A 55,112-nucleotide genomic window follows, 5' to 3' on the forward strand; every position below is an offset into this window, starting at 1 on the left:
TTATTCCTGTAGTTTTAGGACTGTGGACTAAAATTACTAACGTAGATGTCTAACATTGACTACTTTTGGGTAGCTTTGTCCATGTTTTTACGAGCGGTTAGATGTACGAAAAGACGGATCGCAGCCCTAGAACAGAGTTAAAAAACTCAGGTTTAAAAATCTGGAGTGCCTAATCAATGATTTTTTTGGCAAAACTTAATATTTTCAGGGAATAATTGGATTTGTTTTTACGATAAAATATGGCAACAATTCGGTTAATAGGAGTTGGCAATCTAATATCGGGATCAAAAAAAACTAGGAAAAGGCACGTCAGTCAATGGACTTATCTAAAAAAATCTCTGTATGCTTAGTTTGAAAAGGCTTGATGAATCATTTGATTTTCAGGAAATTAATTTCTCGCTTCATTAAATAATTGACCTGCTAACAATAGACAGGAAAAATGGCTCTAGAAAAAATGGTAATTGACAAAGAAAGCATTCACATTTTAGTTATTGATGACCAGCCTAACAACCTTCGGTTTATATCAAATATCTTAACGAAAGAAGGGTATAAAGTTCAGCGGGCTATTTCTGGAGGAATGGTTGTAAATGCTAAATTTACCGTTCTACCAGACCTGATTTTGCTAGATATTGCCATGCCCCGAATGAACGGCTACGAAGTATGCGAAAAACTGAAGGCCAACGAAAAGACTCGGGAAATTCCGGTAATTTTTCTGAGCGTTTTTAATGAAACTTTTCATAAGGTAAAAGCTTTTGAAATTGGCGGTGTTGACTACATTTCTAAGCCTTTTCAAGTGGAAGAAGTTTTAGCGCGGATCGAAAGTCAATTGACTATCCAGCAGCTATCGAAACAATTAAAACAGCAGAATGTCCAACTGCAACGAGAGGTAGAATTTCGGAAGCAGACAGAACAAGCACTCCGGGAAAGCAAAGCGCGGTTGCAGAAATTGGCGGTTAATATACCGGGCGTTATTTACCAATTAGTGCAAAATCCACAGGGAAGTTATAAGTTTGAATATATCAGTTATGCTTGTCGGGAAATTTACGAATTAGAGAGCGAAAAGATTTTAAAAGATGCTGGCTTGGTATGGGATCGAAATCATCCAGATGACCGAGAATATGTGATGGAAACGATTGCAGAAAGCGCTCGAACTTTAGAACCTTTTGCCTTTGAATGGCGGATTGTTACGCCGTCGGGAAAACTCAAATGGCTGCAATCTAATTCTCGACCAGAAATGCGCGACAATGGCGATATAGTTTGGTATGGCGTGCTTTTTGATATCAGCGATCGCAAGCAAGCAGAAATAGAAACTGCCGCAGCTAAATCTGCTTTAGAACGGAAAGTTCAGCGAGAGTTGCTGATTGCCAAAATAACTCAAGAAATTCGATCGAGCTTGCATCCAGAACAAATTTTTCAAACAGCCGCAACTCAAATCGGTCAGACATTCTACGTCAATCGCTGCTTGATTCATACTTACATTACTACTCCCCAAGTCGATATTCCTCTGGCGGCGGAGTATCTCGAACCCGAGTGGGAATCTATTTGGAACGTACCCATTCCTATTTGGGGAAATCCTCACATCGTACAAATGATGATACAAGATCGGCCGATCGCCTCCAACAATGTTTACTCAGACCCTCTTTTGCAAGCTATTAGACCGATTTGCCGCGAGATTGGGTTAAAATCGATGCTGGCAATTCGCACTTCCTACCAAGGCAGGGCAAATGGCGCTATCTGCTTGCACCAGTGCGATCGCTACCGGGAATGGACGAAAGATGAAATCGACTTGTTAGAAGCGGTGGCGGCTCAATTAGGCATCGCCCTGGCTCAAGTTCAACTGATCGATCGAGAGAAAAAGCGAATTGGGCAGCTCGATCGGCAAAATAAACAGTTGCAAGCAGAAATTCGCACCCGCATCCTCGCCGAGCAAGCTCTTCAAGAGTCAGAAGCAGAATTGCGGACTATTTTTGCTGCCATGACTGACATAGTTTTAGTGAGAAATGCAGAAGGGCGCTGCATCAAAATCGCACCGACATCAGCGACGAATTTTGCCAAACCTGCCAGCGAAATGATTAACAGAACCGCCCATCAAGTCTTGCCACAATCTGTAGCAGATTTGGTATTAAATACCATCCAACAAGTGCTCAAAACGAAGCAAAGCATCAATGTTGAATATAGCTATACAGTCGGAGATCGCGAAGTTTGGCTAGATGCTAAAGTTTCTCCGCTGTCAGCAGAATCAGTAATTATGGTAGCGCGAGATATTACCGATCGCAAACAAGCAGAATCTGCACTCCGAGAAAGCCAGCACTTCATTCAGGCGATCGCCGATTCCAATCCCAACCTATTGTACGTTTACGATTTAATTGAGCAGCGGAATGTCTACACCAACCGCCAAATTGCGACGATCCTCGGCTACGGGGCAGAAGAAATACAAGATATGGGTAAAGCCATGCTCCAAACTCTGGTGCACCCCGAGGATTTATCGGCTTTTTTTCAACATATTCAAAAGTTCGATCGATCCCAAGGTGGTGACATCATCGAATTTCAATACCGGATGAGGCACAAAAACGGCGAATGGCGGTGGATGCACAGTTGGGATACAGTATTTCTGAGACAAGCTGATGGTAAACCGAAACAAATTCTCGGCACGTCTAATGATATCACGGATCGCAAATTAGCCGAAGAAAAACTGCTAGCATCGCAGCAAAGAATCTCATTTTTATTGCAGCAAACGCCGATCGCAGTGATCGAGTTAAACCTGAGTTTAGAAATTATCACTTGGAATCCCGCAGCAGAAGCTATTTTTGGCTACAGCGAGCAAGAAGCCAAAGGGAGAGTCGCCACCGATTTGATTGTACCTGAAAGCTACCGCCAACAAGCATCTGAGATTTTCGATCGTGGCTTGAGTGCCAAATCCAGCGCCACTTCCGAAAATCTGACCAAAGACGGCAGAATTATCATCTGCGAGTGGTACAATACTGAGCTAATTGACGAGAATGGCAAAGCAATCGGTACGGCTTCAATGGCTGTAGATATTACCGAACGCAAGCAAGCAGAAACCGAATTGCAAGAAAGTGCTTTGCGCCAAAGAGCGATCGCCCGCATCATTGAAAGAATGCGGCAGACTTTAGATCTCCGAGAAATTTTTCACGCGACAACCCGAGAATTGCGCCAAACCATGAAATGCGATCGAGTCGGGCTTTACCGTTTCAATCCTGACTGGAGCGGCGAATTTGTAGCCGAATCCGTTGACAGCAAGTGGATTTCTTTCATCCAAGCACAGCAAATAGACCCCAACTTCACAGAAGGCGCCTTAGAAAGCGAAAATTGCCTCGTCCAAAAATTCGATAGCACCTCACAAGAAATCTGCGATACTTATTTGCAAGAAACCGCAGGTGGAGCCTACAGCAGAGGTAAAACTTACCTTTGCGTCCAAGATATTTACAAGCAAGGCTTCAGCCCTTGTTACATCGAATTGCTAGAAAGATTTCAAGCCAAATCCTATATTACCGTCCGAATTTTCTGCGGTGACAAGCTCTGGGGATTGCTAGCATCCTATCAAAATTCAGCTCCCCGTCAGTGGAGCGAAGCTGAAATCAACGTTGCAGTTCATGTAGGCACCCAGCTAGGAGTAGCATTGCAGCAAGCCGAATTGCTCGCTCGCACTCAAAGGCAGTCAATGGAACTGATTAAATCCAAAGAAAACGCGGAAGTTGCCAACCGCGCCAAAAGCCAATTTCTCGCTTCCATGAGTCACGAATTGCGGACGCCTCTCAATGCCATTCTCGGTTTTTCCCAAGTCATGGCTCGCAATATTTCTATCACACCAGAACAAAAAGAATACATAGAAATTATCAACCGCAGCGGCGAACATTTGCTAGAACTCATCAATGATGTTTTGTCAATGTCCAAAATAGAAGCAGGTCAAATTACCATTAATGAAAGCCGCTTCAACCTCTACAACATTCTCGACAGCCTCAGAGAAATGCTGCAACTAAAAGCCAACTCCAAAGGCTTGCATCTAATCTTTGAAAATATCGGCGATTTGCCGCAGTACATTCAAACAGACGAATCTAAATTGCGGCAAGTTTTAATTAACTTGCTCGGCAATGCAATTAAATTTACTCAACACGGAATTGTTACTCTGCGCGTTAGCAGCCAAGCAGAAACCAACGTGACTGAAGAAAATCAATCTCAATTGCTGTTTGAAATTTCCGACACCGGCCCCGGCATTTCCCCCTTGGAACTTCCCACATTATTCAAGCCCTTCGTACAAACCGAAACAGGTCGAAGATCCATGCAGGGAACCGGGCTAGGATTGCCGATCAGCCAACAGTTTGTCAGGATTATGGGAGGTGATATTTCTGTGGAAAGTCAACTCGGTCAAGGCACAACTTTCACGTTTAATATCCAGGTTAAGTTAGTAACAGAAAGCGACGAACAAGAAAAAACGACGGCAAAACAAGTTATTGCTTTAGAAGCCGGACAGCAAATTTATCGGATATTAATAGTTGAAGATGTAGCCGAAAATCGCCAACTGCTGCTTAAGTTGCTCGCACCGCTGGGATTTGAAGTCGAGGAAGCAACTAACGGTCAAGAAGGAATTGCTTTACAGTCAACTTGGAAGCCGCACCTGATCTTAATGGATATGCTGATGCCAGTGATGGACGGGTACGCAGCAACCAAACTGATCAAACAAACTCCAGAAGGAAAAGAAACCATAATTATTGCCCTGACTGCTAGTGCTTTTGACGAGCAGCGACACATAATTTTGTCTGCTGGTTGTGATGATTTCATTTGTAAACCGTTTCGGGAAGAGGTACTATTTGAAAAGATAGCTCATCACCTGAACCTGCGGTATATTTATGAGGAAGAAAACTCATCTACTTCTGGTTCGGCACCGCAACTGCTGAAAAGTTTGACCGCGGAGGATTTGAGTGTAATGCCCAGAGACTGGGTAGTCGATTTGTACCAAGCAGCACTTTGCGTTGACGACAATCGCATTCTCCAACTGATCGAGCAAATTCCCGAAACTGAAGCAAATCTCGCTAACGCTTTAAAAGATTTGGTCGAGAATTTTCGGATAGATATCATTATTGATTTAACTCAATTATATTATGATGAACGACCAGCCACTACCAGCGACTCCTAGAGACATTCTGATCGTTGACGATATGCCGGACAATTTGCGACTTTTATCCACTATGCTCGGATCCCACGGGTATCAAGTCAGGAAGGCGATTAACGGACAACTGGCTCTGCAAGCGGCACAAATGTCTCCTCCGGATCTAATTTTACTAGATATTAATATGCCGAAAATGAACGGCTATGAAGTTTGTCAGCAGTTAAAAATAATTGAAAATACTAAAGATATTCCGGTGATTTTTATTAGTGCGCTAGATGACGTGCTGGAAAAAGTTAAAGCTTTTCAAGTAGGAGGAGTAGATTATATTACTAAGCCTTTTCAAGTAGAAGAAGTTTTGGCCCGCGTCGAAAACCAACTTTCGCTGCGATCGCTGCAATCGAAACTGCAACAGCAAGCCAGGGAATTGCACGATCGCAATTCGAGATTGCAGGAGGAAATCGCGGAACGGCAGCGGGCTCAAGAATCAATCCGGTTTTTGCTGGAAATTACGCGGGCGATCGGCGAAGCTGTAAACTTTGACTCAGCTTTAGAAGTAATTCTGCACCAAGTTGGCGAAACAATCGGATGGGATTTAGGAGAAGCTTGGATTCCCAATGCAGAAAGAACTTTCCTGGAATCTGCCAGGGGTTGGTATGCGGGCAACGCCAGCATGGACTGGTTCCGCAGGGAAAGCAAAAAACTGACATTTGCCAGGAATATTGGGCTGCCGGGACGAGTTTGGGTATCCAAGCAACCGGAGTGGGTAGAAGATATTACCCAGGGCTACCCGCCTTTTACTCGAAGTGCAATAGCACAAGCAACCGGATTCAAAGCAGCTTTTGGTGTGCCGATTGTGGTAGGCGATGAACTCTTGGCAGTGCTGGTTTTCTTTAAAATTTTGCCAGGTAGGAAAGACGCGCGATTTATAGATGTTTTTGATGCTGTAGGCAGTCAATTAGGTTCTTTGATTCAGCGCAAAAAAGCCGAAGAATTACTGCGAATTGCTGAAGAAAGATATCACAGTATTGTCGAAAATGCGATGGAAGGCATTTTTCAAAGCACGCCTTCAGGAGGGTTTATTAGCGCTAATCCAGCTTTAGCAAAATTGTATGGTTATAACTCGCCAGCAGAACTGATGTTATGTATTAAAAATACTTCTCAAGTGTACATTGAGCCGGAACGCCGCCAGCAATTCGAGGCGGCTATGGATGCACAAAATGCTGTGTTGGGCTTTGAATCTATGGTCTATCACAAAGACGGCCACCGGATTTGGGTATCAGAAAATGCCCGAGCTGTTAGAGATGAAAAAGGTGAGCTGATGTATTATGAAGGTACTGTTTCTGATATTACAGAGCGTAAATTAGCTCAAGAAGCGCTCAAAGTTCAACAGGAACAAAGCGAGAAGTTGCTGTTAAATATTTTACCGAAACCAATAGCTGAACGTTTGAAAGCGGAGCAAACTACAATTGCTGATAGTTTTGCAGAAGTCAGTGTTTTATTTGCTGATATTGTTGGCTTTACTGAACTGTCGGCGAGAATGTCTCCGACGGAGTTGGTGAAGCGATTGAACGTGATTTTTTCGCACTTCGACCAGTTAGCTGAAAAGTACGGTGTGGAGAAAATTAAGACGATTGGTGATGCTTATATGGTAGTTGGGGGATTGCCGACGCCGAGAGACGATCATGCTGAGGCGATCGCCCAAATGGCCTTGGGAATGCAGGCAAAAATAGCTAAGTTGTCGGCCGAGACAGGAGAAAAACTGGCAATTCGCATCGGTATCAATTCCGGGCCGGTGGTAGCGGGAGTGATTGGTGTGAGCAAGTTTACCTATGATTTGTGGGGAGATACGGTGAATGTGGCGGCGAGGATGGAAGTTACGGGATTTTCCGGAAACATTCAAGTTACTGATGTCACTTATGAGCTTTTGAAAGATAAGTATTTGTTTGAGAGGCGAGGCATGATTCCGGTAAAAGGTAAGGGGGAGATGATGACTTATTGGTTGTTGCAAAAAAAGTAAAAATTGGGAATGGGGCATGGGGCATCGGGCATGGGTCATGGGGCATGGGGCATTGGGCATTGGGCATTGGGCATTGGGCATTGGGCATTGGGTATTGCAACTGACAACAAATAACCAATAACCAATCACCAATCACAAATCACAAATCACAAATCACAAATCACCAATCACAAATCACCAATCACCAATCACCAATCACCAATCACCAATCACCAATCATTAATAATTCATGACTACTGACTACTGACTACTGACTTCTTCCTTCTGCTATGATGAAAGTAGTTAACGAAACTTTACATAATAGCCGTGACTGCACAACAATTAGTATCTGCAACCAGCTTTGAAAAATTAATTTGGACTTGGAAAGGTCACAAAATCCAATATACCGTCCAAGGCACGGGCCGCCCTCTGATTTTGATTCATGGATTTGGGGCTTCGATCGGGCATTGGCGGCAAAATATCCCCGCACTCGCTGCCGGCGGCTACCGCGTATTTGCCCTGGACTTGTTGGGATTCGGGGCTTCCGGGAAACCGGCCCTCGATTACACCCTGGAATTGTGGGAAGAATTACTCACCGATTTCTGGGCGGAATTGGTACAGGAACCGGCGGTATTTGTCGGAAATTCGATCGGCGCATTGCTAAGTTTGATGGTAGTCGCCAACCATCCAGAAATCTCCGCCGGCGCTGTCTTAATCAACTGTGCCGGCGGACTCAACCACCGACCCGAAGAACTGAGTTTTCCCCTGGGATTAATCATGGGGACTTTTGCTAAATTAGTTCGATCGCCCATCATCGGCCCCTTTGTCTTCAACAACATCCGCCAAAAACACCGCATCCGCAACACCCTGCGCCAAGTCTACGGCAATCGGGAAGCCATTACCGACGAACTCGTAGAACTCCTCCACGCGCCCTCCTGCGAGCCCGGAGCTCAACAAGTATTTGCCTCGATTCTCACGGCCCCAGCAGGCCCTCAACCGTCGGAATTGCTGCCAAAGGTCGATCGTCCGTTATTGGTACTTTGGGGCGCAGATGACCCCTGGACGCCGATCGCCGGTAGCCAGATTTACCAAGAATTGGCCACCAACGGTAAACCCGTCAAATTTGTCTCAATTCCCAACACAGGCCACTGTCCCCACGACGAACGACCAAATGAGGTGAATACTCTGATTTTGGACTGGCTGGTTGAATTCAAGTAAATTTTTTCGGCTTGGATGGATGTGCAGGGCGATCGGCTAAACCCTTGCATTACAAAGGTTCTGCCTCGATCGCACGCACCCGCAGCAGACTCAAAAAAAAACTTTTGTTAAAAGTATTGACACAATGTACTGAGTTAGCTATATTAATGGACGTGTGAGGAGCGAACCAGAAGAAGCACCGAGACGAAACACGGCCAGTCGTCGGTGCTTTTTCTGTTGAAAGACATTTTTAAAATTATAGGGACACGGCAGTGCCGTGCCCCTATAATTTTGGGAAAATTATTATTGCTACAAATATCAGCGATCGCCCAAAACAAATTGTTCGATCGCCAACGCCACCCCATCATCCTCCACATCCGGCGCCACCCAATTAGCAACAGCCTTCACCCCATCAGGAGCATTCCCCATCGCCACGCCCACACCCGCGTAGGAAATCATTTCTAGATCGTTAAAATTGTCGCCGATCGCCATCACATTCGCCGCCTGCAAACCCAAAATTTCCTCCGCCAAATACTTCACCGCATCTCCCTTATTCGCCAAAGGATGCGTCGCTTCAAAAAAAGTAGCAACGGATCGAGTTAAATAAAGCTCCGCAGGCGTGTAACGCTCGCGCATACTAATGAGCAAGCCGTCGAGTACCTCCGGATTCTGGCACAAAGCCAAGACTTTCGTCGGTTCCCCCGGAATATCTCGCCGCAAATCTTTAATTACATTTGGTTCAATACCCGATCGTTCGGCATAAAGTCGGGTAGCTGTGGTAATTTCCGGTACATACAGTTTATCGTCAATGTAGAAATGGATCGACAGGAGCGATCGCAATTCCGGTACTTCAAAATGCTCTAACAATTGCAAAGCCCTTGGTATCGACAGCGGTAAGTGGCGCAGCCGCTTTTGACTCGCGACATCTTGAATCCACGCGCCCTGGTAGCAAATCAGCGGCAGAGTTGAGCCGATATGCGAGTGGAAACGCAAAGCAGACTGGTACATCCTGCCCGTAGCGACAGCTACTTTCACTCCCCGCGACTGGGCTGCCGAAATGGCCTGCTTGACCGGTTCTCGGATCTGATTTGACAAACCTGCGATCGTCCCGTCGATATCCACTACCAGTAGTTTAATGTCTGCGGTGCCCAAAGCGCGATCGGTCGCAGTAGCTGGATTTGAGGCAGTTATATTCTGCATGATTGTTTTGAGATTTTACCTGTTGATTTGCACGCACCAGTTTATTTTGGCACTGGCGCGATCGCAAAATACAATTTTTGATTTTTTGAATACTACAATATAGATAAGTATTACCTGAAGTCAGGACACGGCAGTGCCGTTTCCCTACGATTAATCTGGTGTAGAAATCAGGACACGGCAGTGCCGTTTTCCTACGATTAATCTGGTGTAGGGACTAAGGCCAAGCCGTCTCCTCTCTATCATTCCAGCCCAGCCGAAATTTATATAAAACTTCAATTTTTAAATCACTCCCAAACAGCATGATTACTATTCCAGGATACCGCATTGACGGAGAACTTTATACAAACCCCCACACAGTTATTTATCGAGGGATGCAGCTTGAAGAACAAAAACCAGTTATCCTGAAAACTCTCACACCGACCTACCCTACCCCAGGGCGAATAGCCCAACTCCTGCACGAAGCAGAAATCCTTAAAAATTTAAATTTACCAGGAATAGTCAAACTTTACAAGCTTGAAAAATACAATCACTTTCCTGTTTTAATTTTAGAAGATTTTGGTGGCATTTCCCTAAAAGATTTTCTCAGCACCAACCAGCTAGAGTTACAACAATTTCTCCAAATAGGCATAAAACTAGCAGAAACTCTCGGACAACTCCACGAAAATCACATCATTCACAAAGATATTAAACCCAGCAATATTATTGTCAATATCCAGACTGGGGATGTCAAAATTACTGATTTTGCGATCGCCTCCCTGCTACCAGGCGAAAACCCCACCCTGGCCCACCCCCATTTACTCGAAGGAACCCTCGCCTATCTGTCTCCCGAACAAACGGGACGCATGAATCGGGCGATCGACTACCGCACCGATTTTTATTCTTTAGGCGTCACTTTTTATGAAATGCTCTGCGGCGAATTGCCTTTTAATGCGATCGATCCGATGGAATTAGTGCACTGCCATATTGCTAAAACGCCCGTTTCTCCTGGCGAAAATAGAAAGCAGAAAGTCAAAGGCAGCATCAATCAAACAGAAAGCGACGAGATTCCTCTAGCCGTTGACGATATCGTAATGAAGCTATTAGCAAAAACTGCCGAAGACAGGTATAAAAGTGCTTTCGGACTTTTGTACGACTTGGAAAATTGTCTCGCTCAACTCCAAACAAGCGGCGCAATTTCTCACATCACCCTCGGCGAGCAAGATCGGTCAACTCACCTGCAAATTTCCCAAAAACTTTACGGACGAGAAGCCGAAGTTAATCTACTTCTCAATACGTTCGATCGCATGAAGCGAGGCTATACAGAAATCCTACTTATTTCCGGTTGTGCCGGCCTTGGCAAATCGTCGCTTGTCTATGAAATTTACCAACCCATACTCCGGGAAAATGGGTATTTTATTGACAGCAAATTTGAGAAATTCAAGCGCGATATTCCCTACGCTTTTTTGCTCCAAGCTTTTCAAGACTTGTTGCAGCAAATTCTCACAGAAACAGCCGCCAAAGTGCTAGTTTGGAAACAAAAAATTTTAAATGCTCTCGGTAGCAACTGCCAAGTAATTATTGAAGTTATTCCCGAAGTAGAACTGATTGTCGGGTCGCAGCCTTCTGTGCCAGATTTAGGATCGAATGAATCTCAAAATCGCTTTAATTTAGTATTTCAAAAATTCATCCGCATCTTTACTCAAAAAGCACACCCGCTGGTAATTTTTCTCGATGACTTGCAGTGGATTGATTCAGCCTCGCTCAAGTTAATCCAACTGCTAGCAACTGACATGCCCAGCCAATACTTATTAATAATCGGAGCCTATAGAGAATCAGAAGTAGATGCAAATCATCCCGTAATGCTAGCCGCAGAAACAATTAGGAAAGCAGGCGGGAATGTAAGTACGATCGCCCTTTTGCCTTTAGATATTAACAGCGTCAATCAACTCGTCGCGGATACTCTGAGCTGCGCCCCAGAAAAATCGCTACCTTTGGGACAATTACTGTTTCACAAAACCGGAGGAAATCCATTTTTTATAGCCCAATTGCTGAAGTCTCTTTACTCCCAAAAAATGCTACAATTTAAATTTGTAGCCTCTGAAAATTCGGTCGATCGAGCCGAACCTCACTTGTCTGACTTTGCCGAACAAATCCCAGAACAAGCTGTGAAAAAATGCAAAATCACAGGCGAGTGGCAGTGGGACATTGAGCAAATACAAGAAATAGGAATAACTGACAATGTTGTGGAATTAATGATAGACAACATTCAGAAACTTTCAGGTAATACGCAGGAACTGCTAACATTAGCCGCTTGTATAGGCAACAAATTTGATTTAGCAATTCTCTCCCAAATCAGCGAACAACCTCTGACTTCCGCAGCAACACACCTCTGGGAAGCAGTTCAGTCCGGTCTGATTTTGCCCGTGAATAACGCTTACAAAATTCCGATCGCACTAGCAGCAAGCACAGGGTTAACAGACCAAATATCTAGAGACGTTACAGATGAATTGTCCCTACCAGTTGCTGATGCTGGTAGCGCAACTTATAAATTTTTGCACGAGCGAGTTCAGCAAGCAGCTTACGCTTTAATATCCGAATCTCAGAAACAAGAAATTCATCTCAAAATCGGCAGATTCTTGCTGCAAAACGCGCATCCAGAGCAATTAGAAAACCATATTTTCGATTTAGTCAACCAACTAAATGCAGCCCAACCAATCATCAGCAGTGAATTAGAAAAACTTCATTTATGTAAATTAAATTTAATGGCGGGCCGCAAAGCAAAAGCCAGTGCAGCTTATGAACTCGCTGTCAAATATTTGGCCGCAGGTATTGCATTGCTTCCCATGCAAAGTTGGCAAACCGACTACGACTTGACTCTTGCACTCTACGAGTCAGCAGCAGAAGCAGCTTACCTCAATACCGATTTTGAACAAATGGAAAAATGGGCAAAAATTGTCTTGCAATACGCCAAAAATGAACTAGACAAAATCAAAGTTTTTGAAATCCGAATCACAGCTTGTGCGATGCAAACCAAACTGCAAGAAGCGGTAACAATTGGTCGGGAATCACTCACAATGTTAGGAATAAACTTTCCAAAATCGCCAACTCCCCTCCACATTCAGCAAGCACTTACCAAAACCTCAGCTTATTTAACAGGAAAAAAGATAGAAGATTTAATTGACTTGCCTATGATGACCGAGCCGCGTAAATTAGCAACTATGCGCGTCCTTTCCAGTATGTTGTCGGCTACCTCGATTGTTGAACCCATACTGTTGCCGTTGATTGTCTGCGAGCAAGTTAATTTATCTATAAACTACGGAAACTCTGCTTTTTCTGCCTTCGGTTATGCTAATTACGGAGCAATTTTAAAAGGAATAGTTAGAGACATTGAATCGGGCGAGCGATTTGGTCAATTAGCATTAAATTTGATCGCTCGGCTAAATGCTTTAGAATTCAAAAGCAAGACTCTTAATTTAGTTGCCTTCATTTTGATGCACGGCAAACATCACGTTAAAGATACTTTACCTCTGTTAGAAGAAGCCTATCAAAGCGCGCTCGAAAATGGTGATTTAGAATCGGTTGGATATTCTGCCGTAAATATTTGTCAGTCCTTGTATTTTATTGGTCAAGAATTGCCGCAACTGGAACGAAAAATGGTAAATTACAACCATTTGCTATTTCAACTAAAGCAAGAAACGGTATTGACTTGGAATCAAATATATTGGCAAACAGTTTTGCAATTGATGGGGAAAATGGAAAGCCCCGACATTTTATTACGTGAAGCTTACAGCGAAAAAACATTATTGCCGCTGCTGTTGAAAGTTAACGATCGAGTGGGACTTCAAACTTTTTACTTACAGAAATTAATATTAGCCTATTTATTTGGCAATGTCGAGCTGGCGCTAGAAAATGCAGCGCAAGCCGAAGTTTATTTAGACGGAGTTGTGGGGTTTATTAATGTTCCTGAATACCATTTTTATGATTCTCTAGCCCGACTCGCAGCATATCCATCGGCAACAAAAGAGGTACAAGAAGAGCATCTTTTTTACGCAAACACCAACCTAAAAAAAATGCAAAAAAAAGCACTTTCTGCGCCGATGAACCTCCAGCAAAAATGTGACTTGATTGCTGCTGAAAAAGCTCGAATATTGGGAGATATTGTGAGAGCAATGGAATATTACGACTCCGCCATTGCCGGAGCGCAAACAAACGGATACATACAGGTACAAGCACTAGCAGCAGAATTGGCAGGAGCATTTTATTTATCGATTGGACGAGAAAGAATTGCGAAAACTTACTTGACAGAAGCGCGTTATTGCTATCAGCGCTGGGGAGCTAAAGCGAAAGTAGCGCATTTAGAATCAAAATACTCGCAGTTGCTGACTTCACCCTCGATTTCAACGAATATCGAAACTCACAAATCTACGAGTAGCGCTTGCACTACGAGCGACGGTGCAGGCGTACTAGACTTGACAACAGCAGTAAAAGCATCGCAAACCTTAGCGGGCGAAATAGTTCTAGACAAACTGCTGGCAAAACTGATGAAAATTGTTATTGAAAATGCCGGGGGACAAAAAGGCTTTTTAATACTAGAAAAATCTGGTCAATGGGTGATTGAAGCATCAGGCTCTGTGGATGTCGAGCGGGTTAATGTAATGCAATCAATTCCGATAGATTTTGTATGTGAGGATCGAGAAGTAACTTTGCTGGCAGTTTCTGTTGTCAACTACGTCGCTCGTACCCAGGAAAGTATAGTTTTAAATGATGCCACCCGCGAAGGACAATTTACTCGCGCACCTTATATAATTGCGGTTCAACCTAAATCAATTCTTTGCACTCCCTTAATCCATCAAGGCAAACTCAGTGGCATTTTATATTTAGAAAACAATCTGACTACAGGCGCTTTTACGCCAGACAGGTTGGAACTATTAAAACTGCTGTCTTCTCAAATTTCTATCTCGATTGAAAACGCCCAACTTTACATGAACTTGCAGCAATTCAATCAGAATCTTGAAAACTTAGTTCAGCAGCGTACCTGCGAATTGTCCCAAACTTTAGAAGACTTAAAATCGGCTCAAAATAAACTGGTAGAAGCGGAAAAAATGGCTGCTCTCGGAGGGTTGGTTGCAGGTGTCGCCCACGAAATAAATACTCCCATCGGCGTAGGTATCACTGCCGCCTCGCTACTGGCTGAAAAAGTCACCAAATTTTTGGATCTTTACAGCAAGGGACAAATTAAACGATCGGAGCTAGAAAAATTCCTGGATACGGCGCTGCAAAGCAGTAATATGATCTTATCCAACCTCACGCGGGCGGCAGATTTGATTCACAGTTTTAAAGAAGTGGCTGTAGATCAGTCGAGCGAATTAAAACGCACGTTTAACGTGAAAAACTATCTAGAGGAGATTTTGACATCCTTAAGCGCCAAACTCAGAAGAACTAAGCACAAAGTAGAGATTAAGTGCGATGAAAATATTGTACTGGACAGTTACCCCGGTGTGTTCTCTCAAATTGTGACAAATCTGGTGTTGAATTCCCTAATTCACGCTTACGATGGAGAAAATGGGGGGATTCTGGCGTTTGATTTGAAACTAGAGGGCGATCGGCTAATATTTGAATATGCCGATAACGGCAAAGGAATTACCCCAGAAAATCTCAGTAAAATTTTTGAACCATTCTTTACGACAAAAAGAGGTCAGGGCGGCACAGGATTGGGACTGCATATTATTTACAACCTTGTCACGCAAAAACTAAAAGGCAGAATTCGCTGCGAAAGTCAAGTACAAAAAGGCACAAAATTTATGATAGAATTTCCTGTTATAAGAAGAAATTAGTTATTATACTGTCAGTTTTAATATAATTCTATTTAGGAGAACGATAAATGTCAGAAGCTAGTAAAAATGTGTTGGCTGCGGGCGATGACGAATTAATAGTGGCAGGCGACGATGAATTAATATTTGCCGACGAAGACGAGACGGAAGACAAGCCGATCGCAGGCAGTTGGAAAATATTGATTGTAGACGATGAAATAGAAATTCATAATATTACAAAACTCGCTTTAAATGAATTTATATTTGAAAACAAAGCGATCGCATTTATCAGCGCTTACTCAGGTAAAGAAGCCAAAGAAATAATCGAAGCCCATCCAGACATAGCCTTGATTTTACTCGATGTAGTCATGGAAACAGAAGAGGCAGGCTTGGAAGTAGTAAAGTACATCCGCGATATTTTAGAGAATCAAGTAGTACGGATTATTTTGCGTACCGGACAGCCAGGACAAGTGCCAGAAGATGTAGTAATTGTCAGCTACGATATTAATGATTACAAAACAAAAACAGAACTAACAAACAAAAAGTTATTTACCACGGTAGTGACAGCACTCAGAGCATTTCGCGCCCTGACTCAAATTGAAGCCAGCAAAAGTGAACTAGAAAAAATAGCAGCAGCGTCAGCGCGCTTTGTACCCAAAGAATTTTTGAAATTTCTCCAAAGAGAAAGCATAGTTGATGCCAGATTGGGAGACTCTGTACAGGCAGAAATGACGATTATGTTTGCTGATATTCGTTCATTTACAAGTTTGTCAGAGAGTATGTCTCCCCGAGAAAATTTTGAATTTCTCAACTCTTACTTAAGCCGAGTTGGCCCAGTTATCCGCCAGTACAACGGTTTTATAGATAAATATATTGGCGACGGGATTATGGCTTTGTTTCCTAACTGTGCTGAAGATGCTGTGCAAGCGGGAATAGAGATGCAGCAGCAAGTTAAAATTTATAACAAACACAGACAAAATTGTGGATACAAACCTATTTCTATAGGGATTGGCTTGCATACTGGAACTTTAATGTTGGGTACTATTGGCGAGGCGGAACGGATGGAAAGTACAGTCATTTCTGATGCTGTAAATTTAGCCTCTAGGGTGGAAGGATTGACAAAGCTTTATGGAGTTGGTATTGTTGCTAGCGTTCAGACTTTGTGCCGGATTGACGACCCCCAACATTATAAGTGCCGATTTCTCGATCGCGTTCAAGTAAAAGGAAAACAAGCGCCGGTGGCTGTGTTTGAGATTTATGACGGCGATTCGGATATGATGATCGAACTAAAAGGAAAAACCCAAACTGATTTTGAACAGGGCATTTTTTTTCACTACCAGCAGCAATTCGCGCAAGCGAGGCAAATGTTTATGCGTGTCTTGCAAGTGAACAAGTATGATAAGGCTGCATTGTTTTATGCAGAACGCTGCGATATGTTGATGAAGAATGCACTGATTATGACTCTGGAAGGGATAGAGATATAGGGCATGGGGCATGGGGCATGGGGCATGGGGCATGGGGCATGGGGCATGGGGCATGGGGCATGGGGAATTGGGCCGAAAAGAATTAGGAAATGGGCATCAGCTAAGACAGTGAACAGTGAACAGTGAACAGTGAACAGTGAACAAATAACTTAATTTATGCGATTAAAATCTCTTGATGTTTTTCGCGGAATTGCGATCGCCTCAATGATTCTAGTGAACAACCCCGGCAGTTGGAAACAGGTGTATCCGCCGCTAGATCACGCAGAATGGCACGGGTGCACCCCGACAGACTTGGTATTTCCCTTTTTTCTGTTCATCGTTGGCTGTGCGATGTCCTTCTCGCTGTCAAAATATACTGAAACTACTACAAAAATAGAAACAAATATTTATTGGCGAATTGCGCGGCGGGCGGCGATTTTATTTGTATTAGGATTGCTGCTAAATACATCTTCGATCGCCCTTGACGTACTTTTGAACGGCGCCCCAGTGGAAAATTTCGGTAAAATCAGGATTATGGGAGTATTGCAGCGCATCGGTTTAGCGTATTTCATTAGTGCGATCGCGATTCTGAACCTTTCCCCCCGCAATCAAAAACTGCTCGCTGTTGCGGTGCTTTTAGGCTATTGGGGCGTATTATTCGTATTTGCTGTAGGGGGGTACACTGAATACGCACTGACGCCAGAGGGATATTTGGGTGGATATGTCGATCGGCTAATTCTGGGTAGCCAACACCTCTACAAAGGCGGCCCCTTCGATCCTGAAGGACTGTTGAGTACGTTACCAGCAGTTGTCACAGTTTTGTCTGGCTATTTTACAGGGGAATGGCTGCGCGTGCAGCCAATCAAAACCCGGACGAGTTTAAATTTAGTAATTAGTGGATTGTGTTGCTTAGTAATTGGTCATTTGTGGGGATTTTTATTTCCGATCAACAAACAATTGTGGACGAGTTCCTTTGTGGTTTTTACCGCTGGTTGGGCGTTGCTATTGCTAGCGGCTTGCTACGAAACAATAGAAGTGCGAAATTGGAAATGGGGATGGCCGTTTGAAATCATGGGATTGAATGCAATTTTCTTGTTTGTTGCCTCTGGTATTGTCGCTAGACTTTTGTTAAAAACTCATATCGGCATTGGTAAAACTGCTCCAACAACTTACACTTGGATTTATGAAAACTGGTTTGTGCCTTGGGCTGGGCCGTTGAATGGTTCTCTGGCTTTTGCAGTGACGGCGGTATTGTGTTGGTGGTTGATTTTGTATGGAATGTACCGTCGAGGTTGGGTGATTAAAATTTGAATTGTGGCTTGTTAAACAAGTGAGTTCGTTGATAAGTTGTGAACAACGAGTCTTGACAGTCAAAAGCTGTTTGTAGTATAATAGTTGTATATTTTTTTACGGTTTTTAACGTGGATATTCTAATTGAGTCAACAAGGGAATTTGAGAAAGATATTGCGCTGCTAAATGAAGATGAGAAAGCCGCAGTAATTCAAAAAATTAATTATTGTGCCAGCCTTTTTCCTACTCAAAAATCAAATGTGTATCGCAAGCTGCGTCGTCTCCCGCTATCGTCAGACCTGAATGGTTACGAGTCTTCGCTTTATACGCTACGAATTTCTCAAAAACTAAGAGTGGTTTTGGCGGTTGACGAAGACCCTATTTTTGGGCAAGCTATTTTTACTCTTTTTCGAGCAGTTCTACACGACGAACTCGATCGAGCATATAACGATGTAGCAGAGTCTTTGTATCAAGACCTACTTCAGGGCGATCGAGAAACTGCCTAGATATCATCAGCTTGGTTATGGCACAAAATCTTACTCTATGCGATGAATATGGCATTATTTACGAAGCTATGAAAATTTTGCCAGATGATGAGCTAAAGATTAGTTTTCTGGAAGCTTTAGCAGAACTTGAAGACCAGGAATGTCACAGAACGAGACAATTTCCCAAAACGAGACTGCATAAAGTTAAAGGTGTGAAGCAGGCAGTTTATCGCGCTGATATTGATAAAGTCTCAGGCTGGCGCATCCACGTTCAGTACGTCAATGGACAGATTCATCTTAAGGATATTATTGAAGGGCAAAGACACGACAATGTAATTGAGGTGATAAAATCCAAGAAGTCACGCTACCAGTAACTCTCAATTTTACCAAAATGTTTTTACTGAAGACAGCTAAGGAGAAGAAACAATGATACAGCCAGTGATTTTAGAAAAATTAGAAGAACTACCAGAGTCTTTTCAGACAGAGGTGCTTCATTACATCGAGTTTTTGATTGAGAAGTACGCTCAAAAATCTCCTCAAGAAAAACCACCGAAAAAGCGTCGTGTTGCAGGAACGATGGAAGGTATGATTATCATGGCAGATGATTTCGATGAGCCGCTTGAGGAAACGATCGACTAAAAAACCCTCAAAGGACTGCTCCATCTAGTTGTTGTACCCCTGGAACACACCAATCGTTTCGCAAAATTGCCCACAATGCCACGTCCTCAAACATCCCCCATTTTCGTACTCGTTGGCGCAGCATCCCTTCGTACACAAGCCCATTTTTTCGCAAAACTTGCCCGGAACTTGGATTTCTAATCATGTGGTAAGCGTAGAGTCGATTGAGTTCTAATTCTTCAAATCCAAATCGCAGCACTGGTTTTAAGGCTTCGCTCATATATCCCTGTCCCCACGCTTCAACGGCCAACCAAAAACTCAATTCAGCCTGAGAATGCTCTCGTTCAATGTCTCGAATTTCAATGATTCCGTTAAACTTCTTTTCAAATCTCTGCTCCATGACAAAGGTGACAGAATGCCCCGCTTCAAACTCAGCCTTTTGTCGAGCAATGTATCGCTCAGCTTCGCCATCGGGATAGGGATGAGGAATTGAAATCATGGTGTCAGCAATCTGACGAACACTAGCAGCAGCCTGGATTGAGGATAAATCTGCGCTAATGAGCGGACGCAAAATTAATCGATCTGTCAGTAGTTTAAATTGAGCGCTCATGAAACTATCCAACTGTGACTCTTTTCTGTTATGGCACCCATTTGGGATCTGTTCTTAAAATATCAGGCCCAGGGTCAATCCGTCTTAACTAAATACCATTTATAAAAAGTCTTGTTACACAACAATTTTTTGGGTTGTTTGTTGAACGATTGTGTAAGGTGCGTCGCGATCGAGATTGTCGCTCTTTTCTTAGGGATTTTCGATCGCGACACACCCTACGAATACTTGACTGCGGACCGATCGACTAAAATCGATATATAGCCTTTCTCACATTCACGAGGTACAAGTCTTGACCTGAAAAGCTTTACGCTGTAAAGGTTCCAACATATCTTGGCATACCTCATCTTTCTAAAAAAGGCTATATTCAAAATACGTAAGCGATGATGAACCCCAGATTACCTATACCGATCGTTCATAGCGACCCCGACATTTTAGGCGGAACTCCTGTCTTTATCGGCACTCGCGTCCCGATGAAGACTTTGCTTGATTATCTCGAAGCTGGTGATTCGCTCAACGAGTTTCTCGACCATTTCCCTAGTGTCAGCCGCGAACAAGCGATCGTACTTCTCGCCACGATCCGATCGCCGCACAACAACATTTAACATTGATTGATGTCCGCTTCCTCAAGATCGATCGCCCGCCCGATCGGAAATCCGATCGCCCGCCCGACACATTTTCCACAAATTAACAGCCCAACCCTGCCAAACTCAACGATTTTAGCGATTTGCCGATCGCCCGCCACCGCACCCTAACTATAAATGAGCCCAAATCGCTAAAATAAAAAAAAGATACGTAATAGGCAGGCCCGTTCAATGATCCCAACAGTTATAGAACAATCCGGTCGCGGCGAACGCGCCTTTGACATTTACTCGCGACTCCTGCGCGATCGCATCGTCTTCTTGGGCCAACAGGTTGACTCCGACTTAGCCAACCTGATTGTTGCTCAATTGCTATTTTTAGACGCCGAAGATCCAGAGAAAGACATTTACCTCTATATCAACTCCCCAGGAGGATCGGTAACAGCAGGTATGGGCATTTTTGACACGATGAACCACATCCGCCCCGACATTTGCACTATTTGTCTTGGTTTGGCCGCCAGCATGGGCGCTTTTCTGCTGAGTGCGGGCGCTAAAGGCAAGCGCATGAGTTTGCCTCACTCCCGGATTATGATCCACCAACCTCTGGGCGGAGCTCAAGGACAAGCTACCGATATTGAAATTCAGGCGAAAGAGATTTTGTACCACAAACAGCGCCTGAATCAATTTTTGGCAGATCATACCGGTCAGCCGCTTTCCCGCATTGAAGAAGATACCGAACGCGATTTCTTTATGTCGGCTGAAGAAGCAAAGGACTATGGTTTAGTCGATCAAGTGATCGATCGCCGTCCTTCTGCTAGCCGCCCGATCGCTGCTGTGGCGTAAATAGTCCTAGACGCACGGGTAGTCAGAAACCGGGTTTTTTGCGAAAATCCTTCGTTGTAGTCCACAGATTAAGTAAAAAACCCGGTTTCTTTGGCCGGAAGCATCTCAGCTTTGCAAAAAGCATTTTTTTTTATAGTGCGAGCTGTCGCGAGCTCGCGTATTCTACAACTCGCGAGCGGGGACGCTCGTTGTAATCCACAGATTAAGTAAAAAACCCGGTTTCTTTGGCCGGAAGCATCTCAGCTTTGCAAAAAGCATTTTTTTTTATAGTGCTGTCCCCGCTCGCGTATTCTACAACTCGCGAGCGGGGACAGCACTATAAATGCCAAACTGAGATGCCCCCCCTTTGGCCTCAATTCGTCCAGAACTGGTAAATTAAAAATTAAAAATGGAGAATATTTCCCTGTTTTTAATTTTTAATTTTTATGAACCGCTCAATTACTGTTAATAAAAACAGTTTATAGTGATTCACTAAAGTCCGCAAGAAAGAAGGACTGAAGTCCTCACTACAAACCTGCAAGAAAGAAGGACTAAAGTCCTCACTACAAACCTATTTTCCTGATTGTTAAGGTAAAGATTCGAGATATTGCAGGAAGTCGAACAATTCTTCTCTATTTAAGAAATGTCGTGCTTCTTTGCCGTAACCTTGTTTGAGATAATCTTTTCCTTGGTTGGCTGTCCATCCCAATCTCTTGATTTCTTCGGTGGTTCTGCTGTAGATTTCTAGATATTCTAGGAAATCTGCCAACTGTTCGCTAGCAAGTTCTCTCTGCGATGACTTGCCATAATTTTGTTCGAGACAGTCGGTTTCCTGTTTTTTTGTCCATCGCAGCCGTTTGAGAATTGCGTCTATTTGGGCGATCGTATCAGAATCATCTTCGATCGCATCGCTGGGAATTCCTACCGCGATCGGTTGCAATTCCCGGACTTCGGCCGCACCTTGCGACAGTTCGCTTTGGCTAGTATTTGGCACTTCCAATTCTGGAAGCGGTTCGCCGTAGCTGGAAGACAGCCAAGCGTCCGAGTCTAACTGCTTCGGTACAAATCCCACCGCCGGAGGTAAATCGACTGTTGGCGGCAAAGGTTCCGCTACAGGTGCGATCATCGGCTCTGCATTTAATTTGGTTTCCCTATTGACCAAATTGCTTTGATGTGGTAGTGCAACTTTGTCTGGAACAGGCATTTCTAAAACCGGAAGCGGAGCAAGGGCTGGCGGAACGGGAACGGGAACGGGAACAACAGGAGGGGGGGCTACGGGAACGGGAACAACCGGAGCCGGAGCCGGAACGGGAACAACAGCAACCGGAGCCGGAACGGGAACAGCAGCAACCGAAGCCGGAGCCGGAGCCGGAACGGGAACAGCAGCAACCGGAGCCGGAGCAGCAGCAAATGCGAGGACAGCAATCGCTCGCGATCGGGCGCGGTCTTCAGCATCCTCAACAGACTCAGCAGCGGACATACCAGTAGCGAGAGTTTTGCCGTCAACCTGAACCAGACAGCGAACCACAAACTTACCGTGATGAATAGTCAGCAACTCACAGATCAACTGTCCAGCGGGATAAAGGGCGCGAAATTCAGCAAACATAATTTTTTGACCCCGAAACCAGAAGGGGCTGATGACTTAAGTTTAGTACAACCCAGAGAAAACATTTTTCTGAAAGCACATATTCAACATACAATAAATGTAAGGTGAATCATCCGCGCAACCTTTCACGCGACTAAACCCTATCCCACATCCGGCGGTTTAAGCTAACAAGCACCGGGGGTCATTTCTACCTATAGGAGATGACACAGCAACTAGGCAAAAGTAGTAAAAGTCTCCGGTTTTGTGTACCTTGCACTTTCTACAGCACAGATTGCTCCCTACCCTGAATTGCACCTCCGTCCGCAAGGGCAGAACGCTTGCAAAAAAAGGGGTATCGCAGCGGCGAGCTACTAGCAATTTTGCCTTGAGACGGTAAAATCTTTGGCTTTAGCACAAGGCAAGAGGCACTTCAAAAAGCAGAAGAAAGCAGGAAAAAGGCAGAAGGAAAAAGGCAGGAGGCCCAAATGCAAATTTTCTCCCTCTGCATCTCTCCATCTCCCGATCCAGGACTCAACCCGTCGCTTTCAGCATCGAGTCATCTTTTAAGAACCGACAGGGGCTTTCTACTTCGCGAAGAGCTCGGCGCTGCAAGCCAAAAGCAAAGGAACCAACGCTAAAAAATTGTATTGGGGAATAGGGTATGGGGTATTTGTCTGCACCATCATCTGTCATTTGCTGACAGACAGCAGACAATTAGCGACTGCTGGTGTGGGGAAATAATCTGAAAAAATCCCCGCGCACGGGTAGCACCGACTGTGCTGGTATCTCCACCTACTAACCCGCGCATTTGTTGGGAAGCAGGCACAGCGAGGGCAAGAAAGGGTGCGGCTGATTTCGCCAAAATTAGACTAATTGCTGGAAACAAGAGGATCGATCGCTACATGGAATTTTCTATCGCTGCACTGCTGGCAAATTTTACAGAAGACAAATTAGTGGCTCCCAAAGCACTAGAAAAAAAACTCGACTGCAATGATGAAACCAGTCAACTCAAACTTCAAATCGCATTAGAAGCTCTAGAGAAAATTGGCATATTAGTCAAAGACAAAGGCCGCTATCGTCGAGTAGCTGAAGATGACGTGGTAGAAGCAAAACTGCGCTGTTCGAGCAAAGGATTTTGCTTTGCGATTCAAGACGCTGAAGGCTCAGAAGACGTTTATGTGCGGGAAAGTCACCTCTCGACTGCTTGGAATGGCGATCGAGTTTTAGTCAAAATTATCAAAGAAGGTAGCCGCCGCCGATCGCCCGAAGGCGAAGTTATGCTGATCCTCGAACGCGCTAACCCCTCGGTACTGGCGCGAGTCAAGCAAACCGCCACCCCCACCGGCCGCGTCAGCTACAGAGCAATTCCCCTGGACGATCGCCTGTTGTTTGAACTAGACTTGCTCGCCAACGGTACAAATCTCCAAGAGGCGATCGACCATTTAGTACACGTCGAAGTCAAACGCTATCCCCTGGGAACCCACCGCCCAGTCGGGAAAGTAGTACAGGTACTCGGTTCCGACGCCGAAGCCGCCGACGACCTCGACATCGTATGCTGCAAGCACGACTTGCCGCGCTCCTTCCCCGCAGCCGTCATCAAAGCAGCCGAAAATTTGCCCAGCAAAGTCAAAAAAACCGACATCAAAAAACGGCTAGATTTGCGGAACATCTTGACTGTTACCTTCAGCAGAAATGAACCGATAGAAACCAACGGCGAAAATGATGCCCCGAAAACTCAGCAGGAAAGTTTCTCAGACGACGCAACCGAAAACGAGTTTGACCCGACCTCATTCCTCTCAGATCCGCCAATAGAACACGCATTGTCGATCGAAAGTCTGAAGTCCGGCGGCTGGCAAGTTGGAATCCACGTCACCGACGCCGCCGAGTACGTACAGCCCGAAACTCCCCTAGATCGCGAAGCCCGCAAACGAGGCACAGCAGCCCATTTGGGAGAAAAAATCATCGCCGTAGTGCCAGAACTCCTCAACGAGCGCTGCTCCCTGCTGCTAGACACCGAACGGCTGGCATTCAGCATCATGCTCACCCTAGACGAATCAGGAGAACTCCTAGAATACGAAATTCAAACCAGCGTCATTCACATTGACTACCAGCTAACCTACGAGCAAGCTCAAGCAATTATCGAACCAGGCTCCGATGCCGAAGATCCCGCTTTATCCTCCGCCCTCCGTCCTTTCCTCGCTCAAATCTCCGCAGCCTCAAAGGCTGCCAGACAGGCGAGGCTCAAGCGGGGAGCTTTTGAACTAAATTTGCCAGATGCTAACTCTCACTTCGACGACGAAGGCGAATTAGGAGCTTTTGCAACGGCTCCCGCCGCCCAGTCGGCAGTCTCGGAGTTGGTCGTACTTGCCAACGAAGCTGTCGCCACTCACCTGCAAGCCTTAGGAGTGCCAGCAATCTACCGCGTCCAACCGATGCCAGATCCAGCAGACATTCAAGAGTTCATCAAACTCTCCAACAACCTCGGAGGCGAACTGTATCTCGAAAACGAGGAAGAAGTTCTGCCCTTTGACTTCCAGCGATTTACCCAACAGTTTGCCGGCCTCAAGTCCGAAAGAGTTCTCACCTACCTGCTCGAAGACACGATGAAGCCCGCTGTTTACAGCACAACTCCCAAGCCGCACTTCGGTTTGGCCCTGTCAGATGGCTACACGCGCTGCACTTCGCCGCTTTCCCGCTACGCCGATTTGCTGGTGCTGCGGGTGTTGCACGCTGTGTTAGAGCAAGGCCGCAGCAGCCGCACAACTCGTGCGAAAGAAAAAGTCAACCTGCACCATTCCTCCTGTCACGGTCAAATTACTTGGAATGTCCTGCCGCCAGACTTGCACCACGAGTTTGAGACAGAGTTTGCAGCGGCGGTGGTACACCTGACGGAACGCGAAAGGGTTGCTGAGGATGCCGAAAGCGATTTGCAGGGATTGAAGAAAACTGGATTGATGAAAGAGCGCACCGGTCAAACTTTCCAGGGTTTGATTACAGGGGTGCAGTCTTACGGTTTCTTTGTGGAAATTGAGGTGCGGCCGCCGGAAAGTGAACTTTTGCGAGTTGAAGGGTTGGTGCACGTTTCTTCGCTGAAGGATGATTGGTATGAATATCGATCGCGCCAGCAAACTCTAGTTGGTCGCAAAAACCGCAATCAGTACCGTTTGGGCGATCGGGTAGAAGTTCAAGTTAAGAGCGTTGACTACTACCGCCAACAAATTGATTTAGTTGCTGTTGGCGGCGGCAGCCAAGCTTTTGATGATGAGGAATAGTCAGGTGACAGTTGACAGTTGACAGTTGACAGTTGACAGTTGACAGTTGATTTTCCTCAATACTTAGTTGTCATTGTCTAGCAACTAAGTATTGATAAATTGGGAGCAAACTATAGTCATAAATCATCCAAAAATAATTAACAACAGTCAACAGTCAACGGGAGCATCTCAGTTTTGATTTTATAGTGCTGTCCCCGCTCGCGATCTATCCAACTCGCGAGCTCTTAAGCTCGCACTGTGAAGAAATTGCTTTTTTGCAAAAGGTGAGATGCTCCCACAGTCAACTAATAACTAACAAATAACAACTAACAAATAACAACTAACAAATAACAAATGACAAATAACTACCCGCTGATTGTAGGAGTGACTGGAGCATCGGGACTGATTTACGCCGTGCGGACTTTAAAATATCTGTTGGAAGCCGATCGCGCCGTCGAACTGGTAGCATCAAAATCTACCTACATAGTTTGGCAAAGCGAACAGAACATCCGAATGCCCGCAGAACCGACTTTGCAAGAAGAATTCTGGCGAGAACAAGCAGGAGTACCCAATTCTGGCAAACTCCGGTGTCATCCCTGGCAAGATGTTGGTGCTAATATTGCTAGCGGATCGTTTCGCACCGAAGGGATGATGATTATTCCCTGTAGCATGAGTACACTAGGCAAGTTGGCGGCTGGCTTGAGCTCGGATTTACTCGAAAGAGCGGCCGACGTTCAGCTCAAGGAAGGGCGAAAATTGGTACTTGTACCTAGAGAAACCCCTTTTAGTTTGATTCACCTGCGGAATTTAACTACGTTGGCGGAAGCTGGAGCTAGAATAGTGCCAGCGATTCCTGCTTGGTATCACAATCCGCAAACTATTGAAGATTTGGTAGACTTTGTTGTGGCTCGGGCTTTAGATCAGTTGGGGGTTGATTGCGTTCCTCTCAAACGCTGGAAGGAAGAAGAGTAGTCAGTTGGCAGTTGGCAGTTGGCAGTTGGCAGTTGATAGTTGATAGTTGGCAGTTGGCAGTTGGCAGTTGGCAGTTGATAGTTGATAGTTGGCAGTTGGCAGTTGGCAGTTGGCAGTTGATAGTTGATAGTTGATAGTTGACAATAATCAATAATCAATAACCAATAACCATTACCAATTACCAATTACCAATTACCAATTACCAATTACCAATTACCAATTACCAATTACCAATTACCCATTACCAATTACCAATTACCAATTACCAATTACCAATTACCCATTACCAATTACCAATTACCAATTACCAATTACCCATTACCCATTACCAATTACCCATTACCAATTACCCATTACCAATTAAAATTTGATATGCGTCCTGTATTATTGCTCGTGATTGTGGTAGGGCTAACTATTTTTGCCTTACAAAATGTGGAGCCGGCATTATCGCTGGTATTTTTGGGAATTCGATCGCCCGCTTTACCCTTATCTATCTGGATTTTGCTCAGCATGGGGACGGGAGTTGTCACGTCTTTATTGATTTCTGCTTTGCTTTCCTTTTCAAATTACCTATCTCAAACACGAACTCCCAGCGGGCGCAACATTCGCAGCCGTGAGGCTGTCTCAGCAGACAGGAGAACAGCTTACGCGCCTCCTCCTCCTCCCAGAAAACAGGAGATTGACCCCGATTTTGAGACAGAAAATAGCCAAACTTCCGATCGAACTGAGTACGGGACACCGGCAGGCTACACTCCGCAGACTTTCCAACCAGAAACTCCAAACCCTGCTGTTGCCAAGAATTACAATCAACCGACAATTATTCAAGCCGCAGATGATGAAGATGATTGGGTTTCAGATGGCTCAAAATCGGTCTCTGGCGGCAGCGATGATGATTGGGGGGACGATCGCGATTTTGCCGATCGACCGCAGGTAAATGACGTTCCAGCAGCAAATCCGAGGGCTTACGAATCGAAGCAGGAACCAAAAAGCAAGTCTTGGGCTGGCTCAGTATACTCCTATGGCTATCGAGATCCCAGCAAGTCGGGGGTGGGACAAACAGAGTCTGTCTACGATGCAGAGTATCGAGTGCTGGTTCCCCCGCAAGATCCCATACCTCCAGGGGGTGGCGCCCAAGTACCCCAAAATCCTAGTGCAGACACAGAGGATGATTGGGGATTGGATGAGGATGATGTCTTTGATGAGGACGACTCACGTCCCAGCGACGGCCCGATTAACCTGAAAAAATAGCAAAATATTGGAGGATTTGGCGGTGGATTTGTTGAGGGGAGTTAATATCTATCTCGTCGGGATGATGGGTGTGGGCAAAACCACGGTGGGGCGGATTTTGGCAAGGGAATTAAAATACCGTTTTTTTGATACGGATGAACTAATTGTGCGAGTTGCTAATCAGTCAATTGCTGAGATTTTCGATCGCGAAGGCGAAGAGGCTTTTCGGGAATTAGAAACGAAAGTGCTCGGCGAATTGGCTGCTTATCAAAATTCGATCGTGGCTACGGGCGGCGGTATTGTTGCCCGATCGACAAATTGGGGTTACTTGCATTACGGTATAGTGGTTTGGCTGGATGTGCCGATAAACCAATTGTGCGATCGACTGCGATCGGACAGCACTCGGCCCCTACTGCGGGAGGGAGACCTCAAATCTAAGTTGGAAAGCCTTTTGAGCGAACGAGAGCGTTTCTACGCTCAAGCAGATGTCCGAGTTGGCATTTCCGGAGGCGAAAGGCCTGAAGAAGTTGCGCGTCGGGCGATCGAGGAAATCAAAAAAGTTCTAGAGGAAGGAAGAAGGAAGAAGGAAGAAGGAAGAGGGAAGTCGGAAGAAGAAAGCAACGGTTTCGACAATTAAAAACGTCCTAACCCTCTGGCTCGGTTGCTCGCTCGGATCTAAAACAGAGTCTGATATCAATTGAGACAGTCATAAAGCGGGTTTCTGGGAAAATAGCCGATTTTTGATGACTTGTGAATTCCGTAAAAATACTGATTTCTGGGTGAGTGTGTCGGTTTTACCACCGAATATTTGGGAATCAACCGGGTTTGAATAAATGTGGCGCGTAAGTTTTATTAAGTGTGAGGATTAAGCGATGGAGCTTTTGTGCAAAAACTAATGGCAGACTCGTCTGATGCGTTAAAGTCGGCTATTGAGTTCTCTCTAAAAATAAAATGGCCCCACCGCTGAAGGGCTGTAGGGCGCAAGGACAGTTAAACGCTAACCTCATTGTCGGAAAAATTAGCATTGATGTTATCCTCCTGTGTGACGATTTTGCGATCGTCCATTCACTCATCAATGCTCTCGTATCAAAAAATGTAACCCAAGATCGATCGAATTCAACCTGTCCTATTCTAAAAACAATACCTCATGCATTCTGACGAGCAGCTCCCTAAAGCTGCTTTTTTATTGGGATTTAGTTTTTGGCTGCCGGAGTTACGGATCTTGGGAATAAGATTTTGAACAACAGTCGCTACAGATTGATATTGCCATAGTGGTTTTCAGTTGCACTCCAGGTTCATTAATTGGTAATGGGGAATTGGGAATTGGTAATTGGTAATTGGGAAGCTCTACCTCATGAAATTTGAAAACTGCTAGAATTAAGGCCCGAAGACCTTAGTCGGGGGCGGTGGGTATTGAAAAAAACGATATGTATTTATTGATGAGCGATCGCATAATTTTGCGCTAAATATCCGTTGCGAGTTGTAGAATTTGGTTGGGTGAATTGCCCGTTCCTCATTAAGGTAATACTAGCCTGCCTGTTCTTGACAAAAACTCGATCGCTCCGCCCACCCCCAAACCAGTTAAAGAAATAGTAGCTAATATCGCAAAAGTCCGCCATCTTTGGTGCCCAAACATTTGAATATCTAGTCTTGCCAAAGCTCCGGCTGAAGTCAAGACTAAAACCGTCACAAAAAGGTGCATCCAGGTAACAACTATAACTGCCAAAAAAGCTCCTACAATAATCGAAATAAAAGCCCCACTATCACTCGAAAACCAGCGCATGAGCCATCTTTTTATCTCCTTCAGCGGGAATGACAACGCGATAGCTAACACTAAAACAGCAGCCACGGCGAAAAACCAAGTCAGGTGCGGGGGAATATCAAATTCAGATAATTTCCAGCCAAAAATGAAATAAGTAACAAAAAGTAGAGTTAAGGAAAACCAAGAATTTAGTTTCATTCGATATACAAATTAGGGGAACCAAGCAACATAAAGATGACCCCGCCCAAAAACGGTTATTTGCTTGCCGGCACTCATAATGGTCGATTCCAAAATTTTAGACTCATGCTTAAACTTCCAGATTCACGGCGCTACGAGTAAATCTAAAATTATTCAATCTAAAATCTAAAATCGGCTGACCCGATAAATTTGTGTGCGGGCTTAGAGGTTAGTAGAAATAGCTTGCACCGGACAAGTAGGGATGCACTGCTCGCAGACGATACAGCGCGATCGAGCAAACGTTAGTTTAAAGCTTTCTGGGTCAAGGGTCAAGGCTTCTGTCGGGCAAACCCCCGTGCACAAGCCGCAGTGAACGCAGGTATCTTCGTCGATGAGTATTTCCCTGCTGGCTAGGGAAACGCCGATATTTTGCGATCGCATCCAGTCGATCGCCGCTTCTAGTTGGTCAATGTCCCCTGATAACTCTAGCACCAGTTTGCCCACTTGATTCGGAGCCACCTGAGCGCGGATAATGTTGGCTGCAACATTAAAATCCTTGGCCAGTCGATAGGTGACAGGCATTTGGATCGATCGTTGTGGAAACGTCAGCGTTACCCGTTTTTTCACTGTTACCTCGGTAATTTACAAACACAATCTTTCTTATCTTATTGTTTTAGCGCACTTGCTCTAATTACTGGCCTCAGCCAATTTTTTGATGAGATTGGTCTGATTATCTCAAAATGTGGTATAATTTAAAGTGTTTATTAAAAATAAAAACATAGAAATAAGATCCCAATTTATTTTATGAGTCTTAATTCGCCCAACTCAACTCCTGCACCCGCAGATTCCGAAATAAATGCCGCCGCGCGCGTCAGAAACTTATTGATCGTATTAGCAGCGATCGCCCTTTCAGTATCCCTCTTCTTAGGAGTGCGAACTCAAACGCCATCAAGCAGTCTCACCGAAATGGCAAAAGCCTCCGCACCGATAGCAACAGCCTTAACAAACGGCAAGCCAACACTCATGGAATTTTACGCTGATTGGTGCGGTAGCTGTCAAGCAATGGCTAAGGACTTAAGCGCCATCAAACAGAAATATGCCGAACCAATGAATTTTGTCATGCTAAATGTAGACAATGACAAATGGCTGCCAGAAATCACCAAATATCGAGTAGATGGCATTCCACACTTTGTCTATTTGAATAATAAAGGCAGCAGCGTTGCTGAAACGATCGGCGAAACACCGCGCAGTATTATGGAAGATAATTTAGAGGCTTTAATTGCAGGAAAACCAATACCGCACTCGCAATCTTCCGGTCAAGTTTCTGATTTTACTCCCGCTACAGGCCCTGTAAAAACAAGCAGTTCAGACCCGCGCGCCCACGGAAGTCAAGTACAGTAAATTAAGGAAGAAGGAAGAGGGAACAGGCATCTTGCCTGTTGCTATTTGTGGGAGCATCTCAGTTTTGCATTTACAGTGCTGTCCCCGCACAGCAAAGCTTGTACAAGCTTTGCTGTGCGGGGACAGCACTACGATAAAAAATGCTTCTTGCAAAACTGAGATGCTCCCCTATTTGTGATAATGCAAGATGCTTGTTCCACAATCAATAAACATTCTTGTGGAACAGGCATCTTGCCTGTTCCTATTTGCGATAACTTACAGAAATTCAACAGCCGATCGCAACTTATGTCAATTTCGGTTGAGGGCGACTACCTCTAAAGGAATATTCAAAAAAACTTTATTTACATTTTATTGAATTTTATTATAATTGCAAAAAGTGGAGTGTAAATAGTCGATCGCTCCCAATCAACAATAAAATGCGATCGAAAAGAAGTTGGTCGCAATCCCCCGATTCATGCCTTCGCAGGCTGAGTGAGACCCTAAACTTTTCAATCTAAAATCGAATAATCCCCAATAGTCTAATCTAAAATCTCTAATCTAAAATCGCATGACAGCCGACAAACCCGGATTCAGCATTAGCAGCATCTCAATCCGCCGCCACATCGGCACTATAATGCTGACATTGGCGATCGTCGTAGTGGGCATTTTCTACATCACCCAACTGCCCGTTGACTTGCTACCCTCCATCACCTATCCCCGCATCAGCGTGCGCCTAGACGCACCGGGAGTCTCCCCAGAAGTCGCAGTTGACGAAATTACCCGCCCCCTCGAACAAGGACTTTCCGCCACAGAAGGAGTCACGCAAGTGTTTTCCCGCACCCGCGAAGGACAAGTCAGCGTCGATTTATTCTTCAAACCCGGCGGAGATATCAACCAAGCCCTCAACGACGCCACAGCCTCCGTCAACCGCATTCGCAACCGACTTCCCGATACCGTTGCATCCCCCACTCTATTTAAATTTGACCCTTCCCAACAGCCGGTTTACGAATTTGCGCTGACTTCAGACTCGCGCCAAGGCGTAGATTTGCGAGTATTCGCCGATGACGAATTAGCCAGGGAAATTAACGTAATTCCCGGAGTAGCTTCCGTTGACGTTTCCGGCGGCGTTCAAGAAGAAATTCAAGTTAATATTGACCTGAACCGGCTGCAAAGTTTAGGAGTTAATCTTAACGATGTTTTTAGTGCTTTGCGCGATCGCAATTTAGACACTTCCGGCGGCCGACTGCGCCAAGAATCCAACGAACCGCTGACTCGCACAATCGGTCGATTTAAAACAGCCGCCGAAATCAACAACCTTTCCTTTCAAATATCCGGTTCCAACCCGCCAAAACGAGTTTACCTGCGCGATTTTGCCAAAGTCAACGACGGCACAGAAGAACAGCGAGTCAAAGTTTTTCTCAATCAAAAACCCGCCGTTAAAATCAGCATTTTGAAACAGCCGGACGCCAACACAATTACTGTTGTAGACGGCGTAAAAAATCGCCTCAAACAAATGCAGGAATCCGGCTTAATTTCGGCAGACATGAAAGTAGTTACTACCTTAGACGAATCCCGCTTTATCCGCAATTCCTTAGCCGATGTAGCGAATGCGGGAATTTCCGGGGCCGTCTTGGCTGCGATCGCCGTTTTGTTCTTTTTAGGTTCCCTCAGACAAACGCTGATTATCTCTCTGACTATTCCCCTGTGTACTTTAGCTGCGATTATTTTAATGCGGCTGTTCGGCTTGTCGCTGAACTTGTTTAGTTTGGGCGGTTTAGCCTTGGGAATCGGTCAGGCAATTGACACCAGCGTAGTTATTTTAGAAAATATTGTAGTCGGTTTAAACAGCAACCCCGACCTCAAAAAAGGCAAAATCAAAAATCGCAAAGAACTCACAATAGAAGAGTCGGTAATGCGAAGTCAAGAAGTAGAATCAGCAATGGTTGCTTCCACGGCGGCGAACTTAGTATCGGTGCTGCCATTTTTGCTGATTGGCGGCTTCTTTTCCCTGCTATTTAGCGAATTAATTTTGACAATTTGCTTTGCAGTAGCAGCATCTTTGCTAGTAGCTGTAACTGTAGTACCGATGCTGACTTCTCGCTTGATGGGAATGTCTTATTCTAGCGGCGTCAGTCAATTCGGGCCGATAAAACATTTCAACCGCGGCTTTGAAAACGGCACGCGGGCTTACGGTGCGGTGCTGTCAAAAGTGCTGGGTTTGCGCTTAATTATCATTCCACTGGCTTTTATAATTTTAGGCTGCGGAACTTGGGTGATGGCAAGTCAAATTCCCCAGGAAATATTGCCAAGAATCAATACCAGCCAAGCCCGATTATTTGCTTTGTTTCCTCCCGGTACTAACTTGGAAACCAATCAAAAAGTAGTTGCAGCCGCCGATAAACTGCTGCTCGCACAGCCAGAAACCGAGTATACTTTAACCACAGCCGGAGGGCTGCTGTTCGGCAACAATACGATCGAGAATTTGCTCCGGGGAAGCAGCACGATTACGCTGAAAAAAGGCACAAATACGATCGCCTTTACGGAAAGAATGACTGAGGAATTAAGGAAAATAGACGTTCCAAAAGGCACTCGCCTGCGCTTAGTCCCAGAGGGAATCAGGGGTTTAGTGTTAACGAATTCCCCAGTCAGGGGCGGCGAAATTGATGTCATACTTCAGGGCCCAACCGAAAAATCATTGCAAGAAGCAGGCCGTAAGATATTAAAAGAATTGGATGAAAAGGTAAAATTAGCGCGGTTTCGGCCGGATGGAGACGCGCCGCAGTCGGAAGTGCAAATCCGTCCTGACTGGGAAAGAGCTTCTTTGTACGGGCTCAGTGCCCGAGACATTGGGGAGACGGTTCAAACAGCAATTGAAGGTTCTGTTCCGACTCAAGTGCAGCGGGGAAACCGTTTGGTAGACGTGCGCGTGCAGTTCGATCGCACTTCTGTCAAATCGATCGCCCAACTCGGACAAATTCCCTTATCTGGCAATAATAGCATCGTCCGTTTGAGCGATGTGGCAAAAATTGCGATCGGCCAAGCGCCGGGAGAAATTCAGCGTCTCAACCAGCGGCAAGTTTTCTTAGTTGTGGGAAACTTAAATCGCGGTGCAAGTTTGGGCGATGCTGTCAAACAAGTCGATGCAGTTTTATCAGAAATAAAGCTGCCGCCAGGAGTTACAATTGTGCCGAGTTCGGCTGCGGAAACCAACCAGCAATTGCAAACTTCTCTGAAACTTTTGGGCGGATTGGCGACTTTTTTAGTGTTTGTCGCGATGGCGGTACAGTACAATTCTCTAGTCGATCCGCTGGTGATTTTGCTGACAGTGCCGCTGGCGTTGGCTGGGGGTGTTTTCGGGCTGTACGTGACCAAAACTGCGATCGGGGCGACGGTGATGATCGGGGCAATTTTGCTCGTAGGAATTATCGTGAATAACGGCATTATTATGGTAGAATTAGCCAACCAAATTCGGGAAGACGAAAAGGTCGATCGCGCGACAGCAATTGTCAGGGCGGCACCTCAACGTTTGCGTCCGATTTTGATGACAACTATTACCACAGTTTTGGGTTTGTTTCCCCTCGCTTTGGGAATTGGAGAAGGTTCGGAGTTTCTGCAACCTTTGGGGGTTGTGGTGTTTTCGGGTTTGTCGCTGGCGACGCTGCTGACGCTGTTTATTATTCCGTGTTTTTATATTTTGCTGCACGATTTCTTTGGGATGTTTGGGGCGAAGAAGAAACCGCAAGCGGTTGCTGTTCCCGTGCAGAAGGCGGGGGGGAAAACTACGAATTGATGATAATTTAGTGCCAGCAAATACGCGCTTTACCGCAGTCCGGCAGGGGTTTAAACCCCTGCCTCAATATCTACAGTCGGTTAAAAACCGACTGTAGATATTGAGGGAAAGTGCGATGATTTTAGTTCTCTTCCAGAGGACTTTTGCTATGAGACAGGGGTTGAAAACCCCTGTCGGACTGGGAAACTTAGCAACAATACCAATACAGCATTTGATGTTAAGCGCGATCGCCCTTCACAAGATTTATCATCGCCCCCTATCATATTTCAAGCCTTTAAGCGACACCCCAGCCACCCCAGCCGACGCCCCACCAGTACCCCACAGACTGATATTTTGTAGCCTCAGTCTCATAAAGTTACATTCCGTTACAATAAAAAAGTAAACAGAACTTGCAGGCGAGCTCAAAAATCAATGCGCTTAATCTTAATGACCGGAAAAGGCGGCGTCGGGAAAACCTCCGTAGCCGCTGCTACAGGGCTGCGATGCGCCGAATTGGGATACAAAACCCTAGTGCTGAGCACAGATCCCGCCCACTCCTTGGCCGACAGCTTCGACATGGAGCTCGGACACGACGCCCGACTCGTAAAACCCAATTTGTGGGGAGCAGAATTGGATGCCCTCAGAGAATTAGAAGGCAACTGGGGAGCAGTAAAACGCTACATTAGTGAAGTTTTGAGAGCCCAGGGACTTGATGGCGTACAAGCTGAAGAACTAGCCATTTTGCCGGGAATGGACGAAATTTTCGGTTTGGTGCGGATGAAACGGCATTACGACGAGGGAATATATGATGTTTTAATTATCGATTCTGCTCCCACCGGCACAGCATTGCGGCTCTTGAGTTTGCCAGAAGTTGGCGGCTGGTACATGAGAAAATTTTACAAGCCATTGCAAGGCATATCAGCCGCCCTCAGACCTTTAGTTGAACCAATTTTTAGACCAATTGCGGGCTTTTCTTTGCCGAACAAAGAGGTGATGGATGCACCTTATGAATTTTATGAGCAAATCGAAGCTCTGGAAAAGATTTTAACTGACAATACTGTAACTTCGGTCAGGTTAATTACTAATCCCGAAAAAATGGTAATTAAAGAGTCTTTGCGCGCCCACGCTTATTTGAGTTTGTACAATGTTGCCACAGATTTAATCGTAGCAAATCGGATTATTCCCGAAGAAGTAACCGATCCCTTTTTCAAGCGCTGGAAAGAAAACCAGCAGCAGTACAAGCAGGAAATTCACGAGAACTTCCGGCCGCTACCAGTGAAAGAAGTGCCGCTTTATTCCGAAGAAATGTGCGGTTTGCCAGCCTTGGAACGCTTGAAAGAAACGCTTTACAAAGACGAAGATCCTAGCAAAGTTTATTACACAGAAAATACGATTAGGATTGTGCAGGACAACAATCAATATGTTCTAGAACTGTATTTGCCGGGAATTGCTAAGGATCAGATTCAGTTGAGCAAAACTGGTGATGAGTTGAATGTTCGGATTGGGAATCACCGCCGCAATATGGTATTGCCGCAAGCTTTAGCTGCACTGCAACCTTCCGGGGCGAAGATGGAGGATGATTATTTGAAGATTAAGTTTGCTTAATTTAACAGGACTTACGCAGGCACAATATAAATAGTTTGCCTGCCTAAGCTCTGTTGAATAGTTCTCTACCGATTCCTTGCCCAGCAAATTCTCTGCGGACGAACAACAACGACAGATGATTCCCTCTCCGAAATGCAATAAAACCAACAACTATCCCATTCCATGTAGCGACTAACTTTTTCTCGCTACTAAAGATTCTTGCTCTTAATTCTTCTAGGTCAGAAATCTTTTTCCATTCGGCAACGCTTTCTGGTGTTCCATCTGTGAGCTCCCATAGATCCGCAGAAGCCCACATACAAGCACTAATTTCTTGTTCGTCCCCAAGCTGCGGAGGTCGATAGGCAATTGAATTCATCATTGTGGTGCGATCGCGATATCAGTCTTCATTCATGGTTGAAATGGTGTACCATGATGAAAGCGAAGTACCCAACCGCTGGTTGTTCGCGACCAAAGAGAGTTTCTGCGTGTATTAGTGTTAGTCTGCCGATCGCAACAGACGAGTAAAACCCTCTTGGTCAAAGTGTCTATCAGTGGTCAAGGCTTCCAGAATACCTCGATCGCGCATCAACACAAAAATTATACCCTTATACAGAGAATAAGTTCGATCATTTCGCTAGACCTTCCTGTTTGATTTCGTATCCCAATAGTCTAGAGAAGTAATCGAAAGTTTCTTGATGTCGGTCATACATATGTATGACCGAAGCCAACTTCCCATCTACAGTGAATACTCCATCAGGACAAACTTTAAAGCGATTCAAGGATTCGCCAGCAATTGTTAGTACAGGGCCTACGGCATTTTCATGAACTTCAAACGGAATATTATTAAACCCATCAGTATAGAAAAGATGATTAAAGACTGATTGCTCGATACCAATAAAGGGAGTTTTCAAAATTTCTGCACATAGAACTTCAAGGAAAGCATCGACTCCCTTGAAGCTTCCCATAATTGTGCCAATGCAAATAGCTGGTTTGCCTACCACCTTTTGCAAAGCCTTGGAACCGTAGCTATCGCCATACCACTTTGTATCCCAGTAATCGTCACCTCCATATTGGACATCCTGCTTAAAAAAGTGTAATTCTGAGGAATCTACCTTATCAAAAAAGGGTGACTGAAAAGCTACATCTTTTACATCTGACATAAAGACTTTCTTATACTGTGGATTCGTTTTTAGGAAGTCTCTGTAAGTGAACCACCGGACAAAATGAGGATGATGCCATAGCTTCAATAGTTGAACGTACATTTCGTAAAATATAATTCTTAATGACGGTATATTTTGAGTTGATAGTGCCAGCCATTTTGTTGGGTAGAGTATGCTTCTATTTAGAAGCTTCGAGAACTTATTTACACTAAAGGAATAGGTATTTGGAGTGTATGAAAATGTTACCGAATACTCTTTGGAAATTTCACAAAGCTGATTGTTAACATTATTCGTGCAGATGACTAAGTCGCATACTTGAGGAGCATAGACGCTACGAAGAGTTTTTGCAAATACCTCTAGTCTCTCTGGATTTAGATTAGTTGCAAATCCAAGGACAACATTCTCAATTTGGTAATCAGACATAGTTATAATCCTTCCTCAAAACAGATAAAACCTAACTATAGCAGCCCTAAATCAGTCGAAAAATTGATGGATGCCAGAACCTTTGCAGTGTAAGCGTTTTACTAGCGTATAATGCCAGCAAATCATTTAGGATTGGTATATCTAATATTACAGGCCGTTTAGGCTGATTGTCAAGTTTCTGGCTAAACACCCTATATGGGTTCAAAAGCCGAAAGTTTATGCCTAAAATCCCTATTTTATCTGATTAGACCGAAAGTTTCTGCCCAATCACCCAAATCGTGGTGTTATGTGGAAAATTTCGGGCATTATTATTTAGACCTGCACGCGATCGAGTGCGGGTCAAGCATTAGTCGTAGGGAGTGATTAGTCCGCTCGATCGCTAGCAAGCAACATCAAGTCAGCGCCGATCGCAATCTATTAGGTGATGGATTAATCGTCACACCCACGCTGAGGATCGCAAATTAAATAATTTACACAAGTTTGTGGGATGGGCGGGAGAGCCCGTTCTTTCTGGACGGGTTCTTCTGGCCCATCCCACAATAATCATCAAATTATAAGTTATTTAATTCTCATTCCTTAGTGCGTCTAAATTAGGCATTCTCACTGTTTTTGAATCAGGATTACTCCAATCAGCAATAATGCAGTTCCTAAGATGCGAGACACGCTGAGAGAAATCTGGGTAACACCAAATGCGCCAGTAGAATCCAAGACAAGTGCCGCAATCATCTGTCCGGCAATCACCAATGAAAAAACCACCGCCACACCTAATTTCGGGATTGCGATCAATGATGCAACAAGATAGTATGCTGCAAAAACCCCACCGAACCAGGCCCATTGTGGAAGAGAATTGAATGCGGGAATGGAGCCCCGATTAGTCGCTCCGCTGGCCCACACTAAAGCGAGTGAAAGCAGAGTTACGAATACTGAGATCATTGTAGTGAGAACCGGAGAGCCGGTTGACGATCGCAAACGCGCATTCCAAGCCATGTGGTGGTAGTGTGTCAGCATCATTTTGCGATCGTCTGCGTTCATAAGACAGTGACTTTTGTAATGAGATGCCGTGTTGTGTTATATCACCACAAGCCATAACTCTTCGCAGACTCCAACGAAATGTCTGGGAGATTGCGAGGCATATCATCCCATGTATTCTGTCCTTGTAATGCTTCTATAACGACTTGAAGTGGCTCTGAGAATATGGCTGGAAAATCTGCCTCTTCAGGAAACTGAATCTTAAATGCTAACTGTTCTTGAGGTGGAGTGAATTGAGCGTTGACTGCTTCTTTATTACCTCTGGCATCAACTCGATACCAACCAACTTCTGGCAAATGAATGGCATTCAAACCGTGCAAACTGTACGGCGCACCTCGATCATCAATACTCAACCGCTGGTAACAAAAGCCTGCCGGAATCTCATTTGCTCTGAGTAACGCTGCTAACAGGTGACTTTTCGCATAACAATAACCTGTTTTGTGCTGAAGAACATCTGAAGCTCGACAGGTAACAGGACTCATTTGATAGTCATAACTGTGACTAATTTCATCTCGCACCCACTCAAAACACGCTTTGGCGATCGCCGTTGGTGTCTCATGTCCCGATGCGATTTGTTTAGCACATTCCATAATTTTGGGATGTTGCCAATCAATAAATTCACTCACTCACTTTTAAGTATTCTTCCATTTCCATGACTATTACTCTATTAACAGGATTTAGCACGAAGGACTTCCTTTAATGCCTCATCAATCACTGCATCACTGACACCTCGACGCTTCAAACTTGCGACTAGGGCTGTCACTGTCTCGCTCTCAAATCGTTCTAAATCAACGCGCAAACCTTGACCAATATAAGCACGAATTAATGGCTGATAACCCGAAAAACCCAACAATGGTGCAACTTTCTTCAGGTCTTCCACAACATCTTCGGGCATACGGATAGTCACGCTAGTCATTGGACGGTTGCGGTTTAATCGCTGCTTTAATGCTTCAACTTTCATACTCTGCCCTCTCTTGACGAGTTGCTTTACGTGCTGAAATAATCCGAATGACATTCTCTTCACGCTCAATGTGAACCACATACAATAGATTCCACCGACTATCTAGCCCAATCACAGCATCACGCGCTTCGTCATTGCGGCTGGCATCAACGACAACTAGAAATGGGTCAAAGAAGGATTCAGCAGCTTGTTGAAAAGTAATCCCATCATGATTTAGGGGATTAATCCGCGCTTTTCCGTCATCCCATACAAAGGTAATGCCATTGAGCATGAAGTATACATTCATACTCCTTAGTATAGGTAAAATGTATTTACAATGTCAATACGTTATCATAGTACGGTCTGGTGCAGTGATTTCTTAGACCATATTTACTTTGCGGAGTTCTACGTTGCCTCCTTCAAAGACTTGAACCACGATCGGCATTGGCGATTCCTGGGATCGTACAGATGTCTTGGTTCGTCCACCGAATCGGTTAGGATGTATCCGTTCAACCTTAAACAATTGAGAAATAATGGCTCGGATCAACATTTCTGCTGACCCCAATGCACAGGGTACGGATAGTGATGATGTTATCACTGACACTGATAATGGTCGTCGCACCTTTGGCCTCGGTGGCAATGACTTCATCAATGGCTTTGGTGGCAATGATGAGCTGTTCGGGAATCTTGGCCGTGACACGCTACGGGGCGGGGCAGGTTCCGATACGATCTATGGTGGCCAAGATGGAGATGAGCTCTCCGGGGGATTGGATAACGACTTGATTTTCGGCAATCTTGGCACAGACGATCTGACTGGCGATCGAGGTGACGATCGAATGTTTGGCGGACGAGACAACGATCGGATCTCTGGAGGTGATGGAGACGATTTCTTGTCTGGTGATGGGGGGTTTGACATTTTGACAGGTGGCCCCGGACGAGACACCTTTGTGGTTCAAAATGAGCTAGCTACCAACTCTTTCGATCACTTATTTGACTTCGTTCTCGGTGAAGACAAGATTGCTCTTGGCGGTGGTTTATCGTTCAACGACCTACAAATCTCAACTATACCAAGAGAGGTTGCTAATAATCGGGCAAATAATGATTTACTTGACAGACAGTTTGCTCCGTGGTCAGGAGCAATCGCTATTAACAATGATCGCGATCTACTGATTACACTCAGATCAACGGGGCGGACGATCGCTCGTGTGAATAATCTACAAACAGGACAATCTCAAATTACACCAGCCAGCCTGACAGCAGAAAATTTCATCAGTATTTAGGACTTGGTTGCTCATCTACTTAGGAACTTATCCGCTGGGATAAACAACCCGGTTTCGTCAATATCTCTTGATTTGATGTAGGGTTTTGATCGGAAACCGGGTTGTTTGCGGCATATTCTTGAATCTCTGCACCGATGTCATATCAATTCCGGTTGCACCGATGTCATATCAATTCCGGTTACACCGGAATGATAAGAGGAGACGGCTTGGCCTTAGTCCCTACCGTGATTAATTGTAGGGACTAAGGCCAAGCCGTCTCCTCATTTCGACTAAAATTATACTCCGTTTCCATGACTATTCCTATTCCTCTCCCTCTTCTTTTCCATCCTCTGTGCTCTCTGTGTCCTCTGCGGTTCCTTCACTCTTTCCCGCATTAACCTCAATCTTTTGCTGATGACGTTCCGACGCAGTTGTTTGCAGCATTTTCAATTTTTCTGGGTCGGAATCCGATCGCCAAAACAAGCGATGACCCTTGATTTTGACGCAACTTTCCTCCAAACAGTTCAGCAATTCCCGCTCCTTAAATCCACCGGACTTATCAAAAATTCCCAACTTTTCCTCTTGGCGACTGAGCTTCGCAAACTTCTGATAATGCGGATAACTAGATGATACAAAAGCTTCTTTTCTAACTAAAATTGGCGGATTAGACAAATTAGAATAGTCTTGATAGCCGACAGAAAGACCGCGCAAATTGATGTGCATGGAAGTGTGAAGAACTGGATGTGGATCGGTATCAAAATCGGGATAAAATAAATAGGAAATTTTCGGTTTATTAGCATAAAATTTGATGATTGTCGCGCCGTCAAGTCTGCCGATTGTCCGGTTGGCACAGCCTTCGTAGAGTCGCAATAAAGGGTCTAGTTCTTCTAATGCAGAGACGTGAACCGAAAGGGAACCGTGTTGTTTGTAGCCGATCGCACTATCCTCGCAACAGTCCGCCACAATATCCGGTTTGCTCAGGCTATATAGCATTAAATCTGCCAAAGTGCAAGCCCTGTGATAACTGTCAAACAAACCCTTGATGTCATTGCGGATTTGAGCCGGAAGCCGCCGCATCGGAGGGCGATCGCCTAAACCGTTGAGAGCGAGATATACTAGCAAATCCTGGCGGCGCTTGTCGGCGATAGTCTCCCAATCATCCGCATCCGTTGCTTGCAAAATCACCCGCCAAGCGCGGTTAAAACTGTGAAATTCTTCCTTGATTGGCGCTTCTTCGGCTAATTCGCCCTTCACCGGGAGGCGGCCGCGATCGCTCACAAACGCCATCAAAGGAGCCAGCATTTCCTCGTAATCCTCAAAGCGCTTGACTTGCGATCGCACTCTGGGAGTCGATAAGCGCGATCGAAACCGAGAAGCCCGAAAACCCTCACCCTCCGCCGCATCCCGAAACACAAAATAGATTCCCAAAGCCACAGGAATCGCATCAACATTCAAAACTTGATCGATATAAACCTTCAACTCTTCCTGCTCGTAATACTTCTGAAAAGTATTGCGAGAAGTGATCACCCCATCCCCGTAAGCAATTTGACCTCTATCGCCATCATCAATCAAAACCTGAGCCGCCACCACCAATAAATTCTTAGTTAATTCCCAAGCATTTAGCAAAGATTCTCGGCGTTCCGCCAAAGATTCAATCACATTAATTACATAACCAATATTCACAATATCCGCACCAATTTGCGGAGTATCCGGCTGATAGTATGGGTCCCAACCCGCAGCAACATAACCCTCTTGGGCAATATATTTAACATCGCCACCGTAGCCACAGCCGTAATCAAAAAAAGTCATTCCATCAACAAACAAATCAGATTCCAAAACTAGACGCACAGGTTTAGAAATAGAGTTGCGTACCATCGCAGCTTTGTGCCGCTCAATCTTGGGAATTGATAACTCGCTATTCTCCTGTTTCAAACGCTCGACAACAGCATGATCGTGGATTTCAACACCGCAATATCCCAAATATTTAAGCCAACCATCGCGAGTGCCGATCGCGCTTGTATTGTCCAGCAGTCCCCATCCTTCCTCGCAGCGAGTCAGTCGAGCAAACTTCTCGTAATTGGGATAATCCGGTGTCACAAAAGTTTCTTTGCGGTGCAAAACCGGGGGATTTTCACTGTTGCTGTAATCGAAATATTTAACTTCCGCTGTTTCCAGATTAATTTGGATGCTGGTTTGTAAAGCAGGGTGAGCGTCTGTATCGAAATCGGGGTAAAAAAGATAAGATATTTTAGGTTGATTGAGGGAAAACTTAACTAAAGTTGCTTCATCAATATTTTCGAGATGGCGTCTGGCACAATTTTCGTAAATTACCAAGACAGGATTGAGTGCTGACAATGCCGAAACGTGAACGTAAAAAGCCGTTGGTAATTTTTTGCCTATTTTGCTTTCCCGACAGCACCGAGCTATTTTGGCCACCAGACTATCAACAGAAAATTCATTGATTTCTTCGGGCGCACATGGCACAGCATTTACATAACTTTCCCCAGCAAGAGGATTGTTTTCATGTAATAAAACTTCCCGAGCAAAAGCCATCAAAGGCGTTAGAATTTCTCCATTATTTTCTAATGGTTCGCTATGTGAAACAGGGTTTGTATCGGTATCGTAAGTCATAGGTTAACTCATCGATTTTTTCTTAAAGACTGGGCGGTTGAAACCGCGTCTATACAGACAAAACCCGGATGGTGCGCGGGTTGAAGATAATTAGACCGTGCGGTTAAAATTACCTTGTTTTCTTGAGTCAGCCGAGGTGTTCGGCGAGCGAAGTCGAGTCGCGGACATCGTTTGTTTGGCGTGCGATTTTAATCGCCGACTATAATTGCCGACGTATCTAACAACTTAAATATTAACCAAACATTCGAGTTTCCACAAACTCTTGAACTCTGGCTAAATGACTGGACAAACTCGCTAATATGCTTTCAACCCTCTCAATAGTTGACAATCCCGAAGCTGGCGGTTGAGATTGAAAGCCTCGCGCCTGATGCTCCAATTGTGCTGCTAAATCCGACATCTGAGCAACTCCCACATTTGCAGAAGTTCCCTTGAGACGGTGAGCTTGATATTCCACAGTTGACCAATCTTTAGCTTCTGCGGCTATTTTGGCAGCAGCCACATCAGCTTGTGCGTTTCCCACAAATGCTTGCAAGAGTCGCTCGGGCAATTTGACATTAACCTGTCCGAGTTGCTGCAATCTGCTTTGGTCGAACAGTCCGTCGCAGTCTGCGTGTTCCCAAGCTTGCAGTTCGTGAAGCGAAGCTATCCCGCAGGGAATCGCCCTTGGTGCCGGCACAGCCACAGGCATTGCTGCTTCCAAAACTTCTGGATAATTTGTTTCTAATTGAGGATTTTGTACCAAATTAATACCTTTAACTCCATACTTATTTTTAAACTCAACATTTTGGGATTCATATTTTTTCAGCGCCACGGCCAAAGTATCTAAATCTACAGGTTTGCTGAGATAATCATCCATCCCCGCCGCCAGACACTTTTCTCGTTCTCCCGGCATAGCGTGAGCCGTTAAAGCAATCACAAAAGTATGCCGATCGCCCTTTTCTCGCTCCCTTAACTTTTTTGTCGTTTCATAACCGTCAAGTATTGGCATTTGACAGTCCATCAACACCAAATTATAGCTTTTTTGTGCCAGCAAGTCCAGCGCTTCTTGACCGTTGGAGGCGCAGTCAGCATGATAGCCTAAAGCTGTCAACTGTTCGACAATAACTTGTTGATTGATCGGGTGGTCTTCCGCCAGCAATATTCTCAGAGATGAGGGTGAATAGGGAGTAACATATCGAGAATTGACTCCTAGTAATTTGCAAGTATTAGCAGCCTCCAAGCTGTCAAACTCTCCCGTTCCCTTAACCGATGCCAGCAAAGCTTCAAGCAAGCGGGAAGGCCGCACCGGCTCGATTAAATAGCCGCTAAAACCATGACAGCAAAGTGCTTCAGCTTTTCGCTGTTCCCGCAAAGCAGTCATGGCGATTAACGAGGCAAATGTCGAGGTCGATCGCACTTTCCGGGCAAATTCCTCAGCATCCAAATCCGGCATTTGCAAGTCCACCAGCACCGCATCGCAGCTTTTTTCGCCTTCCTCTGAATGCCCAGAAATGCTACTATTGGCATTTTTCAACCAAGTCAAAGCAGCAGCAGCGCTTTCTGCTTCGTAGCAGCGGGCGCCCCACCTTTGAGCGAGCGATCGCACCGCCGCCCTCTTCAAAGCGCTTCCCGAGACTACTAACAGCTTCTTAAGAGCAAGTTCGGCAGTCTGAGGCTCAACTTGCAACTGTTTTTCCAAAGGTACAGCAAACCAAAATGTCGAACCGTTGCCGAGAAAACTGCGAATCCCAATGGCACCTCCCATCATTTCGACTAACTGCTTGCAAATAGCCAAACCCAAACCCGTCCCGCCGTAAGCCCTAGTTGGAGAAGCGTCTACCTGAGAAAAAGATTGGAACAGTTTTGTCTGCCCTTCCGGCGAAATTCCAATGCCAGTATCGCGCACCGAAAATAGCAAACTTTCTCCTTGTCTGCCGTCTGCCAATCGGTTGCCCCGTTTCACAGTCACGTGAACTAAGACTTGGCCGCGATCGGTAAATTTGATCGCATTTACCGTCAAATTGAGCAATATTTGCTTCAACCTGCCCGAGTCGCCCACCAACTTTTTAGGCACCGCACTGTCAATTAAAAAATTCAATTCAATATTTTTTTCCTCAGCCAAAGGTGCAACCATTTCTATCACCGATTCCAGGCAGCTATGCAAATCAAAATCTGCCTTTTCCAGCCGCATTTCTCCGGCTTCTATCTTAGAAAAATCGAGGATATCATTAATCACGCTCAGCAAATGTTCAGCACTGCGGTAAATAGTCTGAGCCGACTCCCGCTGTTTTGGTTCCAGAGGAGCGCGCAGCAGCAATTGAGCCATGCCCAAAACGCCATTCATCGGAGTGCGAATTTCGTGACTCATGTTCGCCAAAAACTGCGACTTTACCCGGCTCGCTTCTAGGGCAGTTTCTCGGGCTTCCACCAACTCATTAATCTTGTCGGCTACCATTACCATTCCCCCCACTTGGCCGTCGGGATTGTACCAAGGGTGAGCTGCCCAGCGCAGGTATATAACAGAGCCGTCTGCTCGTTCCCAAGCATCTTCGCTCACAGAAATTACCTCACCCTTTAACACTTCTTGATACATCATTTTCCAGCGATTTGGCGTATCTGGAAACAATTCGTAATGACTGAGATTTGTCAGGGACTGCCACTCGAAATTAAATTGAGTCAGCCATTGGTGAGAGTTAGCTAAATAGCGCATTTGGGTATCGAACATCGCCATTGCTACCGGCACGCAGGTAATAATTTGTTTCAGTTGCTGCCGTTCTCTTTCTAGCGCGTCTTCGGCTTGTTTGCGATCGGTAATATCGCTAATCATGCCGGCCATCCGCAGCGCTTTTCCTTGGGAATTTCGCTGGGCTTTGCCCTGGGAAGTGCAGTAGCGGTAAGCTCCTGAGGAGTGCAGCAGCCGGAATTCTACATTGTAGTCGATCGCTTGTTCTAGATGAGCTGCGATCGCCCGGACGATGCCGTCCTTGTCATCGGGGTGCAGGCGGCTGTAGAGAGCATCCATCGTGCTGCCAAATTGCTCTCGCGGCAAACCGATAATTTCCAAAAGGCGATCGTTCCAATAAACCTCATTTTTACTTAAATCCCAATCCCAAATTCCGTCATTTACACCCTCTAAAACTAACCTGTACCTTTCCTCGCTTTCCTTAAGTTGTTGACTGGCATGAAACGCCTGAGATTCGGCGCGGTAAACGCGAAGGGCATTCTCCAAACTGCGCGACAAACTCTCAGCAGACATCTTGCCTTTAGCGATATAATCAGAAGCTCCCGCCTTCATCAATTCCACAGCAATTTGTTCGTCGCCTTGCCCGGTAAGTACAATTAACGGAACTTTCAGCCCAGATTCCCGTACATTTTTTACCAAACTCAGTCCGTCTCCGTCTGGCAAGCGGTAGTCTAGGAATACGCAGTCAAATTTGCAGTCAAATATCTGATTTAATAGCAGCGAATTGTCTGTTTCCTCAACCTCGCTTAACTTTTGAGATTTATCTGGATGCGAGAGTTTCGCCGCTGCTATACTAGAACTTTTCCTCACCAATAATTTTGCCAGAGCATCGGCGCAGTCTTCGGCTTCAGTAACTTCTACCGAAACCCGAGCAGACTTGAGCGAGCGTTTGACCGCCATGCGATCGACTTCATCGTCATCAACTATCAGAATTTTGATAAGTTTGTCCATAACAACCGAATTGTGAATTAATCTGAAAAAAACTGCGGCATCCCAAAAGTATCTAAAACAAAGGTATAGCCTTTCTCAGAAAGATTCGCGGACGATTGGGCATAGGGCATAGGGCATAGGGCATAGGGCATAGGGCACGCAGGCATACCTCACTTTTTTGAGAACCGCTATACCGCTCCCAAAATCACAACAGCCATCTTGAAATTTTGCTGTTCTCTTTTCTATGGCTTAGGGAATTTCGCTCAGCATCCAGTATTTGTTGAGGGTAGCCATAACTTCCACAAAGTTAGAAAAAGTGACGGGCTTAAGAATATAACCAGCTACATTCAAATTATAAGCTTCTACCTTGTCTCTATCTTCATTAGAAGTTGTCAGGACTATCACTGGAATCGACTTCAATTTTTCATCCAGCCGCAATTCTCGCAAGAACTCGATCCCGTTCATTCTCGGCATATTCAAGTCTAGCAAAATTAACCGGCGCGCTTGAGGCATTGGAGGCTCTGTTTTGCTTTCTTGGCGCAATATATGCAGAGCTTCTAATCCGTTTGCAGCCAAGTAGAGGGGGTTAACAATGTTATTTTTTTTGAACGCTCGCCGGACGTTCATCACATCCACCTCATCATCTTCTACCAAGAGGATATGAATTTTTTTGTCTTCCATAAATCAGCCATTTTACAGATGTTTTTTAAGCGCCAGTCTGTATGGTGAGCTTCATTCAGCACCGATCGCGAACCCAGCAGGTCTAATCTCTATTGTGCTTTGTCAAGAATCATTTATGCCTGGGCCGATCGCAGTATATATCTGGAGGCTTCCACAGTTGACAGTTGACAGTTGACAGTTGACCCCCAGAGAGCGACCTCTACGCAGAAGTCCGAGGATTGAAGTAATGAATAGTCTGATTTTAATTTCTCCCTACAAGGGTTCCGGCTTTAATCCAATTCTTTCTGGTAACAATACTTCGGACAGTTTTAGATCTAGTCGAGCCTCCGAAACCCTTACTGACCATATGCTGGACTATTTTTTCAATGTTTAAGTTCAGCCCTAAGTTTCAGAAAATGCGTAAAAATGGCAGGGCTTACTCGCTCTCGGCTTACACGGCCGTTAAAAAACTGTCCGAAGTATTGTGGTAAGTAAGCTCTAAACCTATACACGATCGGGCATTCCCTATCTAAAATCTCACATCTAAAATGGTATAATTTGCGATCGAGCTACGGTAAAATCTCAAACTCATCTATATTATTAATCGCCATGTCAGCCGATCGCAAACTCTACGAAGGCAAAGCCAAAATCCTGTACTCCACCGAAGACAGCGAAATCTTGCTGACCCACTTCAAAGACGACGCCACAGCCTTTAACGCCCAAAAACGCGGCAGCATCGCCGGCAAAGGCGAAATTAACTGCGCCATATCCGCCCACCTGTTTCGGATGCTAGAAGCCAAAGGCATTCCCACCCACTTCATCGACACGCCCGCCCCCAACCAAATGCGAGTCTGCCGCGTCGGCATCTTGCCCTTAGAAGTCGTCGTCAGAAACATTGCCGCCGGTAGTCTTTGCAAACAAACGGGAATCGCCCTCGGTACAATTATCAATCCGCCGCTGGTGGAATTTTATTACAAAAACGACGATCTGGGAGACCCGCTGCTAACCCGCGGCAGATTGCAGTTAATGCAGCTAGCTACCCCCGAACAAGTAAAGCAACTGTCGATCGCCGCCCGTGAAATTAACGAAATACTCAAAGAATTTTTTACCCTGTGCGGCATCACCCTGGTAGACTTCAAACTGGAATTTGGTATCGACCAACATCAAAATCTGATCCTCGCCGACGAAATCAGTCCCGACACTTGTCGCCTCTGGGACAACGCAGAAACTGACCCCGACGCGCGCGTGATGGACAAAGACAGATTCCGCCGCGACTTGGGCTCGGTAGAAAGCGCTTACCAGCAAGTTCTCCAGCGGGTTCTAGCTCAGAAAGTATAGAGGCTTGAAATGCGCTAGAATTGCACAGTTTGTACCCCTTCTGCCTTTAATGTCAGCAATCAGCCGTGAACAGTCATCAATTAAGTAAGTAGTAGTTCCGAATTAATTACACGAAATTTCGACTGAAACTCTTGCCTAGTAAGGAGTCTTTATGTAATTATTTTTGTGTGGTTATTTAGCGGTCAGTCGATTTTAAATTTTAGATTTACTTCACAAATGAATCTGGGAGGTTGAACTCTTAGTCTAAAATTTGGGGAACACTACGACAGCCCAGCGGGGGATAGATAAACAGTTGACAGTTGACAGTTGACAGTTGACAGTTAACTAATGACTCATGACTAATGCTGTTCGCGAGCTCCGAGACTCGCACTAATGACTAATGACTAATGACTAATAGACCTCTTGCAAAAATCGGAAAACACCCTGAAATCATCTGCGTTTATCTGTGTTTATCTGTCTGACATCTGCGGTTGAAGGATCGCTCAAAGACGGAAGAGGTCTAATGACTAATGACTAATGCCCAATGCCCAATGACTAATGACTGATGACTAATGACTAATGACTAATGACTAATGACTGATGACTAAATAATGTCGTGTGTGCGATCGCCCAAAAGAGTGAACAAAAATGCGTTTATCTGCTGTATTGGTGGCAGTTTTTACTGTCTCAGCAACCTTCGGATTATCAAATTCGGCAAGTGGTCAAACATCCTACTCTGAATCAACAGAGGAAGCTTTGGCTGCCGTTCCTTCCGCCCCGTCGATCGAATTACCCGATCGCCCCGTTCCAGAATTAACCCAAAATTCTCCTCAAAACCGCACAGCCGCTAACAGCAGCCCAGCGGCAGCCCTAAAAATAGCGGCGGCCCCTCGCAGAGGAGAAGACGATCGCGAACCCCCAAACCGAGTCACAGACCCAGTAACCCCGGTTTCGCCCGCACAGGTGCAACTCAAACCCGAGATTGCATCCAATCCCGTCGCCTCTAGCAGCCAAAATGCCCTGCCAGAGGCACAAGTGGCTAGCCCGCTCCCCCCCTCGGAGACGGGTGTTTCGCCCACCTGGGTTGCCGTAGAGCCTCGGAAACAGGACGAATCAGGGGCGATCGTCCAAGACCTCCAAGTTTCTCCTAAACCAGCCCAGGATGAATCAGGGGCGATCGTCCAAAACGCCCAAATTCCCCCCAGACCGGCCCCGGCTAGACCGGCCCCGACCAGACCGGCCCCGACCAGACCGCCGGCTAACACCCTTCCGACATTGCCCTCGGGCCCAGGAACACCGCAGCCCAGACCAGCCCCCGCACCAGCCGGGGCAGCAGAACCGCAAGTGCTAGTTGCCGAAGTTACCGTTACCGGGGCAACCGGAGACCTGGCAAGCGAGATTTACCGAGTCATCAGCACCCAACCGGGACGCACGACCAACCGCAGCCAACTGCAACAAGACATCAACGCCATTTTTGCCACCGGCTTTTTCAGAAACGTGCGTGCAGTCCCGGAAGACACCCCCTTAGGCGTGCGGGTGAGTTTTATCGTGCAGCCAAATCCGGTGCTGCGGGGAGTGACAATCACCGGTCAGCAAGTGCTGCCCCAAAGCGTAATTGACGATAGCTTCCGCGATCAGTACGGCAAAATTCTCAACCTCCGCCGCTTTGAGGAGGGAGTGAAAAAAATTAATGCCTGGTATCAAGAAAACGGCTATGTTTTGGGCCAAATTACTGATGCGCCACAAGTAGCAGACGACGGCACTGTCACCTTGGTAGTGGCAGAAGGCCAGATCGAATCCGTTGATGTCCGCTTCCTGAACAAGGAAGGAGAGGCAACGGATGCGACCGGTCAGACGATCGGAGGTAACACCCGCCGCTATGTGATCACCCGTGAAGTACAACTCAAGCCCGGAGATATCTTTAACCGCACCAAGGCGGAAAGAGATTTGAGGCGAGTGTTTGGTTTGGGGATTTTTGAAGACGTGCGGCTTGCTTTGGAACCGGGAACGACTGACCCCCGCAAGGCAAGGGTAATTGTCAACGTCATTGAGAAAAATACAGGTTCTCTGGCTGCGGGTGCGGGTTTGAGTTCCGCGACGGGTTTGTTCGGTACGGTGAGTTACCAGCAGCAAAACTTGAACGGTAGGAACCAAAAATTGGGGGCTGAAGTACAAATCGGGGAACGCCAAACCCTGTTTGACTTGAGTTTTACCGATCCCTGGATTGCGGGCGATCCTTACCGAACTTCTTTCACGGCTAATATTTTTAGAAGGCGATCGATCAGCGTGATTTTTGACGGCGGCGAGAGGGAAGTCAGATTGGCAAATGACGATCGACCCCGCATCGTCCGCACCGGTGGCGGCATCAATTTTACCCGTCCCTTGTCGCGCGATCCTTTTGCAGATTCTGAGTGGACAGCTTCACTCGGTTTGCAATACCAGCGAGTCTCAATTACCGATCGCAAAGGCCGGCGCGAATCCGAGGATGCACTCGGCAACCAGCTAAGTTTTAGCAACTCTGGTTCCGATGACTTGACAACCATTCAAGCAGGTGCTGTGCGCGATCGGCGCAACGACCCACTCCGCCCCACCAGCGGTTCCCTGCTCAGATTTGGCATGGAACAATCAATTCCTGTAGGTTCCGGCAGCATCCTGCTCAACCGCCTGCGTGCCAGCTACAGCTTTTATCTACCAGTCAAGTACACAAACTTTACCCCCGGCCCCCAAACCCTGGCATTTAGCTTCAAAGCCGGCACCGTATTCGGAGATTTGCCTCCCTACGAAGCCTTTGCCTTAGGTGGTGCCAACTCTGTGCGCGGATACAACGAAGGCGAAATCGGAGCCGGCCGCAGCTTCCTAGAAGGCAGCGTGGAGTACCGTTTCCCGATTATTTCGTTTATCGGCGGAGCGCTATTTTTGGATGCAGGCACCGACTTGGGCACGGGCAAAGATGTCCCCGGCGACCCGGCTGGTGTTCGCAGAAAGCCCGGTAGCGGTTACGGTTACGGCCTCGGCGTGCGGATTCAATCTCCTTTAGGCCCGATCCGGATCGATTACGGTATCAACGACGGCGGGGACAATCAAATTCACTTTGGGATTGGCGAGCGATTCTAATTGAAGAGTCATTAGTCAGTAGTCATTAGTCATTAGTTAGGGGTAATGGGTAATTGGTAATTGGTAATTGGTAATTGGGGAAAAGGTAATTGGGGAAAAGGTAATTGGTAATCGCTAATTACTGATTCTCCCTCTCTCCCCCTCTTCCTTCTTCCCTCTTCCTTCTTCCCTCTTCCTTCTTCCCTCTTCCTTCTTCCTTCTTCCTTCTTCCTTCTTCCTTCTTCCATGACTCAAAGTACCTTAAAATCTAAATTTGAAGTGTCGGGAATTGGTTTGCACAGCGGCGAACAAACTCGCGTCCGAGTCTTGCCCGCTGCGGTGGGAGAAGGCCGCTATTTTGTCAGAATTGACTTGCCCGGTGCTCCGATAATTCCGGCAACAATTGAGGCGGTTTGTCAGACTGCACTTTCTACTGAATTGGCTGGTGCGACAGGTGATCAAATTCGCACTGTAGAGCATCTATTAGGCGCTTTGGTGGGGATGGGAACGGATAATGCTCGAATTGAGGTTGATGGGCCAGAAGTACCGCTGCTGGACGGTTCGGCTCTGGTTTGGGTAGAGGCGATCGCCCATAGTGGCCTAATTCCTCAAGAATGCCAGGAAGAGCCAAATCCCTCATTCGTCCTGACTGAGCCGATTTGGGTGCGTCACGGGGATGCTTTTGTCGCCGCCCTACCGTCGGCTCAAACTCGGTTTAGTTACGGAATTGATTTTGAGGAACAGGCGATCGGCAATCAATGGTACAGTTGGTCGCCAGAGGTAGAAAGTTTTGCCAGCGCGATCGCCCCAGCCCGCACTTTTGGACTTGCCCGCCAAGTTGAACAATTGCGACAAGCAGGTTTGATCAAAGGTGGTACCCTAGAGAACGCCCTAGTTTGCGATCGATCCGGCTGGCTCAACCCGCCCTTGAGATTTGCCAACGAACCAGTGCGGCATAAAATCTTAGACTTAGTAGGCGACCTCAGCCTGCTGGGAACTTTGCCAAAAGCTCATTACTTGGCTTACAAAGCCAGTCACAACCTCCACGTCCAACTTGCCAAAGCCCTGAACTCCCAAGCTTCAGCCGTGCTGGAGACAAGTTAGAAAAGGTTCCAGGCTATATACAGTTATAGTTTGCAGTTACAATTCACAACCAAAGACGCGATCCCTTGCGTTTATGTAGCAACGGCCAAGGCGCTTAGAACATTCTTAATTGCTGAAACCATTGCAGTGAATCTGTTCTCTTGCGGCGATAACTAAAGCCTTCCATCTTCCATCTTCCATCTTCCATCTTCCTTCTTCCTTCTTCCTTCTTCCATCTTCCTTCTTTCATACCACACTCAAAAGTCTTCAAGCAATGTCCACGCTGACTGAAGTTAACACCCTCAATACTGCTAATTCCGAATCCGTTTCCACAGAAAACGGTGAGAATTCTCCAGCGGTTAAATCTACTTTTACTCTCGAAGAAATCCAGAAAATATTGCCTCACCGCTATCCTTTTGCACTCGTAGACAGGATTGTTGATTACGTGCCGGGAGTGCGGGCTGTAGGAATTAAAAATGTGACTTTCAACGAACCACATTTTCAAGGGCATTTTCCCGGAAGACCGATTATGCCGGGTGTCTTAATTGTCGAAGCGATGGCTCAAGTTGGCGGTATGGTTCTCGGTCAGTTACCGGACATTGAGCAAGGATTGTGGATGTTTACCGGCATTGATAAAGTCAAATTCCGCCGTCAGGTTGTACCGGGCGATCGGTTGCTGATGACTGTAGAATTGCTCTGGGTAAAACGCCGCCGCTTCGGAAAAATGCAGGCGATTGCAGAAGTGGACGGACAAAAAGTTTGTGAAGGAGAATTGACGTTTTCGATGGTAGATTAAATTGTTATTGGTTATTGGTTATTGGTTATTGGTTATTAGTTGTTGAGGAATTTTTATTTGTTCCTGATGACAACTGAAAACTGACAATTGACCAAAGAGCGAGACGCAAGCCCCTGGCTTTAGACATGGGGATAAGTCGGTAGCGGTTTCAACCGCCTTCTGTATTTAACAAAGCTTAATAAAGAA

Annotated in this window: 43 protein-coding genes; 26 read left to right on the forward strand and 17 right to left on the reverse strand. The window is 45.7% G+C overall.

What is annotated here, in order from left to right:
- The first annotated feature begins 439 nt into the window (after positions 1–439).
- From JGK14_RS08275 to JGK14_RS08285, 3 genes are all read left to right on the forward strand, one after another.
- On the forward strand, positions 440–5,155 hold the full coding sequence (locus tag JGK14_RS08275; protein ID WP_325314948.1) for a PAS domain S-box protein: 4,716 nt from the start codon (positions 440–442) through the stop codon (positions 5,153–5,155).
- Positions 5,121–7,145 (forward strand): adenylate/guanylate cyclase domain-containing protein, encoded by a 2,025-nt coding sequence (locus tag JGK14_RS08280; protein WP_293211372.1) that lies wholly within the window; start codon positions 5,121–5,123, stop codon positions 7,143–7,145. Before JGK14_RS08275 ends, JGK14_RS08280 begins: the two co-directional genes overlap by 35 nt.
- A 306-nt stretch (positions 7,146–7,451) precedes the next feature.
- Positions 7,452–8,342, forward strand: coding sequence for an alpha/beta fold hydrolase (locus tag JGK14_RS08285; protein WP_325314949.1), 891 nt, complete (start codon positions 7,452–7,454; stop codon positions 8,340–8,342).
- Positions 8,343–8,639: 297 nt separating this feature from the next.
- On the opposite strand, the gene JGK14_RS08290 is transcribed toward JGK14_RS08285, so the two are convergent.
- Positions 8,640–9,521: a Cof-type HAD-IIB family hydrolase gene (locus JGK14_RS08290; protein WP_293190345.1), complete on the reverse strand. Its 882-nt coding sequence runs from the start codon at positions 9,519–9,521 to the stop codon at positions 8,640–8,642.
- Between the two features lie 299 nt (positions 9,522–9,820).
- Between JGK14_RS08290 and JGK14_RS08295 the strand changes: the two genes are divergently transcribed.
- From JGK14_RS08295 to vapB, 6 genes are all read left to right on the forward strand, one after another.
- Entirely contained in the window at positions 9,821–15,334 is a 5,514-nt protein-coding gene (locus JGK14_RS08295) for a trifunctional serine/threonine-protein kinase/ATP-binding protein/sensor histidine kinase (RefSeq protein ID WP_325314950.1), read from the forward strand.
- 47 nt (positions 15,335–15,381) lie between these two features.
- The gene (locus JGK14_RS08300; RefSeq protein ID WP_293185645.1) at positions 15,382–16,794 is read left to right on the forward strand and encodes an adenylate/guanylate cyclase domain-containing protein; all 1,413 of its coding nucleotides are present in this window, start codon (positions 15,382–15,384) and stop codon (positions 16,792–16,794) included.
- A gap of 156 nt (positions 16,795–16,950) precedes the next feature.
- Complete coding sequence (locus JGK14_RS08305; RefSeq protein ID WP_293205860.1) at positions 16,951–18,084, forward strand: acyltransferase family protein; 1,134 nt, start codon at positions 16,951–16,953, stop codon at positions 18,082–18,084.
- 110 nt (positions 18,085–18,194) lie between these two features.
- Positions 18,195–18,569 (forward strand): hypothetical protein, encoded by a 375-nt coding sequence (locus tag JGK14_RS08310; protein ID WP_293185641.1) that lies wholly within the window; start codon positions 18,195–18,197, stop codon positions 18,567–18,569.
- A 17-nt stretch (positions 18,570–18,586) separates the two neighbouring features.
- Positions 18,587–18,922, forward strand: a complete 336-nt coding sequence (locus JGK14_RS08315) for a hypothetical protein (protein ID WP_293185639.1) — start codon at positions 18,587–18,589, stop codon at positions 18,920–18,922.
- Positions 18,923–18,974: 52 nt separating this feature from the next.
- Complete coding sequence (gene vapB, locus JGK14_RS08320; protein WP_293185637.1) at positions 18,975–19,187, forward strand: type II toxin-antitoxin system VapB family antitoxin; 213 nt, start codon at positions 18,975–18,977, stop codon at positions 19,185–19,187.
- A gap of 7 nt (positions 19,188–19,194) precedes the next feature.
- On the opposite strand, the gene JGK14_RS08325 is transcribed toward vapB, so the two are convergent.
- Positions 19,195–19,776, reverse strand: a complete 582-nt coding sequence (locus JGK14_RS08325) for a GNAT family N-acetyltransferase (protein ID WP_293185635.1) — start codon at positions 19,774–19,776, stop codon at positions 19,195–19,197.
- 380 nt (positions 19,777–20,156) lie between these two features.
- On the opposite strand from JGK14_RS08325, the gene JGK14_RS08330 reads away from it, so the two are divergent.
- The 3 genes from JGK14_RS08330 to clpP are packed head-to-tail and all read left to right on the forward strand — an operon-like array spanning position 20,157 to position 21,197.
- Positions 20,157–20,378: a DUF433 domain-containing protein gene (locus JGK14_RS08330; RefSeq protein ID WP_293185633.1), complete on the forward strand. Its 222-nt coding sequence runs from the start codon at positions 20,157–20,159 to the stop codon at positions 20,376–20,378.
- Between the two features lie 9 nt (positions 20,379–20,387).
- Complete coding sequence (locus tag JGK14_RS08335) at positions 20,388–20,528, forward strand: hypothetical protein (protein WP_293185631.1); 141 nt, start codon at positions 20,388–20,390, stop codon at positions 20,526–20,528.
- A 36-nt stretch (positions 20,529–20,564) separates the two neighbouring features.
- On the forward strand, positions 20,565–21,197 hold the full coding sequence (gene clpP, locus JGK14_RS08340) for an ATP-dependent Clp endopeptidase proteolytic subunit ClpP (RefSeq protein WP_293149808.1): 633 nt from the start codon (positions 20,565–20,567) through the stop codon (positions 21,195–21,197).
- Between the two features lie 565 nt (positions 21,198–21,762).
- Here the strand turns inward: clpP and JGK14_RS08345 are convergent.
- Positions 21,763–22,782: a hypothetical protein gene (locus tag JGK14_RS08345; protein ID WP_325314951.1), complete on the reverse strand. Its 1,020-nt coding sequence runs from the start codon at positions 22,780–22,782 to the stop codon at positions 21,763–21,765.
- A gap of 510 nt (positions 22,783–23,292) precedes the next feature.
- Positions 23,293–23,475 (reverse strand): hypothetical protein, encoded by a 183-nt coding sequence (locus JGK14_RS08350; protein WP_293190355.1) that lies wholly within the window; start codon positions 23,473–23,475, stop codon positions 23,293–23,295.
- Positions 23,476–23,663: 188 nt separating this feature from the next.
- On the opposite strand from JGK14_RS08350, the gene JGK14_RS08355 reads away from it, so the two are divergent.
- The 5 genes from JGK14_RS08355 (at position 23,664) to JGK14_RS08375 (ending at position 28,848) form a co-directional block, all read left to right on the forward strand.
- Positions 23,664–26,033, forward strand: a complete 2,370-nt coding sequence (locus tag JGK14_RS08355) for a ribonuclease R family protein (protein WP_293186356.1) — start codon at positions 23,664–23,666, stop codon at positions 26,031–26,033.
- A 333-nt stretch (positions 26,034–26,366) separates the two neighbouring features.
- The gene (locus JGK14_RS08360) at positions 26,367–26,984 is read left to right on the forward strand and encodes a flavin prenyltransferase UbiX (RefSeq protein ID WP_293190357.1); all 618 of its coding nucleotides are present in this window, start codon (positions 26,367–26,369) and stop codon (positions 26,982–26,984) included.
- The gene (locus JGK14_RS08365; RefSeq protein WP_293205858.1) at positions 26,948–27,118 is read left to right on the forward strand and encodes a hypothetical protein; all 171 of its coding nucleotides are present in this window, start codon (positions 26,948–26,950) and stop codon (positions 27,116–27,118) included. Before JGK14_RS08360 ends, JGK14_RS08365 begins: the two co-directional genes overlap by 37 nt.
- Positions 27,119–27,356: 238 nt before the next feature.
- Positions 27,357–28,232: a LapA family protein gene (locus JGK14_RS08370; protein ID WP_293186343.1), complete on the forward strand. Its 876-nt coding sequence runs from the start codon at positions 27,357–27,359 to the stop codon at positions 28,230–28,232.
- 22 nt (positions 28,233–28,254) lie between these two features.
- A complete protein-coding gene (locus tag JGK14_RS08375) occupies positions 28,255–28,848 on the forward strand; it encodes a shikimate kinase (protein ID WP_293186345.1) in 594 nt (197 codons plus the stop codon).
- An 879-nt stretch (positions 28,849–29,727) separates the two neighbouring features.
- Here JGK14_RS08375 and JGK14_RS08380 read toward each other — a convergent pair.
- Positions 29,728–30,171 (reverse strand): hypothetical protein, encoded by a 444-nt coding sequence (locus tag JGK14_RS08380; RefSeq protein WP_293186347.1) that lies wholly within the window; start codon positions 30,169–30,171, stop codon positions 29,728–29,730.
- 201 nt (positions 30,172–30,372) lie between these two features.
- Positions 30,373–30,777, reverse strand: coding sequence for an NIL domain-containing protein (locus JGK14_RS08385; RefSeq protein WP_293149705.1), 405 nt, complete (start codon positions 30,775–30,777; stop codon positions 30,373–30,375).
- Positions 30,778–30,954: 177 nt separating this feature from the next.
- Between JGK14_RS08385 and JGK14_RS08390 the strand changes: the two genes are divergently transcribed.
- The 3 genes from JGK14_RS08390 (at position 30,955) to JGK14_RS08400 (ending at position 36,904) form a co-directional block, all read left to right on the forward strand.
- Positions 30,955–31,551 carry a thioredoxin family protein gene (locus tag JGK14_RS08390; protein WP_293186349.1) on the forward strand — a complete coding sequence of 199 codons (597 nt, stop codon included), beginning with the start codon at positions 30,955–30,957 and terminating at the stop codon, positions 31,549–31,551.
- A gap of 547 nt (positions 31,552–32,098) precedes the next feature.
- Positions 32,099–35,320 (forward strand): efflux RND transporter permease subunit, encoded by a 3,222-nt coding sequence (locus JGK14_RS08395; protein ID WP_293324986.1) that lies wholly within the window; start codon positions 32,099–32,101, stop codon positions 35,318–35,320.
- Between the two features lie 411 nt (positions 35,321–35,731).
- The gene (locus JGK14_RS08400) at positions 35,732–36,904 is read left to right on the forward strand and encodes a TRC40/GET3/ArsA family transport-energizing ATPase (RefSeq protein ID WP_293186475.1); all 1,173 of its coding nucleotides are present in this window, start codon (positions 35,732–35,734) and stop codon (positions 36,902–36,904) included.
- A gap of 43 nt (positions 36,905–36,947) precedes the next feature.
- Here the strand turns inward: JGK14_RS08400 and JGK14_RS08405 are convergent, their stop codons facing one another.
- From JGK14_RS08405 to JGK14_RS08430, 6 genes are all read right to left on the reverse strand, one after another.
- Positions 36,948–37,262 carry a GNAT family N-acetyltransferase gene (locus tag JGK14_RS08405; RefSeq protein ID WP_293211389.1) on the reverse strand — a complete coding sequence of 105 codons (315 nt, stop codon included), beginning with the start codon at positions 37,260–37,262 and terminating at the stop codon, positions 36,948–36,950.
- A 247-nt stretch (positions 37,263–37,509) separates the two neighbouring features.
- A complete protein-coding gene (locus JGK14_RS08410; protein ID WP_293190363.1) occupies positions 37,510–38,466 on the reverse strand; it encodes a hypothetical protein in 957 nt (318 codons plus the stop codon).
- A gap of 600 nt (positions 38,467–39,066) precedes the next feature.
- On the reverse strand, positions 39,067–39,498 hold the full coding sequence (locus tag JGK14_RS08415; RefSeq protein ID WP_293186480.1) for a DMT family transporter: 432 nt from the start codon (positions 39,496–39,498) through the stop codon (positions 39,067–39,069).
- Between the two features lie 41 nt (positions 39,499–39,539).
- Positions 39,540–40,121: a transglutaminase-like domain-containing protein gene (locus JGK14_RS08420; RefSeq protein WP_325314952.1), complete on the reverse strand. Its 582-nt coding sequence runs from the start codon at positions 40,119–40,121 to the stop codon at positions 39,540–39,542.
- 41 nt (positions 40,122–40,162) lie between these two features.
- Positions 40,163–40,456, reverse strand: coding sequence for a hypothetical protein (locus JGK14_RS08425; protein ID WP_293231142.1), 294 nt, complete (start codon positions 40,454–40,456; stop codon positions 40,163–40,165).
- The gene (locus JGK14_RS08430; RefSeq protein ID WP_293239821.1) at positions 40,446–40,727 is read right to left on the reverse strand and encodes a BrnT family toxin; all 282 of its coding nucleotides are present in this window, start codon (positions 40,725–40,727) and stop codon (positions 40,446–40,448) included. Before JGK14_RS08430 ends, JGK14_RS08425 begins: the two co-directional genes overlap by 11 nt.
- Positions 40,728–40,968: 241 nt before the next feature.
- Between JGK14_RS08430 and JGK14_RS08435 the strand changes: the two genes are divergently transcribed.
- Positions 40,969–41,715, forward strand: coding sequence for a calcium-binding protein (locus JGK14_RS08435; protein WP_293186488.1), 747 nt, complete (start codon positions 40,969–40,971; stop codon positions 41,713–41,715).
- Positions 41,716–42,015: 300 nt separating this feature from the next.
- Here JGK14_RS08435 and JGK14_RS08440 read toward each other — a convergent pair whose 3' ends face one another.
- From JGK14_RS08440 to JGK14_RS08450, 3 genes are all read right to left on the reverse strand, one after another.
- A complete protein-coding gene (locus JGK14_RS08440; protein WP_325314953.1) occupies positions 42,016–44,325 on the reverse strand; it encodes a DNA phosphorothioation-associated putative methyltransferase in 2,310 nt (769 codons plus the stop codon).
- A 232-nt stretch (positions 44,326–44,557) separates the two neighbouring features.
- On the reverse strand, positions 44,558–47,998 hold the full coding sequence (locus tag JGK14_RS08445) for a response regulator (protein ID WP_325314954.1): 3,441 nt from the start codon (positions 47,996–47,998) through the stop codon (positions 44,558–44,560).
- Between the two features lie 228 nt (positions 47,999–48,226).
- Complete coding sequence (locus tag JGK14_RS08450) at positions 48,227–48,658, reverse strand: response regulator (protein ID WP_325314955.1); 432 nt, start codon at positions 48,656–48,658, stop codon at positions 48,227–48,229.
- 226 nt (positions 48,659–48,884) lie between these two features.
- Here JGK14_RS08450 and JGK14_RS08455 point away from each other — a divergent pair, with 226 nt between their 5' ends.
- From JGK14_RS08455 to JGK14_RS08465, 3 genes are all read left to right on the forward strand, one after another.
- Positions 48,885–49,031, forward strand: coding sequence for a hypothetical protein (locus JGK14_RS08455; protein WP_293202997.1), 147 nt, complete (start codon positions 48,885–48,887; stop codon positions 49,029–49,031).
- Between the two features lie 215 nt (positions 49,032–49,246).
- Positions 49,247–49,975 carry a phosphoribosylaminoimidazolesuccinocarboxamide synthase gene (purC, locus tag JGK14_RS08460; protein WP_293186504.1) on the forward strand — a complete coding sequence of 243 codons (729 nt, stop codon included), beginning with the start codon at positions 49,247–49,249 and terminating at the stop codon, positions 49,973–49,975.
- A gap of 627 nt (positions 49,976–50,602) precedes the next feature.
- Positions 50,603–53,068 (forward strand): BamA/TamA family outer membrane protein, encoded by a 2,466-nt coding sequence (locus JGK14_RS08465; RefSeq protein WP_325314956.1) that lies wholly within the window; start codon positions 50,603–50,605, stop codon positions 53,066–53,068.
- Positions 53,069–53,100: 32 nt separating this feature from the next.
- Here the strand turns inward: JGK14_RS08465 and JGK14_RS08470 are convergent, their stop codons facing one another.
- Positions 53,101–53,295, reverse strand: a complete 195-nt coding sequence (locus JGK14_RS08470) for a hypothetical protein (protein ID WP_293186498.1) — start codon at positions 53,293–53,295, stop codon at positions 53,101–53,103.
- Here JGK14_RS08470 and lpxC point away from each other — a divergent pair.
- A complete protein-coding gene (gene lpxC, locus JGK14_RS08475; protein ID WP_293198153.1) occupies positions 53,294–54,151 on the forward strand; it encodes a UDP-3-O-acyl-N-acetylglucosamine deacetylase in 858 nt (285 codons plus the stop codon). The genes JGK14_RS08470 and lpxC overlap by 2 nt on opposite strands.
- A 94-nt stretch (positions 54,152–54,245) precedes the next feature.
- On the opposite strand, the gene JGK14_RS08480 is transcribed toward lpxC, so the two are convergent.
- Positions 54,246–54,380, reverse strand: coding sequence for a hypothetical protein (locus JGK14_RS08480; protein WP_293281869.1), 135 nt, complete (start codon positions 54,378–54,380; stop codon positions 54,246–54,248).
- Positions 54,381–54,404: 24 nt separating this feature from the next.
- Here JGK14_RS08480 and fabZ point away from each other — a divergent pair, with 24 nt between their 5' ends.
- Positions 54,405–54,926 carry a 3-hydroxyacyl-ACP dehydratase FabZ gene (fabZ, locus tag JGK14_RS08485; protein ID WP_293186502.1) on the forward strand — a complete coding sequence of 174 codons (522 nt, stop codon included), beginning with the start codon at positions 54,405–54,407 and terminating at the stop codon, positions 54,924–54,926.
- Positions 54,927–55,112: the final 186 nt, after the last annotated feature.

The organism is Microcoleus sp. PH2017_28_MFU_U_A (assembly GCF_020738035.1).
In the GTDB taxonomy this organism is placed as follows: domain Bacteria; phylum Cyanobacteriota; class Cyanobacteriia; order Cyanobacteriales; family Microcoleaceae; genus Microcoleus.

Excerpts from the sequence above, each read along its gene's own strand:
- JGK14_RS08480 (WP_293281869.1), bottom strand. The coding sequence starts at position 54,380 with ATGAAAGAAGGAAGATGGAAGAAGGAAGAAGGAAGAAGGAAGATGGAA.
- fabZ (WP_293186502.1), top strand. The coding sequence starts at position 54,405 with ATGTCCACGCTGACTGAAGTTAACACCCTCAATACTGCTAATTCCGAA.
- JGK14_RS08445 (WP_325314954.1), bottom strand. The coding sequence starts at position 47,998 with ATGGACAAACTTATCAAAATTCTGATAGTTGATGACGATGAAGTCGAT.
- JGK14_RS08295 (WP_325314950.1), top strand. The coding sequence starts at position 9,821 with ATGATTACTATTCCAGGATACCGCATTGACGGAGAACTTTATACAAAC.
- JGK14_RS08410 (WP_293190363.1), bottom strand. The coding sequence starts at position 38,466 with ATGTCTGATTACCAAATTGAGAATGTTGTCCTTGGATTTGCAACTAAT.
- JGK14_RS08315 (WP_293185639.1), top strand. The coding sequence starts at position 18,587 with ATGGCACAAAATCTTACTCTATGCGATGAATATGGCATTATTTACGAA.
- JGK14_RS08400 (WP_293186475.1), top strand. The coding sequence starts at position 35,732 with ATGCGCTTAATCTTAATGACCGGAAAAGGCGGCGTCGGGAAAACCTCC.
- JGK14_RS08345 (WP_325314951.1), bottom strand. The coding sequence starts at position 22,782 with ATGTTTGCTGAATTTCGCGCCCTTTATCCCGCTGGACAGTTGATCTGT.
- JGK14_RS08280 (WP_293211372.1), top strand. The coding sequence starts at position 5,121 with ATGATGAACGACCAGCCACTACCAGCGACTCCTAGAGACATTCTGATC.
- JGK14_RS08430 (WP_293239821.1), bottom strand. The coding sequence starts at position 40,727 with ATGCTCAATGGCATTACCTTTGTATGGGATGACGGAAAAGCGCGGATT.
- JGK14_RS08290 (WP_293190345.1), bottom strand. The coding sequence starts at position 9,521 with ATGCAGAATATAACTGCCTCAAATCCAGCTACTGCGACCGATCGCGCT.
- JGK14_RS08275 (WP_325314948.1), top strand. The coding sequence starts at position 440 with ATGGCTCTAGAAAAAATGGTAATTGACAAAGAAAGCATTCACATTTTA.
- lpxC (WP_293198153.1), top strand. The coding sequence starts at position 53,294 with ATGACTCAAAGTACCTTAAAATCTAAATTTGAAGTGTCGGGAATTGGT.
- JGK14_RS08360 (WP_293190357.1), top strand. The coding sequence starts at position 26,367 with ATGACAAATAACTACCCGCTGATTGTAGGAGTGACTGGAGCATCGGGA.
- JGK14_RS08425 (WP_293231142.1), bottom strand. The coding sequence starts at position 40,456 with ATGAAAGTTGAAGCATTAAAGCAGCGATTAAACCGCAACCGTCCAATG.
- JGK14_RS08440 (WP_325314953.1), bottom strand. The coding sequence starts at position 44,325 with ATGACTTACGATACCGATACAAACCCTGTTTCACATAGCGAACCATTA.
- JGK14_RS08395 (WP_293324986.1), top strand. The coding sequence starts at position 32,099 with ATGACAGCCGACAAACCCGGATTCAGCATTAGCAGCATCTCAATCCGC.
- purC (WP_293186504.1), top strand. The coding sequence starts at position 49,247 with ATGTCAGCCGATCGCAAACTCTACGAAGGCAAAGCCAAAATCCTGTAC.
- JGK14_RS08405 (WP_293211389.1), bottom strand. The coding sequence starts at position 37,262 with ATGATGAATTCAATTGCCTATCGACCTCCGCAGCTTGGGGACGAACAA.
- JGK14_RS08355 (WP_293186356.1), top strand. The coding sequence starts at position 23,664 with ATGGAATTTTCTATCGCTGCACTGCTGGCAAATTTTACAGAAGACAAA.
- JGK14_RS08470 (WP_293186498.1), bottom strand. The coding sequence starts at position 53,295 with ATGGAAGAAGGAAGAAGGAAGAAGGAAGAAGGAAGAAGGAAGAGGGAA.
- vapB (WP_293185637.1), top strand. The coding sequence starts at position 18,975 with ATGATACAGCCAGTGATTTTAGAAAAATTAGAAGAACTACCAGAGTCT.
- JGK14_RS08370 (WP_293186343.1), top strand. The coding sequence starts at position 27,357 with ATGCGTCCTGTATTATTGCTCGTGATTGTGGTAGGGCTAACTATTTTT.
- JGK14_RS08415 (WP_293186480.1), bottom strand. The coding sequence starts at position 39,498 with ATGAACGCAGACGATCGCAAAATGATGCTGACACACTACCACCACATG.
- JGK14_RS08465 (WP_325314956.1), top strand. The coding sequence starts at position 50,603 with ATGCGTTTATCTGCTGTATTGGTGGCAGTTTTTACTGTCTCAGCAACC.
- JGK14_RS08325 (WP_293185635.1), bottom strand. The coding sequence starts at position 19,776 with ATGAGCGCTCAATTTAAACTACTGACAGATCGATTAATTTTGCGTCCG.
- JGK14_RS08435 (WP_293186488.1), top strand. The coding sequence starts at position 40,969 with ATGGCTCGGATCAACATTTCTGCTGACCCCAATGCACAGGGTACGGAT.
- JGK14_RS08455 (WP_293202997.1), top strand. The coding sequence starts at position 48,885 with ATGAATAGTCTGATTTTAATTTCTCCCTACAAGGGTTCCGGCTTTAAT.
- JGK14_RS08305 (WP_293205860.1), top strand. The coding sequence starts at position 16,951 with ATGCGATTAAAATCTCTTGATGTTTTTCGCGGAATTGCGATCGCCTCA.
- JGK14_RS08335 (WP_293185631.1), top strand. The coding sequence starts at position 20,388 with ATGTCCGCTTCCTCAAGATCGATCGCCCGCCCGATCGGAAATCCGATC.
- JGK14_RS08330 (WP_293185633.1), top strand. The coding sequence starts at position 20,157 with ATGATGAACCCCAGATTACCTATACCGATCGTTCATAGCGACCCCGAC.
- JGK14_RS08380 (WP_293186347.1), bottom strand. The coding sequence starts at position 30,171 with ATGAAACTAAATTCTTGGTTTTCCTTAACTCTACTTTTTGTTACTTAT.
- JGK14_RS08390 (WP_293186349.1), top strand. The coding sequence starts at position 30,955 with ATGAGTCTTAATTCGCCCAACTCAACTCCTGCACCCGCAGATTCCGAA.
- JGK14_RS08450 (WP_325314955.1), bottom strand. The coding sequence starts at position 48,658 with ATGGAAGACAAAAAAATTCATATCCTCTTGGTAGAAGATGATGAGGTG.
- JGK14_RS08300 (WP_293185645.1), top strand. The coding sequence starts at position 15,382 with ATGTCAGAAGCTAGTAAAAATGTGTTGGCTGCGGGCGATGACGAATTA.